The following is a 55,609-nucleotide window of genomic DNA, read 5'->3' as shown; positions in this document are numbered from 1 at the left end:
CCGGTGCGCAACTACGTCGAGTCGCGCCCGCGCATCCTGGTGAGGGACGGCACGATCCACTGGGACGCCCTCCACACCGAGCGCACGACGCGCAGGGAACTGTTCGCCGAACTGCGGCTCAAGGGCGCCAAGTCGCTGTCGCAGGTGGACTTCGCCATCCTGGAAGTGACCGGCGACATCAGTGTCTTCCTCAACGACGGCGAGCCCCGGGACCAGGACCTGCTCGACTACGTCGTGGACGAAGACGAAGGTGAGCCGTCCCCGGACCGGGCGGCCCCGGCCTGACGCCGGACGCACCGGTTCGACTGCCGGGCCCGCGCCGCGCATTTCGCCGGCGCCCGGCGATCCGATACGATCCACACCAGTTTCCGCCATCGCCCCCCATCCATGGACGAGCAACCGCAGCGAATGAATCGGGCCCAGGCCGATGCCATCGCCCGTGCATTCCTGCAACCCGACCAGCAGCGCGAGGCCAATCGCGCACGGCAGGCGCGGGAGGCGTGGGACGAGCGCGAACGGCGCAAGGTGGCCGCGATGACCCTGGTGGGGTTCGCCATCGGTGCGCCCATCGCGCACTACCTCGGGGTGTCGTTCACCCAGGGTGGCCTGTGGGGCGGCATCACCGGCGCCGCCGTGGGCTGGCTCTGGCTGGCCTGGCGCCGGCACCGCTACCACGCCGGAGCCGGCCGACAGTGAAAAGTGCTGTCGGGACGCCGATCTCGTAGGGCCTGGACCGCGGGGACACCTTCTACAGCGTGTACTGGGGTGCCGACCGGCTCAGCGACGCGCACCAAATCCACGGCGGTGTCCAAGTCAGCGTGGACGGCAGGCACGTTGCAGACGTCGAATGCACCGCGGACTCTGCGCGGCAGCCCATCGAAGGCATCGACCTGAGACCCACGCCGGACCCGATCCGACACGGCAGGGCCATGGCCCAGGCCTGCGGCCCAGCCGGGTGTACCGTCCCACCCCCTTGCACGCCCAGCCTCAGCGGGCATGGGATGCGCGCCCGGGCGGAGGCCCACGGGTGAAAACCCAATTAATGAACTCTCCAGTACACTGGCCCGCCGACATGCCGGCGCCCTGCCCATGCGTGCCCTGCCCCGCTCCTGGTTGATCGCCCTCGCCGCCGCACTTATGCTCGCCGCCTGCGCTGGCGAGGATGCCGGGCCGACCACCGACACCTCTGCCATGGCGGTCACCACCGCACCCGTGGTGCGCCGCGAACTGGCCAGTGGCATCACCGCCTCTGGACCGGTCACCGCAGTGGAAGAGATGCAGCTGGGCGTGGAACTGGGTGGCCAGCGGGTGACGGCGGTCAACGTCGACGAAGGCGAGGCGGTGGCACGCGGCGATGTGCTGCTCACCCTGGACGCGCGGACACTGGACTCCGACCTGGCCCAGGCGAACGCCGCACTCCGCGAAGCCGAGGCCGGCGCGGCGCTGGCACGCTCCAACCTCGCCCGCGGCAACCAGCTGGCGGCGGGCCAGTACATAAGCGCGGCGGCACTGGATGAACTGCGCGCCGGGCGGACCCAGGCCGAAGCCCGGGTGGGGACTGCCCGCGCCGCACGCGACGCCACGCAGCTGCGCCGCGACTTCGCCACCCTGCGCGCCCCGGCCAACGGCATCATTTCCGCGCGCCTGGTCCAGCCCGGCCAGGTGGTCGCGGCGGGTGGCGAGTTGCTGCGCCTGATCAAGGACGGCGCGCTCGAATGGCGCGCCGAGCTCTCCGCATCCGACCTGGGTGCGGTGGAACCGGGCGACCGCGTCGAGCTTCGCGACGGCAGCGGCGCGGCGGTCGTCGGCGTGGTCCGAGCGGTGTCCCCCGGGGTCGATGCCGCCACCCGCACGGGTACGGTGTTCGCCGACCTCCCCGAGCCCGGTGCCCTGCGGCCGGGTACCTATCTGGAAGGCCGGATCCACACTGGCATGGCGAGGGTGCCGGTCGTGCCTGTTGCCGCAGTCGTGCTCCGGGACGGCTTTCCCTCGGTGTTCGTGGTCGGCGGGGACGGCACGGTGTCGCTCAAGCGCATCGAGCGTGGGGGCAGCGACGACGGATTCGTCGAAGTACGCAGCGGCCTGGCTGCAGGCGCGCACGTGGTGACGCGCGGCGCCGGGTTCCTGGCCGACGGCGACCGCGTGCGGGTGGTGCCGGCATCGACTGCGCCCACGGCCGAAGACGCACCACGCGCTGGCGGAGCCACCGCCCGATGAGCGGCGGCGGCACGCTGTCGTCCTGGGCAATCCGCCGCCCATTGCCGGCGATCATGGTGTTCTTCGTGCTGTGCGTGGCCGGCATATGGGGCTTCATCCAGCTGCCGGTGGCGCGCTTTCCCGACATCGCGTTCCCGATGACCACGGTGACCGTGCTGCAGCCGGGCGCTTCGCCGTCGCAGCTGGAAACCGAGGTCACCCGCCGCATCGAGGACTCGGTGGCGACGATCCCCGACATCAAGCGCGTGGTGTCCACCGTCACCGAGGGCACCAGCACGACGATGATCGAGTTCGAGCTGTCGGTGGACATCGACGCCGCACTCGACGAGACCAAGGATGCGGTGACGCGGGTGCGCACCGAGCTGCCGCAGGACATCCAGGAACCACTGGTCAGCAAGGTCGAGATCGGCGGTGCGCTGCTGACCTACGCGGTGTCCGCGCCGGCGATGGCGCCCGACCAGCTGTCGTGGTTCGTCGACCGCGACGTGGCACGCGCGCTGTACGGCGTGGACGGGGTGGCGCAGGTCTCGCGCATCGGCGGCATCGAACGCCAGATCCGCATCGATCTCGACCCGCAGCAGCTCCAGGCCTTCGGGGTCACGGCATCGGAAGTGAGCCGGCAGCTGGCCCGCATCCAGGTGGAGCGCCCAGGCGGGCGGACCGAAATCGGCGGCGAGCAGCAGACCATCCGCACCGTGGGCACGGTCGAGGACGTGCAGCAGCTGCGCGGCTTCACCATCAGCCTGGCCGACGGACGCGCGGTGCGGCTGTCGTCCATCGCCACCGTGACCGATGCCGCCGCCGACCCCAGCCAGGTCGCGCTGCTGGACGGCGAGCCGGTGGTGGGTTTCTCGGTCTCGCGCAGCCGGGGTTCGGACGAACTCGACGTCAAGGCCGAGGTCCAGCAGACGCTCGAGGCCCTGGCTGCGTCGCGCCCGGGGGTGGAGTTCGACCTGGTCAGCAACATGGTCGACGAGACCGAGCGCTCGTATTCCTCGTCCATGACCATGCTGTGGGAAGGCGCGCTGCTGGCGCTGGTGGTGGTGTGGCTGTTCCTGCGCGACTGGCGGGCGACGTGGGTGAGCGCGGTGGCGCTGCCGCTGTCGATCATCCCGACCTTCGCGGTGATCCACCTGCTGGGCTTCTCGCTCAACATCATCACCCTGCTGGCGCTGTCGGTGGTGGTGGGCATCCTGGTGGACGACGCGATCGTCGAGATCGAGAACATCGTGCGCCACCTGGGCATGGGCAAGACCCCGCGCGAGGCGGCCCGCGAGGCCGCCGACGAGATCGGCACCGCGGTGGTGGCGACCTCGGCCACGCTGGCGGCGGTGTTCGTGCCGGTGGCGTTCATGCCCGGCATTGCCGGCAAGTTCTTCCGCGAGTTCGGCTGGACCGCGGCCACGGCGGTGATGTTCTCGTTGCTGGTGGCGCGCCTGCTGACGCCGATGATGGCCGCGTACCTGCTCAAGCCGCATGCCGACAATGTCGCCGAATCGCGGCTGATGAAGCGCTACCTCGTGTGGGTGGATGCGGCCCTGCGCCACCGCGCGCGCACGCTGTGGATCGCCTTCGGGTTGTTCGTGCTGTCGCTGGCAATGGTGCCGTTCATCCCGACCACGTTCATTCCCACATCCGACCAGGGGCGCAGCAACCTCGGTATCGAACTGCCGCCCGGCACGCCCATCGAGGAAACCGTGGCGGTCGCCGAGCAGGCACGCGCGCGCCTGTCCGCCATCCCGGAAATGCGACAGGTATTCACCATGGTCGGCAGCGTGCTGGACCTGGGCGACCCCTCTCGCACCGGCACCGGCGATCCGCGCAAGGCCACGCTGGTGGTGGACTGGGGCCCGTCGAACGACCGCGACCGCGACCAGAAGGCACTGGAACAGGAGGTGCGGCAGCGCCTGGCCGACCTGCCGGGCACGCGGGTGAGCTTCGTCAGCGCCGAGCCGGGCGAACTGATGCAGCTGGTGCTGGCCGGCGACGACCCCGAGAAGCTCAGCGCCGCGGCGGCCGCGGTCGAGCGCGACCTGCGGCAACTGGAGGGGCTTGGCAGCATCTCGTCGTCGGCCTCGCTGCTGCGCCCGGAGATCCGCATCGTGCCCGATCCCGTGCGCGCGGCAGACCTAGGCGTGTCCACGGCCGACATCGCCGAAGCCGCCCGCGTCGCCACCGCGGGTGACTACACCCAGCGCATGGCCAAGCTGAACCTGCCGGACCGGCAGATCCCCATCCGGGTCGGCTTCGCGCGGGAGGACCTGCGCGAGCCGTCGCTGATCGGCCAGCTGCAGGTGCGCGGCAACCAGGGCCCCGTGCCGCTTTCAGCCGTGGCCGACATCGAAATGGGGAGCGGGCCATCGGTGGTGTCGCGCTACAAGCGCCAGCGCAACGTCACCCTGACCGCCGAGCTCAGCGGTCGGCCACTGGGCGATGCCATGCAGGAGGTGCAGCAGCTGCCCAGCGTCAACAACCTGCCCGCGGGCGTGGACTTCCTCAACACCGGCGACGCGGAAGTGTTCGTCGAGTTGTTCACCGGTTTCGCGCTTGCGATGGCGGCCGGCATCGTGTGCATCTACATGGTGCTGTTGCTGCTGTTCAACCACCCGTTGCAGCCGGTCACCATCCTGACCGCGGTCCCGCTGTCGGCCGGCGGTGCGTTCGGCGCGCTGCTGCTGACCCAGAACATGCTCTCGCTGCCGGCACTGATCGGCCTGCTGATGCTGATCGGCGTGGCGACCAAGAACTCCATCCTGCTGGTGGACTATGCGGTGATGGCCGAGGACGAGCACGGCCTGTCGCAGCACGAGGCGCTGATCGACGCCTGCCGCAAGCGCGCCCGCCCGGTGGTCATGACCACGCTGGCGATGGGCGCGGGCATGCTGCCGCTGGCGCTGGGGCTGTCGGGCGATTCGAGCTTCCGCGCGCCGATGGCGTGGGCGGTGATCGGTGGCCTGATCACCTCCACCCTGCTGAGCCTGATCGTGGTGCCCGCGGCGTACACCGTGCTGCACGACGTGGGGGACTGGTTCTCGCGACGGTTCCGCGGCGGGAAGACGCAGGCCGCTACCGGCTGAAACGCAGATATGCCCATCCCTTCGTAGGAGCGACGTGAGTCGCGACCCGGACTTGCCCGTCGGGTTCGAGATCGCGACCCACCTCGCTCCAACAGGGGGGGCTGAAACCTCGCGGCACCCATGCCGCAGCGTACGGACACACCGCCGCCACGTCCTGCTAGGCTCCAGCCTCCACGTGGGGGAGCACATGGACAACACCAAGATGAATCCCGAACTCGCCCAGCGGATGCCGCTGCTGGTGATCGGCATCGGCCTCAATACGCTGGGCATCGTGATGGACGGTCTGGGCGCGTGGCGCTACGCACTGATGGGGCTCGGACTGGGGATGATGCTGGTGTTCCTGCTGCAGGCCATGCGCATCGTGCGCGAGGCGCAGACGGGCGACGACGACACCCCGTCCGACGGTTGAACCGCCGGTCACACCCGCCAGGCACGAGGCCACCAATGGACAGACGCACGTTCCTCGCAGCCGGCAGCATCGCCGCCACCGCACCGCTGGCAGGGTGGCCGGCGCTCTCGAGCACTGCGACGGGCGCGACGGCCGCGGCCAATTCCGCTCATCCGCACCCGCCGGTCAATTTCTGGTCCGATGGCCTCGGCCTGGGTCCAGTGGACTACGCCGCGCAACTGCAGGAAGCCGCGCGGACCGGGGCCTGGTCCCCCGACAGCTACTCCAACGGCGGCCTGGTGGCCGACATCGAGCGCGCGTTCGCGCAGCGGTTGGGCAAGCCGGCCGCGGTCTACCTGCCGTCGGGCACGCTGGCCAACCACCTGGCGGTACGAACGCTGGCCGGCGCCGGGCGCCGCGTGCTGGTGCAGGCCGAGAGCCACCTCTACAACGACAGCGGCGATGGCGCCGCCACGCTGAGCGGGCTCAACCTGGTGCCGCTGGCGAAAGGGCGCGCGACGCTGTCCGTCGAGGACGTTGCGCCGTGGGTCGAGCGCTCCAGTGGCGGACGCGTTCCCAACGAGGTCGGCGTGATCTCCGTGGAATCCCCGGTGCGGCGTCTGGACCATGCGATGGCGGACCTGGAGCAGACCGGACGCCTGTCCCGGTTCGCCCGCGAACGCGGCATCCGCCTGCACCTGGACGGCTCGCGCATGTTCAACCTGCCGCTGCACACCGGGCGCAGCGTGGCCGACGTCGCGGCGATGTTCGACACGGTGTACGTGTCGCTATGGAAGCACTTCAACGGCACGGCGGGTGCCGTACTGGCGGGCGATGAGGCGACGATCGCGGGCCTGTCGCATGTTCGCCGCATGTTCGGCGCTTCGCTGCCGCAGGCGTGGCCCACCCTGGCGCTGGTGCCCCTGCACCTGCCGCGCTACGAGGACGACTATGCGCGCGCCTGGGGCGCCGCCGACCGGTTGATCGCATTGCTTGAAGCCAGTGGCCGCTTCAGCGCACGCAAGGTCGAGAACGGCACCAGCCGGTTCCATCTGTCCGCACCCGGCGCCGACCTGGACGCGCTGGCGGGCCGCGCCGCCCAGCATGGCGTGCTGCTGCCGGGCGGCCCGCCCGACGCCACCGCCTTCGCGATGCAGGTCAACCCGTCGTTGCTGCATCGTCCGCCGGAAGCCATCAGCCAGGCCCTGCTGGCCTCGCTCGACGCGTGACCCAGGACAGCGGCACCGCCATCAGCCCGGGGACGCGGCCATCGCCCTACCGGCCAGGGCGCCTGCCGGAGTCGTCGCCTCCGGGATGTCCGTGCCCGCCCCCGTTCGCGCCAACGCCGGCACTTCTACCCGTGGCAGCAATCGCGCGGTGAAGTGGGGATCCTCGTAATAGCGGATCTTCGTGCACTTGATCGGGTGCGCCAGGCCTTCGTACACCAGCACCTGCTGCCGGGGCCCCATCGCCTTGAGTTCCTGCGGCAGCATCAGCGCGCGGCGCTCCTCGGACTCGTTGATCGACACGTCGCGACGCAGGCCGCGTTGGCGGGTCCTGTTCCGCCGGCGCACGGTGGTGTAGCCGAGCATCTCCGAGTAGTCGTTGGCGTCGCGCTGCTCGCGCGGGGCGAACAGGATCTGCATGGCGTGGTTGGTCACCAGGGTGCGCGCGACGTCCTTGCCATATACCGCGTCGAGCTGGGCCAGCGACTGGATGATCGGCAACAGGCGCAGGTTGTAGCCGGCCATGTACGCCACCGCCGAGGCGATGATGTCCACGCGGCCGATGGCGGTGAACTCGTCCATCAGCAACAGGCACTGGTGCCTGAGCGCGGGGTTCGCCTGCGGCAGCTCGCGCGTGTTGAGGTGGATGAGCTGGCTGAAGAACAGGTTGAGGATGAGCTTGGCCTCGGCCAGCTTGTTGGGCGCGATGGCCACGTAGATGCTCATCGGCCGCTTGCGCACGTCGGTCAACAGGAAGTCGTTGGCGCTGGTGGCCGCGTCCAGCACGGGGCTGACCCAGGGGTTGAGCGGCTCCTTGAGCGTGCCCAGGATGGACGCGAGCGTTTCCTCGGCCTGGGACAGCAGGGTGGCGAAGGCGTTGCGCGCCGGCCCGCCCAGGAACGGCTGCCGGGAAAGCGCCAGCAGGTGATCGCGCACCGCCGTGCCATCGCCCGAGGACAGGCGCAGCAGCCGGCCCAGCGTGGGGAACTGGTACAGCGATTCGGGCATGCCGGTGTCGACCTGGTCGTCGAAGTTCTCGAACAGGTACAACGCGAAGGCAAGGAACGCATTGCGCGCCTGGCTGACCCAGAACTTCTGCTTGTCGTCACCGTCCGGGTACAGCATGGCCGCGATGGCCTGCAGGTCCGACACGCGCAGTGCAGGGTCCTGGCTGACGTAGGCCAGCGGGTTCCAGCGGTGCGTGCGGCCATCCTCGGCGAACGGATTGAACAGGTACACCGACTGGCCCTGCTCCTCGCGCCAGCCGCTGGTGAGGTCGAAGTTCTCCTGCTTGATGTCGAGAACGACCACCGAGCCGCGGTACTCCAGAAGGTTGGGTACCACCACGCCCACCCCCTTGCCCGACCGCGTCGGCGCGGCCAGCAGCGCGAACTGCTGGCCCGGAAGCCGCACCAGCTTGCGGCCCAGGCGCCCGACCACGAGGCCATCGTCGCTGGGCTTGAGCAGGCCGAGCCGCGCAAGTTCCCGGCCACGGGCGAAGCGCGCATCGCCATGCAGCGCCTGTCTGGCGGGTCGCAACACCAGGTACAGCGGAGCAGTGGCGAGCAGCGCGGGCAGGCCGAAGCCGACCCAGCCGGCCAGGCGCACACGCCCGGCATGCGGGGCCAGCTGCGGCAGGTCCAGTACCCGCGCGTAGCCCCACCAGGTGGTCCACTGCAGCGGTGCGTCCACCTGCAGCAGCGCCAGCGCAAGCCAGCCGGAGAAATACAGCCCTGCAATGCCGGCGGCGGCCACGCTCGCAAGCGCCAGCCCGGTTCGGGTCGTGGAGGGAATCATCGTCAACATCCTTGTCGGGCCGCCGTGCGGCGGCGTGGGCCAGTGCCCCACTCCGGGGGCAGGGCGAATCATAAGCCGACGCGCCGGCCGCCTGTCACGGCGGCTGCACGGGGTCGCCCTGCTAGTATCGGTTCCGTTTCATAGTTCCACACCGCCCCCGCCCCCACTGCACCCCATGGACGACGACCCTCGAACGCCCCGCGGACGCACCCTGCGTCCGACCCCGCCATGCCACCGGCACGCCCCGGGCCCGACGCCTGATCGACTGGAGGCGCCGACATGTTCGAGCTGACCGTCGTCCTGGTGCTCATCGCCCTGAACGCCTTCTTCGCCCTGTCGGAGATGTCGGTGGTGACGGCCCGCAAGCCGCGCCTGCGCCAACTCGGCTCCAGGAACCGGGGCGCACGCAAGGCGCTTGAGCTGGCCGAGCATCCCGAGCGGTTCCTGTCCACCGTGCAGGTCGGCATCACCCTCATCGCGATCCTCACCGGCATGTTCGGTGGCGACGCCATCGGTCGTGAAATCGGCCTGTGGCTGGCGGCCAACGTGCCGGCGCTGGGCGAATACGCCAGCGACGTGGGCGTGGTGCTGGCAGTGGCGCTGATCACCTACCTCACCATCGTGCTGGGCGAACTGCTGCCCAAGCGGCTGGCATTGCTCGCGCCCGAGCGGCTGGCGAGCACGGTGGCAACCCCCATGCATGTCATCGCACGCGCCGCGACCCCCGCGGTGTGGCTGCTGAGCATGAGCACCCGCTACCTGCTCAAGCTCATGCGCCTGGACAAGACGCAGGCCGCGCAGGTCACCGAAGAGGAGATCCGCATGCTGGTGAGCGAAAGCCACGAGCAGGGCGTGATCGATGCCGACGAGCGCAAGATGATGTACCGGGTGCTGAGCCTGGGCGACCGCACCGCTGAAAGCATCATGACGCCGCGCACGCGCATCACCTGGGTGGACGTGGACGCCGCGGTCGAGGACAACCTGCGCACGATGCGCGAGAGCCCGTTCTCGCGCTTCCCGGTGTACCGCGGCAACGACCGCGAGGTCATCGGCGTGCTGGAGGCCAAGTCGCTGCTCGAAGACCTGGGCGTGGCCAATCCGGACCTGTTCAACCGGTTGCGCGAGGCGCTGTTCGTGTCCGAATCCACCCATGCGCTGAAGCTGCTGGAGATTTTCCGCGAGGAGCAGCAATCGCTGGCGCTGGTGGTGGACGAGTACGGCGACATCACCGGCCTGGTCACGATCAACGACCTCATGGGCGCGGTGATCGGCCGCATCCAGTCGCACGAGTCGGTGCCCGCGGACGCCCCGGTGATCCGTCGCGACGACGGTTCCTACCTGATCGACGGCTCGCTGCATGTCGATGACCTGCGCGAGCTGCTGGACGGCCAGCGCCTTCCCGACGAGGACACGCACGACTTCCACACTGCCGCGGGCATGGTGATCGCCCATTTCGGGCGCATCCCGCACGCCGGCGAGCACTTCAGCTGGGACGACTGGCGCGTGGAAGTGGTCGACCTCGACGGCCCGCGCATCGACAAGCTGCTGCTGCAGCGGGTGGCCGGCGACGAAGCGGTCCCATCCGATGACCCGACGCGCTAGGCCGGGCCCCGCGCCCGAGGCCGGCACGCGGGTGCTGCTGGATGCGTTCGCCGAGGGTGATCCCGACGAGGTGCTGCGCCTGGGCGATGTGTTCACCGGCCTGGGCCGGCGCTCGTTCGGCATGTTGCTGTTCGTCTCCACCCTGCCCGCCCTGATCCCGATCCCGGGGGTCGGGGGCGCGATCAGCGGGCCGCTGGTGGTGCTGGTGGGCCTGCAGCTGCTGGTGGGCCTGCGCAAGCCGTGGCTGCCCGGGTTCGTCGCCCGCCGAGGACCCCACCGCGCCGCCATGGCCCGGTTCCGCGACCTGCTTGCACCGTGGCTGACGCGACTGGAGCGCGTGGTCAAGCCGCACGCTGCAGCCATGCTCGACCATCGCCTGGCCAGCGCGGTGACCGGCCTGCTGCTGGTGCTGCTGGGGGTGCTGCTGGCCCTGCCCATTCCGCTGACCAACTACCTGTTCGCCGCGCTGCTGCTCGCATTTGCCTTGGCGCTGCTGGAACGCGACGGTCGCCTGATGGGCGTGGCGTGGGCGGCCGGCGCGGTCGCCATCGCGGTGTTCGGCGTGTTGTCGGGCAGCCTGCTGGGCGCGGCGGCGCGCTGGATCGACTTCCTGGTCTGACCGCCCCCGGGCATGGCCGGCGGGCGCCTTTCAGCCCAGCAGCGACTCGAATTCCTCGCGCGGAAGCGGGTGGCCCAGCCAGTACCCCTGGACCAGGTCGCATCCACGCTCGCGAAGCAGGTTGTACTGGCCTTCGCGCTCGACCCCTTCGGCCACTACGGTGATGCCCAGCGAATGGGCCATCGAGATGATCGCGGTGGTCAGCGCCAGGTCGTCGGGATCACGCAGGATGTCGGCGACGAAGCTGCGGTCGATCTTGACCCCGTCGATCGGTACCCGGCGCAGGTGGCTCAGGCCGGAGAAGCCGGTGCCGAAGTCGTCCAGCCAGATCTTGACGCCCTGCTGGCGCAGCTCGGCCAGCAGCCGGCTGACCTGGGCCTCGTCGCCGATGACCGCCGTTTCGGTCAACTCCAGGTGCAGGCAGCGCGCATCCAGGCCGGTGCGCTCCAGGCACTCGGCCACGACAAGCGGCAACGTGGTGGTGCGCAGCTGGCGCGGCGAGACGTTCACCGACACGAACAGCGGGCCCTTGTCGCCGCGCCGCTCCTGCCAGCGCACTGCATCCTTGCACGCCGCCTCAAGCACCTGCGGGCCCAGGGTTTCGATCAACCCGGTCTGCTCGGCCACCTCGATGAACACCGATGGCGCGACCATGCCGTGTTCGGGGTGCCGCCAGCGCAGCAGCGCCTCGGCCCCGACCATGCGGCCATTGGAAAGGTGGTAGACCGGCTGGTAGAGCACGCTCAGCTCGCCCCGGTCCCACGCCCCGCGCAACTCGCGTTCCAGGGTGACGCGGCGCTCCACCGCCTGGTCCATCGCGCGGCTGTAGAAGCGTTGGCAGTTCTTGCCCGCGACCTTGGCCTGGTACATCGCGATATCGCCATTCTTCATCAGCTGGGTGGCGATGGTGGCGTCGTCGGGGAACAGCGTGATCCCGATCGACATGCCCAGGAACAGCGGGCGCTCGCGTACGACCACCGGTTGGCGCATCGTCTCCACCAGCCGCTGCGCCAGGTCATTGGCCAGGCTGCGGATCGATCCGCCCATCCCCGGCTGGGTCAGGATGACGAATTCGTCGCCACCGAAGCGCGCCAGCACCGCGTCGCGTCCGCCATACAGCGCCACCACCTCCTGGATGCGCTGGGCGCACTGCAACAGCACTTCGTCGCCGGCATCGTGGCCGAGGGTGTCGTTGACCCGCTTGAAGTCGTCGATGTCGGCGAACAGCAGCGCCAGCGGCTCGCCCGCGCCCTGCAACTGCAGCACTCGCTGGTCCAGCGCCTCACGGAAAGCCAGCCGGTTGGGCAGGCCGGTCAGCGCGTCGGTGTACGCCATGCGGCGGATGTCGCGGTCGTGCCGCGCCACGCTGCGGCTCATCCGGCCGAAGGCGCGGGTCAGGTCGCCCACCTCGTCGCTGCGACTGCTGACCGGCGGCGCGATATCGTAGTCGCCCGCTTCGATGGATCGCGCCGAATCGGCCAGCTCGCGGATGGGCCGCACCAGCCAGCGCTGGGTCGACCACAGCATCGCCGCGCCCAGCACCAGCAGGCCCAGTCCCAGCGCCGCGATCCACCAGGAATGACGGCGGCCGAGGGTCTCCAGCCGTCCGCGCAGGTCGGCGACCGCGGCGTCCTCCATCTCTTTGACCGAGGCCAGGTCGAATCCGACCCGCACGCCGCCGATGCGCTCCTGGCCGATCATGATCGGCGAGGCGACGTCCATCAGCGTATCGGTGACCTGGACGTGCAGGCCGGTGGCCGCGACCGCTTCGTAGGCCAGCGCATCGTCCATGCGCTTGCCGTAGCTGGGGATCTCGTCGCTGCCGTCGTGGACGATGTTGCCTTCGTCATCGAACACGACCACGTACCGCGTGCCCGGCTGGCGCAACGCGACGGCGGTGATCTCGCCGATGGTGTCCAGGTCGAAGTAGTAAAGCGGATTGGTGAGCGATTCGGTCAGCTGGCTGACGGTGCCCGCCCCGCGCCTGCGCAGCCCGTCGCCGACCGCGTTGCTGAGCGCCTCGCGGCTGACCGCTTCAACCTCGCGCTGCATCCGGTCCTGCCGGTGCAGCATCAACGCCAGGCCTGACACGACCACCACCAGCGCCAGCGCCATCAGCGCCAGGAACCGGGCCTGCAGGCCCAGTCTCACGCTCATTCGACCTCCGCGCGGACGCGTTCGACGTCGCGTCCGATGCGCCCCAACGCCTGCAGGGAGGCGTCGTCCAGCGGCAGGAAGCGGGTGGTCTTGAAGAAGCGCAGCAGCGCGTCACCGGCATCGGGGTCGCGTGCGGCCTGGATCAGCACCTCGCGCAAGCGCGCCAGCACCGGCGCCTCCAGGTCCCCGCGTACCAGTTCGATCGCACGCGGGTAGTCGGCACTGCGCGCGAAGACCACCAGGTCGTCGCGGAAGGCGGCGGGCATGCGCTGGGGGTTGCCCCAGTCCAGGTTGCTCATCACCCCCACGTCCACCAGGCCCTTGTGCACCCAGGTGGAGATGTTGAGTTCAGAGCGCGCGAACAGGTAGCCCACCGCCTCGGACTGCATGCGGTCCTGCGGCGACAACAGGATTTCCAGCTGCAGCCCTTCGGCCAGCAGGGCGCCGGCGGGCACGAAGTAAGCGCTGGTGGAGGACGGCAACTGGAAGGCCAGGCGCCGACCCTTCAGGTCTCCCAGCCCGTCTATTCCGCTGTCGCGGCGGGCGAAGAAGACGCTGTGGTAGTGCTGCACGCCATCGCGCTCGGTCAGCAGCAGCGGCGCCGCATTGGCCCGCGCCTGCAGCAGCATGCCGGTACCGGCGGTCTCGGTCACCCAGTCCACGCGACCGCGCCGGAGATAGCTGGCCATCTGCTGGGCATCGCGCGCCATCAGGATCCGGCCTTCGCGGATGCCCACGTCCGCCATCCGCGGGACCACGTAGTCCAGAAGCGGCTTGAGCTGCTCGTAGTGCGACTTGGGGTCGTCGCTGATGCGCCCCAGCACCAGCACGCCGGGGTCGTCATAGACCTGGGGCGGCGCGGCCAGGGCGGCGCCCGCCGCAAGCGCGAGCACGAGCCCGGCCAGGCGACTGAAGCATGCGATCAAGGACGGCCCCGGAAACTGCAAAGACAGAGCGCGAGCGTAATGCAAGCCGGGCCCGCCGGATACCGTACCGAACGCCGCACCGGGCCTGGCGGCCGCACCCTAGGCCCCATCGTGGCCCGCCATCCGCGCCATGCGCTGGGCGTCGGCAAGCACGCCCCGCAGCAGTCGCACCTCGCGAACGTCCAGGTCGGCCCGCAGGAACACCCGCCGCAACTTGCGCATCGCCGACTCGGGCGCCCTGCCCTTGTGGAAGTCGATCTCGTCCAGGGTGTCGGCCAGCTGGGCGAAGAGGCCCTCCAGGTGCGCGTGGGTGGCGGGCTCGTCGCGCGGGTCCGCGGTGTCGGCGGACACGGTGGCATGCCCCCGGTCGCTCGACCCTGCCGGGGGAGCGGCGTCCCCCATCAGCGCCAGCCGCACCTCGTAGGCCACCACCTGCACCGCCGCGGCCAGGTTGAGCGAGCTGTAGTCCGGGTTGGCGGGGATGTGGATGGCCGCGTGGCACAGCTGCAGCTCGTCATTGTCCAGGCCGGTGCGTTCGCGCCCGAACACCAGCGCCACCTCGCCGCCAGCCGCCGCCGCGGCGACCGCGCGCGGGGCCGCTGCCCTTGGCGACAGCTCCTCCAGCGACACCCGCCGACTGCGTGCGGTGCAGCCCAGCACCAGCCGGCAATCGGCCACGGCATCGGCCAGGGTGGCGTGGACCTCCGCGGCCTGCAGTACGTCGTCGGCGCCCGCGGCCAACGCGCTGGACTCGGCGTTGGGCGCTTTCTCCGGCGCGACCAGCACCAGCCGCGCCAGGCCCATGGTCTTGAGCGCCCGTGCGGCCGAGCCGATGTTGCCGGGGTGCTGGGTGCCCACCAGCACCACCCGCAGGCGATGGCCCGTGGCAGCGTCAGCGGCGGGAAGGTCGGGGGCGGAGGCGGATGCGATGGTCATGGTGGGCAATGGTAAACTCCGCGGCCCCGTCGCCAGGACGGGCCCGCTCTTTTCCCCCGCCAGTCCGTCCCCCACCTCCCGCGAGGCCGTTGTCCATGCAGAAACCCGCCGTCACCCTCATGGTCAAGGCCGCCCGCGCCGCAGGCAACGTGCTGTTGCGGCACATGTACAAGCTCGACGCGCTCAACGTGGTCGAGAAGGACCGGATGGACTTCGCCAGCGAAGTCGACCAGCTGGCCGAGAAGGAAATCATCAAGGAGTTCCGCCGCTCCACCCCGGACTACGCGATCCTCGGCGAGGAAAGCGGCCAGACCCCGGGCCGTGGCGGCAGCCGCTTCACTTGGGTCATCGACCCGCTGGACGGCACCAGCAACTACCTTCGCGGGATCCCCCACTTCTGCGTCTCCATCGCGCTGGTGGAGAACGGCGAGCCCATCCACGGGGTGATCTTCGATCCACTCCGCAACGAGCTGTTCACCTCCAGCCGGGGCAGCGGGACCCAGCTGAACGAGAAGCGCGTGCGCGTGGCCGACCGTCGGGACCTGTCCGGGGCGATGCTGTTCACCGGCTTTCCGCCGCGCGAACGCAGCCGCGCCAGTGCCCATCTCAAGTGCGTCGACACGCTGCTGACCGAAGCCGAGGATATCCGCCGCACGGGTTCGGCCGCGCTGGACCTGGCCTACGTGGCATGCGGGCGCGCCGACGCCTATTTCGAGGCAGGGGTAAAGCCGTGGGACATCGCCGCCGGCGCACTGATGGTCCGTGAATCGGGCGGCAAGGTGTCCGACTTCCGCGGACGCGGCACGGGCCCGATGGACGCGCGCGGCGTCGCTCCGCGGCCGCTGCTGGCCGGCAACATCAAGGTCGCCGATGCGCTGCAGCACAAGATCGTCAACACCGGGTACGCCAGCTCGTTCGACTGACCGGCAGGTGGCGGCGCTGCGCCGGACCGGGGGCGGGACGCCCCCGTCCACGCCGGCGACCGGCCTGGCCAATGAAAAAGGCCGCGCAACCGCGCGGCCTTTTCCGTGACACGGACGCCCTGGCATCAGGGACGTCGCGCCAGTGCCTCCTCGTCGCGGGCCTTGGGCATCAGGTCCTGCTTGGTGACCCGCAGGAATCCCAGCGTCAGCAGCGGGCAGGCCACGAAGATGGACGAGAGCGTACCGATGATGATGCCCACGATCAGCGACTCGGCCATGCCTTCCAGCGAACCACCGCCGTAGAGGTACAGCGCGACCATCGACAGCAGCGCCACGAACGAGGTGATGATCGTGCGCGACAGCGTCTGGTTGATCGATCGGTTGAGGATCGCCACCGGGTCCGCGCGCATCGAGCGGAAGTTCTCGCGAACGCGGTCGAAGACCACGATCGTGTCGTTGATCGAGAAGCCCATCACCGACAGCAGGCCGGCCAGCACGGTCAGGTCGAACTCGTGGCCCCACAGCGCGAACCAGCCGGCGACGATCAGCACGTCGTGCAGCGTGGTGATGACCGCGGCGATGGCGAACTTCTTCTCGAAGCGGATCGAGATGTAGATCAGGAAGCCGATGACGACGAAGATCAGCGCCCAGATGCCGTTGAGCGCGAGCTCCCTGCCGACCTGGGGGCCGACGAACTCGCTGCTCAGCACCGTGCCGGGGTTGTCGGCGGTGGACGCCGCCCGTTGCACCTCGGCGGCGGTGTCGGAATCGACCACGCCCTCGGCGCCGGCCGCACCGTCCTTGGGCTGCAGGCGGATCAACAGGTCGTTGCCCGAGCCGAAGGTCTGCACCTGCGCGCCCGGGTAGCCCGCCGCGTCCAGCCGCTGGCGCACGCCGTCGACGTCCACCGGTTGCGCGAAGCGCAGCTCGGTAACGGTGCCGCCGGTGAAGTCGAGCGCGAAGTTGAAGCCCTTGGAGGCGATCGCGCCGATGGCCACCAGCATCATCACCAGGGCGATGCCCAGCGAGACCCAGCGCACGCGCATGAAGTCGAAGTTGCTGTCGTGGGGAAACAGGGTGAAAGGTTTCATCATGCGTCCCCGTCAGATCGCGATTGACTTGAGCTTGCGGCGGCCACCGTAGATCAGCGTGGCGATGCCGCGCGAGGCCGAAACCGCGGTGTACATGGAGGTCAGGATGCCCACCACCAGTGCCACCGCGAAGCCCTTGACCGGGCCGGTACCGAAAGCGAACAGCGCAAGGCCGGCCAGGATCGCGGTGATGTTGGCGTCCACGATCGAACCGGAGGCCTTCTCGTAACCCGCAGCGATCGCCGCCTTGGCCGGGAGGCCCGCCCTCAACTCCTCGCGTATTCGTTCGTTGATCAGCACGTTGGCATCCACCGACAGGCCCACGGTCAGCGCGATGCCCGCCAGGCCCGGCAAGGTGAGCGTGGCGCCGAACATCGACATCACCGCGACCACCATCACCAGGTTGATGATCAACGCAAGGCAGGTGATCACGCCGAACATGCGGTAGTAGACGACGAAGAACACCAGGGTGAAGGCGAACGAGAAGACGATCGCCTTCAGACCGCGCTCGACGTTCTCCGCGCCCAGGCTGGGGCCGACCACGCGCTCTTCGATGAAGTCCATCGGCGCGGCCAGCGAACCCGAGCGCAGCAGCAGCGCCAGGTCGGCCGCCTCCTGCATGCTGTCCAGGCCGGTGGTCTGGAAGTCGCGGCCGAACACCCCGTTGATGTTGGCGACCGAGATCACCTCTTCGTTGATCCGGGTCGTGCGTACTTCCTTGCCGTCCACCATCCGCACCTCGGGAAGGCGCTCGATGAACACCACCGCCATCGGCTTGCCGACGTTCTGGCTGGTGAAGTCGAACATGCGTTGCCCGCCGGCCGCATTCAACCGCACCGATACCGACGGGGTGCCCGACTGCGGGTCCAGTCCGGACGTCGCACCCACCAGCTGGTCGCCGGTGGTGATCACGCGGCGGCTGAGCAACACCGGGATCGGCTTGCCGTCCGGCCCCACGTCACGCCGGTAGTAGACGCGGGCTTCGGGCGGCACGATGCCGGTCGCGACCGCGTCGTAGGCATTGCCTTCAAGCGCGGCGCGGTACTCCAGGGTCGCGGTCGCGCCGATGATGCGCTTGGCCTGCGCGGTGTCCTGCACGCCGGGCAACTGCACCACGATGCGGTCGTCGCCCTGGCGCTGGATGATCGGTTCGGACACGCCCAGCGCATTGACGCGGTTGCGCAGCGTGCCGACGTTCTGTTCGATGGCGTCGGCGGTCAGGCGGCCGAGTTCGGCCTCCGACATGCGCACCACCACGGTACTGCCCTCCACCTGCGCGTCCAGGCTGGACTGGCCGGCCATCATGCCCGGCGAGGCCTGCCCGAGGCTCTCCATCACCAGCTTGCGTGCGCTTTCGGCGTCCTGGGCGTTGGGCAGCGTTGCCAGGATGGCGCCGTCGGCGCGACGTTCGACCGACTGGTAGCGCACCCGGTTTTCGCGCAGCAGTACCCGGATGTCCTCGGCCATGACGTCAAGCCGCTTGTCCAGGGCCGCCGCCTGGTCCACCTGCATGGTGAAGTGCACGCCGCCCTGCAGGTCCAGGCCAAGGACCATCGGCGCGGCGCCGATCGCATCCAGCCAGTCGGGCACGGTGGACGCCACGTTGAGCGCGACGACGTAGTCGTTGCCCAGCTCGGGGCGCAGGGTGTCGGCCGCCTTGACCTGCATGTCCGGGTTGGGCAGCCGTACCAGCAGGTTGCCGTTGTCGATGTCCACCGACTTGAACGACACCCCGGCGGCGCCGAGTTCGGACTGGATCCGGGACCGCAGCCCCTCGTCCACCACCGATCCCCGGTTGGCGGTGACCTGCACGGAGGGATCCTGCGGGAACACGTTGGGCAGCGCATACAGGCCGCCAAACACCAGGACGATCAGGATGACGATGTACTGCCAGCGTGCGTAAGTCAGCATCGAATGGACCCCGCGGCGGCCGGGTGGCCGCCGGAAACGAGCCTAGAGGGTGGCGGCGTTCAGGCCGACTTCAAGGTGCCCTTGGGCAGGACGTTGGCGATCGCGCCCTTCTGCACGCGGATGCGCACGTTGTCGGCGATCTCCACGGTGATGAAGCTGTCGCCGAGGTCGGTGACCGTGCCCGCGATGCCACCGTTGGTGATGACCTCGTCGCCGCGAGAAAGCTTCTCCAGCATCGCCTTGTGTTCCTTGGCGCGCTTCATCTGCGGGCGGATCATCAGGAAATACATGATCGCGATCAGCAGGATCGGGAACAGCAGCGACATGCCGAAGCCGGGCGCGGCCGGCTGGGCGGCGGCGTGGGCGGGGGCGATCACGAGGTCGAGCAGGTTCATGTCTGGGCCTTGGCGGATCTGAAAATAGCCGGGGATTATGCCACGCCTCCGCCACCGCACCCTGCTGCGGAGCCCCGGGGCCGCCCTGACCTTCCGATCCCGGCCCCCGGCTTACGCCCTCGCGGCGTGGAAGGCCTCCCGGAACGCAGCGAATGCGCCACGTTCGATCGCGTCGCGCATCTGCGCCATGAGGCGCTGGTAGTAGCGCAGGTTGTGCAGCGTGCCCAGCATCGGCCCGAGCATTTCGTTGCACCGGTCCAGGTGCCGCAGGTAGGCGCGGCTGAAGCCGCCGGCGCATGCCCGGCAGTCGCACCCTTCCTCGATCGGACGCAGGTCGTGCTCGTACTTCGCGTTGCGGATGCGCACCGTGCCGGTCGAGGTGAACAGGTGCCCGTTGCGGCCGTTGCGGGTCGGCATCACGCAGTCGAACATGTCGACCCCGCGCGCGACCGACTCCACCAGGTCCTCCGGCCGACCCACGCCCATCAGGTAGCGCGGGCGGTCCTGCGGCAGCTGCGGCGCGGTGTGGTCGAGCATCGCGTTGCGTTCGTGCTCGGGTTCCCCCACCGCCAGCCCACCGATGGCGTAACCGTCGAAGCCGATGTCGCGCAGCGCCGCCGCCGAACGGCTGCGCAGGTCCCGGTGCACGCCGCCCTGCACGATGCCGAACAGCGCCGCGTCGTTGCCCTCGTGCGCCCTCTTCGAGCGTTCCGCCCAGCGCAGGCTCAGCTCCATCGACGCGGCTGCGACCTCTTCGGTGGCCGGGTACGGGGTGCACTCGTCGAAGATCATCACCACGTCCGAGTCGAGCACCTTCTGGATCTGCATGCTCTCCTCGGGCCCCAGGAACACCTTGCTGCCGTCGGTGGGGGCTGCAAAGGTCACGCCCGCCTCGGTGATCTTGCGCTTGTGCGCCAGCGAGAACACCTGGAAACCGCCCGAATCGGTAAGGATCGGCCCGTCCCAGCGGGTGAAACCGTGCAGGCCACCGTGCTCGCCGATCACCTCCAGCCCGGGGCGCAGGTACAGGTGGAAGGTGTTGCCCAGGATCATCTGCGCACCCAGAGCGCGGATGTCCTGCGGAAACACCCCCTTGACCGACCCGTAGGTGCCCACCGGCATGAAGGCCGGTGTTTCGACCGCGCCCCGCGGAAAGGTCAGCCGGCCGCGGCGGGCGCCGCCGTCGGTGCCCAGCAGCTGGAAGTCCATGCGGCTCATGCGGGACGTCCCCGGAAAGGCGCTCGGCATTGCGGCACGATTCGCAGCGCGGCCGGGAGAGGGCCCGCAATCACGCCCCCCCCTCCCCGTCGCGCCGGGGCCATAGCAGCATCGCATCGCCATACGAGAAGAACCGGTAGCGCTGCTCGATAGCATGCCGGTAGGCGTCGAACACCCGGTCCTTGCCGGCGAAGGCGGAGATCATCATCAGCAGGGTGCTCTCGGGCAGGTGGAAGTTGGTGACCAGCGCGTCGACGGCGGTGATGCGGTAGCCGGGCAGGATGAACAGCCGGGTCTCGCCCGCGAACGGTTGCAGATCGCGCCCGCCGCCGGGCGTGTCCCGCATGGCCGACTCCAGCGCCCGCACCACGGTGGTGCCGACGCCGATCACCCGTCCGCCGGCGGCACGCGTGCGGCGGACCTGCTCCACCAGCCCGGCGCCGACGTTGAGCCACTCGCTGTGCATCACGTGGCGGTCCAGCTGTTCCACACGCACGGGCTGGAACGTGCCCGCACCCACGTGAAGAGTGACGTGGCCGATGTCGATGCCCCTGTCGCGCAGCGCCGCCAGCAGGGCATCGTCGAAATGCAGGCCGGCCGTGGGTGCCGCCACCGCGCCCACTTCGCGTGCGAATACCGTCTGGTAGCGCTCGATGTCGTCGCGGCCGGGCTCGCGCTGGATGTAGGGCGGCAGCGGCAGCCGGCCGGCGTCCAGCAGCCAGGACTCCAATGGCGCCGCGACGTTGAAGCGCAACCGGTAGAACTCGCCATCGCGGCCGAGCACCTCGGCCTGGCCCCCGGCGTCCAGTTCGATGCGGGCGCCGGGCCTGGGCGACTTGCTCACGCCCAGTTGCGCGCGCGCCTCGTCACCTCCCAGCAGGCGCTCGATCAGGATCTCCACGCGGCCGCCGGTCGACTTCTGCCCGAACAGGCGCGCCGGGATGACACGGGTGTCGTTGAATACCAGCAGGTCGCCCGGCGACAGCAGGCCGGGCAGGTCGCCGAACGACGCATCGGCATAGGGTGCCGGCGCCGGCGGCACGACCAGCAGCCGACTGGCCGAACGCGAGGCAAGTGGCGCCTGCGCGATCAGCCCGGGCGGCAGGTCGTAGTGGAAGTCGGACTTCTTCAAGGCGATGGCTTGGCGCCAGGGGCCAGCAGCGGGCCGGCATTATCGACCGCGCCGTGGCGCCACGCCAAACTGGCGGTTCTAACGCCCGGCCACGCGGATGACTGGGTGGATGCCTGGGCGGGCGGGTGGGTGCAGGGGGTTACGCCGCCCCGGCCCGGATGCTAAAATTGGCCGCAAGTTGTTGTTTTGATTGACCCCATTCAAGCGCGAGGGCTCCCTCGCGTTTTTTCGTTCCGGCCCCTGGAGGATTCCATGCCCCTGCTCGACACCCTCGCCCCGCTGCGCGCCCACGGCGGCGCGCGCCGCACCATCGGCCTGGACGACGCCACCCTCGCCCGCTTCGCCGACAATGCCGACCTCAAGGCCGCAGTCGACGCCGCTGCGGCGGAATACACCCGCATCCGGGGCGAGTTCTCCGAGCTGCTGGATCTCGACGAGGATGCCCAGGTCCACGCCGTGCAGGCCGGTTTCGTCAACTTCTACCCCGACGACGGCGTCAACCCGTACGTGGCGCTGACCGCGCGCGGGCCGTGGATCATCACTCTGAAGGGCGCGGTGCTGCATGACTCGGGCGGCTACGGGATGCTCGGCTTCGGCCACGCGCCGCAGGCGGTGCTCGATGCCATGGCCAAGCCGCAGGCGATGGCCAACATCATGACCCCGAGCCTGTCGCAGCTGCGCTTCGGACGCGTGCTGCGCGAGGCCATCGGGCTGGGCCGCGACTGCCCGTATGCCAAGTTCTTCTGCCTGAACTCGGGTTCCGAGTCGGTCACCCTCGCCGCCCGCATCGCCGATGCCAATGCCAAGGCGATGACGGACGGAAACGGGCGCACGATCAAGCGGCTGGTGGTCAAGGGCAGCTTCCATGGCCGCACCGACCGTCCCGCGCTGTATTCGGATTCCACTCGCAAGACCTACCTGCAGCACCTGGCGAGCTACCGCGGCGAGTCCTCGGTGATCGCGATCGAACCCTACGACGTCGCCGCGCTGGAACAGGCGTTCGACGAAGCAAAGGCACACGGCTGGTTCATCGAAGCGATGTTCCTGGAGCCGGTGATGGGCGAAGGCGACCCGGGTCGCGGCGTGCCGGTGGAGTTCTACACGGCCGCGCGCAAACTGACCCGCGAACACGGCTCGCTGCTGCTGGTCGACTCCATCCAGGCCGGGCTGCGTGCCCAAGGCGTGCTGTCGATCGTCGACTACCCCGGCTTCGAGGGCGTGGAGGCACCCGACATGGAGACCTACTCCAAGGCCCTCAACGCCGGCCAGTACCCGCTCAGCGTACTGGCGGTCAACGAACGTACCGCCGGCATCTACCGCAAGGGCCTGTACGGGAACACGATGACGTCCAATCCGCGCGCGCTGGATACCGCCTGCGAAGTCCTGGCCAAGGTGACCCCGCAGCTGCGCGAGAACATCCGCGACCGCGGCCTGGAGGCGCTGGAGAAGCTGGAGGCACTCAAGGCGGAACTGGGCGGCCACATCACCAAGGTGCAGGGCACCGGCCTGCTGTTCTCCTGCGAGCTGAGCCCTCAGTTCAAGTGCTTCGGCGCCGGTTCCACCGAGGAGTGGCTGCGCGAGCGCGGCATCGGCGTGATCCACGGCGGCGTCAACTCGCTGCGCTTCACCCCGACCTTCACCATCACCAGCGAGGAGGTCGACCTGCTGGTCGGCATGGTCGGCCGCGCCCTGCGCGAAGGCCCGCGCGCGGAGCAGGCAGCCGCCGCCTGACCCCCGCGCTTCCGCCAAACAGAAGGCCGGGCGATTGCCCGGCCTTTTTCATGCCTCCCGCATCAGCTCCGCGGCACGGGCCGCCGCGTCCCCTCGCCGGAACAGGTGTTCCGCACCATTGTCGTCAACCGCGCGCCAGCCACAGCGACAGCACGCCGGCAGCGGCCACCAGCCCCCCCAGCAGGCGCAGCTGGCGGTCCGGCAGCGCCTGCAGGTGGGCCACCGCCTGCTTCCAGCCCCGCGGTGCGGCGAACAGGAACAGCCCTTCCAGAACGGCGACCAGGCACAGGGCCGCGACAAGCTCGCTCATGGCGACCGGGTCAGCGGTCGCTGCGCATGTACTGCAGGAACGGGTCGTCCTGGTCCAGCACGATCACGCTGTTGCCGTCGTTGAACGAGGCACGGTAGGCCTCCAGGCTGCGCTGGAACGTGTAGAACGCCGGATCCCGGTTGGCGGCATCGCCATAGATGCGCGCCGCGTCGGCGTCGCCCTGGCCGCGCAGGCGCTGCGCATCGCGCTCGGCTTCGGCCAGGATCACCACCTGGTCGCGGTCGGCATCGGCGCGGATGCTGCGCGCCTGCTCCTCGCCTTCGGCCCGGAGCCGGCTGGCGACCTGGCGGCGCTGCGCGCTCATGCGCTCGTAGACCTGGGTGATGACCTCGCTGTCGGTCGGCAGGTCGATCTGCTTGATGCGCAGGTCGACGATGTCGATGCCCAGCGTGGCCGCGCCGACGTTGATCGCCTCGAGCTGGCCGCCAATGATGTCGGAACGGTCGCCCGAGACCACCTGCTGCAGGGTCCGTGCGTTGATCTCGTTGCGAAGCGAGTCCTTGATGATCGGCGCCAGGCGCTGCACGGCGATCTCCTCGTCGCCACCGGTGGCGCGGAAGAACGTACGCGCATCGGCGATGCGGCCGAGGGCGAAGAAGTCCACGCTCACGTCCTTGCGCTCGGAGGTCAGGTAGCGCTCGGGCTCGGCGTCGAGCACCTGCAGGCGCCGGTCGAAGATGCGCGCGGTCTCCACCATCGGCCACTTGAAATGGAGGCCCGGTTCGAGGTCGGCGCGCACGACGCGGCCGAGGTTGACGACCAGCGCGGTCTTGCCCTCGCCGACCACGAACACCGAGCCGAGCAGCGTGAACAGCACGATCACCACGCCGGCGATCCAGACAGAAGCCTTCATCGGGTCGTCTCCTCACGGCCGGTGGGACGCGCCGCGCGTTCCCCGCGCGTTGTGTTGGTACCGGTCGTCTCCGACGGCAGCAGCAGTTCCGGGTCCAGCGCGGGCTGGCGGGTGCCGCGGTCAGCTGCGCCCCCCGACGATCCGTCGGTCGGCATCGGCACGTAGATCAGCTGCCGTGAATCGCCCCCCACCACCTTGCGGTTGCCGGCCAGTACGCCCTGGACGGTTTCCAGCCAGAGACGCTTGCGGGTCACTTCCGGGGCATTCTGGTAGGCGTCGACCAGCAGCGAGAAGCGCGCCGCGTCACCCTCGGCGCGCGCGACCTTGGCCTCCTGGTAACCGGTCGAAGCGGCACGGATCCGCGCCGCCTCGCCGCGGGCTTCCGGCACGATGCGCGCGGCGTATGCCCGTGCCTCGCTGATCACCCGGTCCTTGTTCTGCTGCGCACTGTTGACGTCGTCGAACGCCGGCTTGACCTGCTCGGGGGGACGCGCGTTGGGCAGGTTCAGCTCGGTCACCCGCAGGCCGGTTCGGTAGGCATCGAGCGAGGCCTGGAGCTGGTCGCGCGCCGACACCGCCAACGCGTCGCGCGCGCCCAGAACGGTGTCCAGGGTGGACCGGCCGACCTGCTCGCGCATGGTGCTCAACGCCGCCTGCACCAGGACCTGGTCGGCATCGCGGGTGCCGAACAGGTACAGCTGCGCATCGCTGACCTGGTACTGCACGTTCATCTCGACGTGGACGATGTTCTCGTCACTGGTCAGCACCGGCACGTTCTGGCTGTAGGTCTGGACCTGGGTCGCGTTGACCTTGGTGACCCGCTCGATCGGCCACGGCCACTTGACGTTGGGTCCGGGCTGCATGATCCGCGCGACCTGGCCGAAGCGCTGGACGACACCGCGCTGCTGTTCGGCGATCAGCACGAAGCAGTTGAACACCAGCCACAGGCCACCGATGAGCAGGACCCAGCGGGCGATGCCGGTACCGTTGTTGCCGTCGCCGCCGCCGAACAGGCCCCGCAACTGGTCGAGCACGGCGTCCAGGCCATTGCCGCCCGGAGTGCGCCGGGGGGGCCGGCTTCCGCCGGATGGGTTGCTGCCAGGGGTATTCCAGGCCATGCCTGCTCCATATGGGACGACGAGGTGCGCGCAGGTACCGGGTACGGTACGGGGCGTCCGCTGATTCTAGGTGGGGGCCCCGGCCGCCTCAAGCAAGGTCGGGCGGCAGCTGGGCATCCAGCAAGGCCTGCAACGCATCGCCGTCGCCCTGGACCGCCAGGCGCTGTGCATCAGCCCGTGCCAGGTCGATGAGCACCTCCCAGCCGTCATTGCCGGGCCGCTCCTCGCGCACCACGCCCAACTCGTGCAGCCGCGCGCGAAGCCGGCCGGCGCGCGACGGAAGGGTGATCCAGCCCTGGATCCGCTGCAGGCCGAGCACTTCGCCGATCGCTTCGCGAAGCAGCTCCAGCCCCACGCCGTCGCGGGCCGACAGCCAGACCCGCGGGGGGCCTTCGGCCGGACGGTCCAGCCGCGGCTTCCCGCCATCCAACCGGTCGATCTTGTTGAAGACCAGCACCTGCGGCAGGTCGGCCGCGCCGATCTCCAGCAGGACCTCGTCCACCTGTGCCACGCGTTCGTCGCGCAACGGGTCGGCCGCATCCACGACGTGGATCAGCAGGTCGGCGTCGCGGGCCTCCGACAACGTGGACCGGAACGCCGCGACCAGCGCGTGCGGCAGGTCGCGCACGAAGCCGACCGTGTCGGCCAGCACCGCGCCGCCGCCGGGCAGGTCGATGCGGCGCACGGTGGGGTCCAGCGTGGCGAACAACTGGTCGGCGGCATAAGCCTCCGCACCGGTCATCGCGTTGAACAGGGTCGACTTGCCGGCATTGGTGTAGCCCACCAGCGCAACCCGGGGCAATTCGCTGCGCAGCCGCGCCCGGCGCATCTGGGTGCGCTGTACCTGCACCTTGTCGAGCCTGCGCTGCAGCGACTCCAGCCGCTGCTGCAGCATCCGGCGATCCAGCTCGAGCTGGGTCTCGCCGGGACCGCGCAGGCCGATGGAACCGCCGCGCTGGCGCTCCAGGTGGGTCCAGCCGCGGACCAGCCGGGTCGACATGTGGCGCAGCTGCGCCAGCTCGACCTGCAGCTTGCCCTCGTGGCTCTGCGCCCGCTGGGCGAAGATATCGAGGATCAGGCCGGTGCGGTCGACGACCCGGCGCTGCAACGCGCGCTCCAGGTTGCGTTCCTGGGTGGGCGTGAGCGCGTGGTTGACCAGGATCAGGTCGGCACCCGTGGCATCGGCCGCCGCCTTGAGCTCTTCGAGCTTGCCCTTGCCGATCAGGGTCGCGGCGTTGGGCCGGTCTATGCGCGCGCTGAGCACGCCTGCGACCGTCGCCCCGGCCGAACGCGCGAGCTCCGCGAACTCCTCGAGCAGGCCCTCGTCGGCCGGCCCGCCTGCGTGGGGCTGGATCAGCAGCGCGTTTTCGCCCTTGCGGGATCGCTCAAAGAACACGCGCCGGCCTCACCTGCATGTCATTCGGCTTCATCGGAGCCGGTATCGCCACCCTCGCCCTCGCCCGATTGCACGTAACCACCGCCCGGCCCGACGCGCACGTTCCGCGCCGGCACCACGGTGGAAATGGCGTGCTTGTAGACCATCTGGCTGACGGTGTTGCGCAACAGCACCACGAACTGGTCGAACGACTCGATCGTGCCCTGCAGCTTGATGCCGTTGACCAGGTAGACCGAGACCGGTACGCGTTCGCGACGCAGCGCATTCAGGAACGGGTCCTGCAAAGATTGCCCCTTGGACATCTAACGTTTCCCCTGCATGGTTCTAGTTATGTGCGGTGGCAGCGACCGGGCCACGCGGCAAGTGCGGTATCGCCTGCGACGCTCCCCGGCGCAGGCGACGCACCGATGGTAGCGCACCGCGGGCGTTCGACGCGCACCGGCACGAGCGTTCCGCGACCGGGTCGCCACCCGCGGCTGAATGGGCTCAGCCGGAAGCGGGCACGAACAGTCGGCGCGCGGTTGCCAGGCCCGCCCCGTCGGTCGCGGGATCGAACCAGCGTGCATCGCGCTGGCCGCGCAGCCAGGTCAACTGGCGCTTTGCCAGCTGACGGGTGGCGTGGATGCCACGCTCGCGGAACGTGGCGGCGTCGCACATCCCGTCGAGGTGTTCGAGTGCCTGCCGGTAGCCGACGGCACGCAGTGCGGGCAGCTCCATCGGGGACGGGTGCGCGTGCACCTGGGGGTGGGCGCGCAACGCGACGACCTCCTCCAGGAAACCGTCGCGAAGCATGGCGTCGAAGCGGAGTTCGATGCGCCGGTGCAGCTCGCTGCGATCGCCCGGCGCCAGCACCAGCTTGAGCACGCGGAAGGGAAAGCGCCGCCGCGCGGGGCGCTGGCCCTGCCACTCGGTCAGCGTCCGTCCACTGATTCGATGGACCTCCAGCGCACGCTGGATCCGCTGCGCGTCGGTGGCATGGATCCGCGCGGCCGCGACCGGGTCGATGCGCGCCAGCTCGCCATGCAGCGACGACCAGCCGGACGTGGCCGCGCGTGCCGACAGGGCCTGCCTCACCTCGGCGTCTGCTGCCGGCATGTCCGACAACCCTTCCAGCAGCGCCTTGAAGTACAACCCGGTGCCGCCCACCAGCAACGGCATCCGACCGCGCGCGGCAATCGCGTCCATCGCGGCGCGTGCATCGGCGGCGTAGTCGGCGGCCGAGTACGGCTGCCAGGGATCCCGCAGGTCCAGCATATGGTGCGCAATGCCCGCGCGCTCCTGCAGCGAGGGCTTGGCCGCGCCGATGTCCATGCCGCGGTATACCAGCGCCGAATCGACGCTGACGATCTCGGCATCGAGCGCCGCTGCCCATTCCAATGACAGTGCCGTCTTGCCCGACGCGGTGGGGCCCATGAGGGCAATCGCGACGGGGCGCGGGTCGCTCGATTTCACCGTCAGGGCCTTCGCGGGGACGGCGCGATCAGTGCCCGGTTTCACCCAGCGAGGCGCGTACCTGCTGGTGAACCGCCTGGATGTGCGCCGGGGGTTCGCGGTCCAGCCGGCTCACCACCACGATGGCGACGGTTGCGGCCACGAAGCCCGGCACGATCTCGTACAGCCCGCTTCCGTACATCCCGACCGCCACCTGCTTCCAGAGGATGACGGTGGCGGCGCCCACGACCATGCCCGCGAGCGCACCGTTGCGTGTCATGCGCTGCCAGAACAGCGCCAGAATCACCACCGGTCCAAAGGCGGCGCCGAAGCCGGCCCAGGCATACGACACCAGCCCCAGCACCCGGCTGTCGGGGTCGCGCGCCAGCCACAGCGCGACCAGCGACACCAGCAGCACGCTGGCGCGACCGACCCACACCAGTTCGGTCTGGCTGGCGTGCTTGCGCAGGAATCCACGGTAGAAGTCCTCCGACAGCACGCTGGAACACACCAGCAACTGGCTGGACAGCGTACTCATGACCGCAGCCAGGATCGCCGACAGGATGACGCCGGCCACCCACGGGTTGAAGAGCAGCTCGACCACGGAAATGAACACGCGCTCGGGGTTGGCCGCCACCGGCCCTGCCGCTTGCGGGTTCATGGCGAAGTAGCCGATGCCCAGGAAGCCGACCGTCAGCGAGCCGGCCAGGCACAGGATCATCCAGGTCATGCCGATGCGACGCGCGGCGGGGATGGTGTGCACGCCATCGGCGGCCATGAAGCGCGCAAGGATGTGCGGCTGGCCGAAGTAGCCGAGCCCCCAGGCGATCAACGAAACGATGCCGACCAGGCCCAGGTCGCCGCCGCGGAACCAGTCCAGCCGGGCCGGGGCGTCGGCGCGGATCGCCGCCAGCGTGGTGTCGAACCCCCCCGTGGCCACGATCAGCAGGATGGGGGTCAGCAGCAGCGCGAACAGCATCAGCACGCCCTGCGCGGTGTCGGTCCAGCTCACCGCGAGGAAGCCGCCGACCAGGGTGTAGAGGATGGTCACCGCCGCGCCCCACCAGATGGCCTGCGCGTACGGCATGCCGAACACGCTCTCGAAAAGCCGGCCGCCCGCGACGATGCCCGATGCGCAGTACACCGCGAAGAACAGCAGGATCACCACTGCCGAAAGCATCCGCAGCGTGCGACCGGTGTCGTCGAAGCGGCTGGTGAAGAAATCCGGCAGCGTCAGCGCGTTGTCGCTGCGCTCGGTGTAGACGCGCAACGGTCCGGCGACGTACTTCCAGTTGGCCCAGGCACCTGCCACCAGCCCGATGGCGATCCAGGCCTCCGACACGCCGCCCAGGTACATCGCACCCGGCAGGCCCATCAGCAGCCAGCCACTCATATCCGACGCGCCCGCCGACAGCGCGGTCACGCCGGGGCCCAGGCTGCGTCCGCCGAGGATGTAATCGTCGAAGCTCTTGGTCGATCGCCACGCCACGAACCCGATTGCGACCATCGCAAGCAGGTACAGCAGGAACGTCACGATCAATGGCGTGCTTGCGGTCATGCGGGCTCCCCCCTTTGAATCCGGCCGGCAGCTTAGCGTGCGCCGGAGCGCAACCCCACCCGCTTATGCACAGCGGCTGTGGACAACCGGGCCAGCCAAGCTGTGGACAAGTGCCTGCGAGGCGCTTTCCACGAGCCGGGCATCAGGCTGGCGAGAAAGTGTCCAACGTGATCCGCGGCGGGCACCGCGATGGGTTCGGCAAGCCGCGCTCAGTCGTCATCGGGCCAGCGGATTGCGTGCGTCGGCCCCTGCCCGCCCTGCACTGCCTCCCTCGGCAGGAGCACCGCGGCGACGGCCTCCCACACCTTGAGCGCATCGACGGTGGCGGCGACATCGTGGACCCGGAGAAGGCTCGCGCCACGCTGCGCGGCCGCCAGGTGTGCGGCCACCGAACCGTGGACACGCTGGGTGGGGACGTCGCGTCCGGTCAGCTCGCCGATCAGCCGCTTGCGCGAGAGGCCCGCCAGCACGGGCACGCCCAGTCCGGCGAAGTGCCCCAGTTGCGCCAGCAGCGCAAGGTTCTGGTCGAGGGTCTTGCCGAATCCGAATCCCGGATCGATGACGATGCGCTTCTTGTCGATACCCGCCATCTCGGCGGCGAAGATGCGCTCGGCGAGGAAGCGGTGCACTTCGCCGACCACGTCCTCGTACACGGGGCCGTCCTGCATCGTTCGCGGGTCACCCTTCATGTGCATCAGTACGACCGGCACGCCCAGCGTGGACACCGCCTCCATCGCGCCGGGCTCCGACAATGCCCGTACGTCGTTGACCATGCCGGCGCCGGCCGCCACTGCGGCCCGCATCACCTCGGGCTTGCTGGTATCGATGCTCACCGGAACCGTCGCCTGCCGCGCGAGGCGTTCGATCACCGGCAGCACGCGCTGCAGTTCTTCTTCAAGTGACACGGCATCCGCACCCGGGCGCGTGGACTCGCCCCCGACATCCAGGATGTCCGCGCCCTCCTCCACCAGCCGCAGCGCATGCGCTACCGCCGCGTCGGCGGTCGAATGCGCGCCTCCGTCCGAGAAGGAATCCGGCGTGACGTTGACGATGCCCATCACCCGGCAACGGTCCAGGCGCAGGATCCGGCCGTTGCAATCGAGCGTCCTGGCCGTATCGAACATTCCGTCACTCACTGCGGCGGCCCCTGCGCTGGCGCAGCAAGCCGACCGCTGCCATCAGCAACCACACCGCCGCCAGCACTATGCCCGCCGACGCATAGCCACGCGGCTGCCCCAGCGCCATGCCCAGCGCCGGCAACAGCACCACAGCGGCCAATGCCATGAGCAGCAGGCGGCGGATCGGGGCGGTGATCGAGCGCGTACGCGGATGTGGAGTCTTCACGGGCCACCGGCACCCATGCAAAAGGCCAGAGCGGACTCTGGCCTTTTCCAATCAATGCGGCAAGCGCGCGACACCGCGAACCCTCACGTCTGCGCCGCGGGACCTCCGATCGTACCGGGGGTATCGGCGTCATCCGGCGGCGGCGACTTGCCCGCCTGGGTCTGCACCCAATCGGCCGGCGGATCGGGCTTGCGCCCCTCCATGATCGCGTCGATCTGCTTGGCGTCGATGGTTTCGTACAGGAGCAGGGCTTCGGCCATCATGTGCAGCTTGTCGAGGTTGGCCTTGAGGATGCGCGTGGTGGTCGCATAGGCGTTGTCCAGGATGCTGCGGACGACCTCGTCGATGCGCCGGGCGGTCTCGTCGGATACGTTCTTGTGCTGGGTGACCGAACGACCGAGGAACACCTCGTCCTCTTCTTCTCCGTAGGTCACCGGGCCGAGCTCCGACAGGCCCCACTTGGTGACCATGTTGCGGGCCATCTTGGTCGCACGCTCGATGTCGTTGCTCGCGCCGGTGGTGACCATGTCGGCGCCGAAGATCAGCTCCTCGGCCACGCGCCCGCCGTACAGCGAGCACAGGCGGCTTTCGATGTTGACCTTGTTGTAGCTGTAGCGATCACCCTCGGGCAGGTACATGGTCACGCCCAGCGCGCGGCCGCGCGGGATGATCGTGACCTTGTAGACCGGGTCGTGGTCGGGCACCAGGCGGCCGACGATGGCGTGTCCGGCCTCGTGGAAAGCGGTGTTGCGCTTTTCCTCTTCGCTCATGGCCATCGAGCGGTTCTCGGTGCCCATCATGATCTTGTCGCGCGCCTTGTCGAAGTGCTCCATGCGCACCTCCTTGCCGTTGCCGCGGGCGGCGAACAGCGCGGCCTCGTTGACCAGGTTGGCCAGGTCGGCGCCGCTGAAGCCGGGCGTGCCACGGGCGATGGTCATCGGCTCGACGTCGTCTGCCAGCGGGACTTTGCGCATGTGCACGCGCAGGATCTGCTCGCGACCCTTGACGTCGGGCAGGCCGACGGTGACCTGGCGATCGAACCGGCCCGGGCGCAGCAGCGCCGGATCCAGCACGTCGGGGCGGTTGGTCGCGGCGATGACGATCACGCCCTCGCCGCCCTCGAAGCCGTCCATTTCAACGAGCAGCTGGTTGAGGGTCTGCTCGCGCTCGTCGTGGCCGCCGCCCAGGCCGGCGCCACGGTGACGGCCGACGGCGTCGATCTCGTCGATGAAGATGATGCACGGCGCGTGCTTCTTGGCCTGGTCGAACATGTCGCGCACGCGGCTGGCGCCGACGCCGACGAACATTTCCACGAAGTCCGAACCCGAGATGCTGAAGAACGGCACTTTCGCCTCGCCCGCGATGGCTCGCGCCAGCAGGGTCTTGCCGGTGCCCGGCGGACCGACCATCAACACGCCGCGCGGGATCTTGCCGCCCAGCTTCTGGAACCGGCTCGGGTCGCGCAGGAACTCCACCAGCTCACCGACCTCTTCCTTGGCCTCGTCGCAGCCGGCCACGTCGGCCAGGGTCACCTTGACCTCGCTCTCGCCCTGCATCTTGGCGCGCGACTTGCCGAAGCTCATCGCGCCCTTGCTGCCGCCCTGCTGCATCTGGCGCATGAAATAGATCCACACACCGATGATCAGCACCCACGGCAGTACGTTGATGAGGATGTACAGCAAGGACGGGCCGGTGTCGGGCGGTACGCGGGTGATTTCCACGTTCTCGCGCACGAGCACGTTGACCAGTGCGTCATCGGGGGGGCCATTGGTTGTGCCGGTGGTGCCGTCGGCGCGCACGAACTTGAGTGCGTTGCCCGACAGCCCACTCTTTTCGGTGTATTCGACCGACTTGACCTGCCCGGCTTCCACGTCGTTGAGGAACTGCGAGTAAGTCACTTCACTGGACGCGGCAGTGCCCGCCGTGCGCGGTCCGAATGCCTGGAACACCAGCATCAGCACCACCGCCACGACGACCCACAACAGCAGATTCTTGGCCAAGTCGTTCATTCATTCCTGCCTGTGGCCCGACCGGGCCAGGTTACCGATGGCGCGCCATCGCGCCGGGGGAGCGGCGTCCATTGCCGCACCTTACTTAATTTGCGAACGCCTGCCCTGTGCCAACGCGTATACCTCTGGAGACCGCTTGCGAGAGGCCGCCGGCTTGCGGATCGAGACCTTCTCATAGCGCCGGCGCAGCTCCTTCACGTAGTCGTCAAAGCCCACGCCCTGGAACAGCTTGATCAGCAGGTCGCCTCCCACCTTGAGGTGCCGGTCTGCGAAATCCATGGCCAACTCGGCGAGGTACATCGCCCGGGGCATGTCGACCGCGTCCACTCCGCTCTTATTGGGGGCCATATCCGACAGCACAAGGTCTACCGGCGCGCCCTCCAGCATCGCCTCGAGCTGGGTCAGGACCGCGCCCTCCCGGAAATCGCCCTGCAGGAATTCCACCCCGGCCAGGGTCGGCATGTCGAGGATGTCCAGGGCCACGACCCGGCCCCGCTCCCCAAGCGCCTTGCGTACCCATTGCGACCAGCCCCCGGGGGCGGCTCCCAGGTCCACCACGACCATCCCCGGACGCAGCAACCGGTCCCGCTCCACCAGCTCCTCCAGCTTGTAGGCGGCGCGCGACCTCAGGCCTTCGGCCTGGGCGCGCTTCACGAAGGGGTCGGAGAAATGCTCCTTGAGCCAGCGCTGGCTGCTCTTGCTGCGGGTGGCCATGGGCTGTGGAGGGGCGGGAACGGGGGGCCGCCATGATACCCTGCGTGCCCATTCCAGCCCGACCGCGTGCCCCGATGCCGACTTCGCTTACCGCCGCCCAGACCCGCTTCCTGCGCGGCCAGGCACACGGGCTCAAGGCGATGCTCCAGGTCGGCGGCAAGGGCATCACCGATGCGCTGGTCTCCGAACTGGACGGTGCGCTCGAGCACCACGAGCTGGTCAAGGTGAAGATTGCCGCCGAAGACCGCGAGGCCCGCGACGTGATGGTCGGCGACCTGGTCGAACGGACCGGAGCGGTCCTGGTGCAACGCATCGGCCACACCGCGGTCATGTACCGCCAGAGCCGCGACCGCCGGCAGATCGTGCTGCCGCGCGCGTAGTACACGGCCCAAGAACATGCAGCTGCACCTGGAGCCCGCCGGGCACGCCTACGTCCTCCGCGGCGCCGATGGCCGCTCGGCGCTGGTGAACGACCGCCGACTGACCTCGAGCTTCGTGATCGCCCCCGGCACGCTGCTGGCCGACTGGCCCGTCGCCTCGCCCGCAGCGCTTGAACCGGCAGACCTCCTGCCGTTGCTGGAGCTGCAACCCGAAGTCGTGGTGCTTGGCACGGGTGGCCGCCAGGTGTTCCCGCCCGCCGCGGTGCTGGCCGTGTGCCTGCGCCGCGGCGTCGGCGTGGAGGTCATGGCCAACGATGCGGCCGCTCGCACCTACACCGTCCTGGCAGGGGAAGGTCGACGGGTCGTTGCGGGGTTCATGCTCGATCCCGGGACGTAGCCGGGGGCGCGTGCCGGTACCACCCGGCAGCCCGGCCTCAGCGGCGAGGCAGGTAGCGCAGCGGGTCGACCGGCTTGCCGTTGTGCCGGACCTCGAAGTGGAGCATCTCGCGTGGCGCGCCGCTACGGCCCAGCTCGGCGATCTGCTGGCCGGCCTTGACCACCGCGCCTTCGTTGACCATGCGGTTGCGGTTGTGGCCATACGCCGACAGCCACTGTTCGTTGTGCTTGATGATGATCAGCTCGCCGTAGCCGACCAGTCCCGACCCCGAATACACCACCACGCCGTCGCCCGCGGCACGCACCGGCGAACCGCCCGGGCCCGCGATGTCGATGCCCTGCTTGGTGGGCTCGCCGGCCACGAAGCGGCCGATCAGCTCCCCGTCGGCCGGCCAGCGCCAGGCCACGCCGCTGGCCATGGGCGCGGCTGGGGACGCGACGGGAGGGGCGGCTGCCGGGCGTCGCGACGGGGCGGCGGCCGGTCGCGAATTGCTGCGCGGCGCCGGCGGACGCGATGCCGCCGTGCGACCACCCGCCTGCGGATACAGGCGCAGGCGCTGGCCCGGGTAGATGGTGTAGGGCGCGGGGATTGAGTTCCATGCCGCCAGGTCGCGCGCACTGATGCCATTGGCTGTCGCGATGCGGTATAGCGTGTCGCCACGCTGCACCACCGCCGTGGCACCGGGCTTGGGCGTGGAGCGCGCCACCGGCCCACCACTCTCGCGAACCACGCTGCTGGAACACGCACCCAACAGGGTCGCCACGGTGATCAGGCAGGCATACGCGAGGGGCTGGAAACGCAGGGTGGCAAGCATCATTCGACAGGGAGTTCCAAAACGGGGAGGGGCGAAGACGGGCCCATCATCTTGCCCAAGCCACGGGTGAACGCGGGTTCAACACGACGTTCAATCCACCAGGCCCGACCGAAGCGGCACGAACACGACCGGCGCCAGCTCGCGCTGCTCGAAGCGGCCATCGCCGGTGCGGTCGATCTGCAACAGGACCTGCGAGGCCGCGCCACCCACCGGGGCGATCAGGCGGCCACCGGGTGCAAGCTGCGCGGTGAGCGCCTCGACCACGGCCGGCGCCCCGGCAGTGACCAGGATGGCGTCGAACGGACCGTTCTCGGGCCAGCCGATGCGGCCGTCGTCGTGCTTGCTGCGCACGTTCATCCCCAGCTGCCTGAAGCGCTTGCGCGCCGTGCGCAGCAGCTCGCCGATGCGCTCCACGGTATGCACTTCCAGGCCGAGCGCGGCGAGCACCGCGGCCTGGTAGCCGGAGCCGGTGCCGATCTCCAACACCCGCGCCGGCGCCACCTGCAGCAGCGCCTCGGTCATCTTGGCCACCACCCAGGGCTGGGAGATGGTCTGGCCATGTCCGATGGGCAGCGCGGTGTCCTCATAGGCCCGGGTCGCCAGCGCTTCGTCGACGAACAGGTGGCGCGGCACCGTGCGGATCGCGTTGAGTACGCGCTCGTCGGCAATGCCGTTTTCGCGCAAGCGGTCTACCAGCCGGTCGCGCACGCGCTGCGAGGTCATGCCCGACCCGATCGCTTCGGGCTGCAGTCGCATGCGCAAGCTCATGATCCACGCTCCAGCGACTGCTTGAGCCCATCGACCCAGCTGGCCACCTGCTCCAGCGCCTGGTAGCGCGTGAGGTCCACCTGGATCGGGGTGATCGAAATGTGGCCGGTGCGCACGGCATGGAAGTCGGTGCCCGGACCGGCGTCCTGTTCAGGGCCTGCGGCACCGATCCACCACCATTGGCGGCCACGCGGGTCCTTTTGCGGGATGCAGTCCTCGGCGCGGTGGCGGTTACCCAGGCGGGTGACCTCGAATCCGGCAATCCGGTCCCAGGGGCGGTCGGGCACGTTGACGTTGAGCATGGTGTCGGCGGGCAGCGGGTCGCTGCGCAGCCGGGCGATGATTTCCACCGCCGCGCGCGCCGCCGTCTCGTAGTGGTGCCCGACGTGGTCGTCGGTGACCAGCGATACCGCTACCGATGGCAGCCCCAGGAAACGGCCTTCCATCGCCGCCGCGACCGTGCCGGAGTAGATGACGTCGTCACCCAGGTTGGCGGTGTTGTTGATGCCCGACACCACGATGTCGGGCTCCTCGCGCAGCATGCCGGTGATCGCCACGTGGACGCAGTCGGTGGGCGTACCGTACACGCGCCAGCATGCCTCGTCCTGCTGCACCACCCGGATCGGCATGTCCAGGGTGAGCGAATTGCTGGCCCCGGAACGGTCCCGGTCGGGCGCGACCACCAGCACCGCGTGGCCGGCCGAGCGCAGGCCATCGGCCAGCGCGCGGATGCCGGGCGCGTCGACCCCGTCATCGTTGCTTACGAGAACTTGCATGGACTCCCTTGAACCACCCGTTCCGGCGCGTCGGCGTGCCGCCGGCCTTGCTTCCGGTGGACCGCGGCGTTGATCGGGCCATGATAGCCGATGCCCCGCCGACGCCCGCCGCCTGCGCCTTCGACCGACTCACGATAGGCTGAAGGCATGGCCAAGCGCGACCGCCCGCCAACACCTCCATCGGACCCCGGCGACGCTTCCGCCGCGACCGACCCGGGCGACCTGTTCCGCAGTGCCGTAGGCCCCGTGCGCCCCCTGCAGGCGAGCGACCGCGCACCCGCGCCTCCGCCGCCAAAGCCACGCGCCCGGATGGCCGAACTGGACGAGATCGAAGCGGTGCGCACGCTGCGCCGCATGCCTGCGGCCGACGTGCTGGCCGCGGGTGATGCGCTGTCCCACCGCCGCGAAGCCGTGCCCGTTCCGGTGTTCAAACGGCTCAAGCGCGGCGAGATAGCGGCCCAGGACGAGCTCGACCTTCACGGCGCGGGTGCGGTTGAGGCCGAGCGCGTCCTGAGGACATTCATCGCCCAGGCCCAGCGCGACGGGCTGGGGTGCGTGCGCATCATCCACGGCAAGGGCGTGCACGCCGAAGCCCCGTTCGGCGGGCCCGGGCTGCCCGTGGTCAAGAACGTGGTCGACCGCGTGCTGCGCCAGCGCGCCGACGTGCTGGCGTTCCATTCGGCACCGCCCGCGCAGGGCGGAACCGGGGCCGTGCTGGTATTGCTGGCGCCGAGGCGGCGCTGACGGTCACTCGTCCGAGCTGGCGACGAGACTCCGCGTGGCCTCGGGTTTGTTCACCCATACCACTTCGATTCCCCGGATTCGCGCGACCCGCTCGACGTAGGCGATGTAGCGTTCTTCCTCGGTCATCGGCCCGGCCGCCGGTATGGCGGTGGAGCGTTCATCCATCGTCGTGCAGGCCGAAAGCATCACCACCGATAGCGACAGCGTTGCAGCGCGCAACTTCGCATTCATGACGGCATCCTCCGAATCGGTGCTAACGCACCGGTCGGCCCGGCCGCTGCCGGGCCCACTTCGGCTTATACGCCCTCTGGCGACGTCGACCGTGCCCGCGCGGGGTGCGGCCGACAGACGGTCGTCAGAACGGCGCGCTGGCCGAGACCCCGCCCAGTTCTGCAAGCACCGCGGTGGCATAGCTGCCCGCAGGCAGGCTGAAGGACACTGCCAGCGAGTCGGGCGTGGGCCGCGCCCACGAGAGCTGGACCGGCCGCACCCTCAGGGCACGGCGCTCCTGCGACAGGCCGGCGCGTTCCAGGCCGCCTCGCAGCGCGAGTGACTCCGGGTCCGACAGTGCGGCGCGCTCGACCTCGGCGACCTCGTCCACGCTCCGCAGCGCCCCTCTCCCCCAAAGCGGTCCGGTAGGGTGGATGTCCATCTGCTGCAGGCGTTCTTGCAGTGTTGCGTCCAGCGGCTGCGGACCGAACACGCTGCGGGTGCCGTCCAGCATCCACACTTCGCCGGGCAGCGCGCGGCACCAGTCGCCGCGCTGCGCGCGGGTCGCCAGCACCCGGTTGAACAACGCCGACCGCGCTGCCGACATCAGGATGCCGCGCTGCTCACGCCTCACGCGGCGACCGGCGAACATCGACAGTGCCTGTGCGACATTGTCGCCTTCGCGGCCGAAGCGCTGCTCTCCGAAGTAGTTGGGTACGCCGGCCTGCACGATGCGATCCAGCCGCTGGTCGATGGCCTCCGGGTCGCCCACCACGTCCCGCAGCACCAGGGCGAAGCGGTTGCCCGCCAGCGCGCCTCGCGGCAGCTTGCGAGAATGCCAGTGGTGTTCGAGTACGCGCAGGCCGTCATCGCGCTGCAGGAGCGCCAGGTCGGGCGCCACGCGCCGCGGCAGGTGCACGCTGAAGCGCTGGACCGTCAGCGCATGGCGGTCCTTCAGGCCCGCATAGCCGACCGCCATTTCGGCCACCCCGGCCCACTCGGCCAGCTGCTTGGCGGCGAACGCGGTGTTCATCCCGCGCTTCTCGATCGTCAGCAGCAGGTGCTCGCCGCTGCCCGAAGGTTCGAACGACGGCAGCTCCTGCACCTGGAAGTCCTCCGGCACGCTGCGCATGCGCGCTTCCATTACGGGCTCGCCATGGGCCCGGGGCATCGCGCCGGCAGCTGCACTCATGCGCGCACGAGCAGGCAAACCGCCTGCGCGGCGATGCCTTCTCCACGGCCGGTGAAGCCCAATTGCTCGCTGGTGGTGGCCTTGATGCTCACCGCGTCCACATCGATGCCCAGGTCCACGGCGATGCATTCGCGCATCGCCTGCGCGTGCGGACCGACCTTCGGGCGCTCGCAGACCACGGTGACATCCGCATTGCCCACCCTCCAGCCGCGCTCGCGCAACAGGCTGTCGCAATGGCGCACGAAGGCACGGCTGTCCGCACCCTTCCAGCGCGCGTCGGCGGGCGGGAAATGCCGGCCGATATCTCCCAGCGCCAGAGCACCCAGCATCGCGTCGCACAACGCGTGCAGCACCACGTCGCCATCGGAGTGGGCCTGGACGCCGCGCTCGTGCGGGATGCGCACGCCACCCAGCATCACGTGGTCGCCGTCGGCAAATGCGTGGACGTCGAAGCCCTGGCCGATGCGCATTGTCATGCAGTCCCCTCGCCTCTCGCCGCGGATCATTCCCGCATCGCCATTGTAGGAGCGACGTCAACTCCCGCTGCGCGCCGCCAGCAGGTAGCCGACCAGCCCCAGGTCAGCCGGCGTGGTGACCTTGAGGTTGTCCTCGCGCCCCTCGACCAGCAGCGGCCGCCCCCCCGTTCGTTCGACTGCCATCGCTTCATCGGTGACGGCGATACCGGCTGCGCGGGCGGACAGCAGCGCCCGCATCAGCGCGTCGCGTCGGAAGGCCTGGGGCGTCATCGCGCGCCACAGCGAGTCGCGCGACACGGTGGCTTCGCTCAATCCCGCTCTGTCGGCCCGCTTCAGGGTGTCGCGAACGGGCGCGGCAAGCAGCGCCCCGTCCCGGGAGCGGGCAGCAGCATCGATCAGTCGGCCAAGGTCGGCGGCGTCCAGGTTCGGCCGCGCCGCGTCATGGACCAGTACCAGCGCATCGGCGGGCACGGGGACCGGCAGCGCGTGCAGGCCGGCCAGTACCGAATCCGCGCGTTCGCAGCCGCCTTCGCAGCGCAGTACCGGCTTGCCCTCCAGGGCGGTCCATCCGGGCCACCGCGCATCGTCCGCGGCCAGCGCGACCACTGCACCGTCCACCCGCGGATGCGACAGCAAGGCATGCAGGGCGTGTTCGAGCAGGCTCCGGCCGGCAACCTCGAGGTACTGCTTTGGAACATCGCCACCAAAACGCGTGCCGCGGCCCGCCGCCGGCACCACCGCCCACACCGAAGGGGATGTCGGGCCGGCCACTCAGTCCGCGTCCTCGGACCCTACAGCAGGAGCGGCGACCGGCGAGGCCGGCTCCACCACCCGGCAGAACGTCTCGCCCGGCCTGATCATCCCCAGCTCGCTGCGGGCGCGCTCCTCGACCGCCGCCTCGCCCGACTTCAGGTCCTCGACTTCCGCCTGCAGCGCATCGTTGCGCTGCTGCAGCCCGCCGTTGTCACGCGACTGCTGCACCACCTGCGATTCGAGCCGGGCAACCGATTGGCGGCCACCCGGATCCAGCCACAGGTGGTACTGCAACCAGGCAAGCATCGCCAGCAGCACCACCACCAGCAGCCGCAGCCAGGGCATCGGCGGCGTGCCTGCTCAGCGCTTCAGGCTGACGAACGCGTCGCGGCCGGCATAACGTGCCGCGCTGCCCAGCTGTTGTTCGATGCGCAGGAGCTGGTTGTACTTGGCGACACGGTCGCTGCGCGACAGCGATCCGGTCTTGATCTGGGTGGCGGTGGTCGCCACCGCGATGTCGGCGATCGTCGTGTCCTCGGTCTCGCCCGAGCGGTGGGAAACTACGGCCGCGTAGCCGGCGGCATCGGCCATGGCAATGGCCTCCAGGGTTTCCGTCAACGTGCCGATCTGGTTGACCTTGATCAGGATGGCGTTGGCCACGGCGCGGTCGATGCCGTCCTTGAAGATGCGCGGGTTGGTCACGAACAGGTCATCGCCCACCAGCTGGACCTTGTCGCCGATCTTCTGCGTCAGCAGTTTCCAGCCGTCCCAGTCGCCCTCGTCCATGCCGTCTTCGATGGTGATGATCGGGTACTGCGCGGCCCAACCGGCGAGGAACTCGACCAGCTGCTCGGAGGTCAGGCGCTTGCCCTCCCCGGTCAGGTGGTACTTGCCGTTGTCGAAGAACTCGCTGGAGGCCACGTCCAGCCCGAGCAGGATGTCTTCGCCGGCCCGGTAGCCCGCCTTGCCGATCGCTTCCAGGATGGTTTCAAGGGCTTCCTCGTTGCTGCGCAGGTCCGGCGCGAAGCCGCCCTCGTCGCCCACGGAGGTGCCAAGTCCGCGGCCCTTGAGAACCGACTTGAGCGCATGGAAGACCTCGGTACCGGCACGCAGGGCCTCGGAGAAGCTGTCCATGCCGACCGGCAGCACCATGAACTCCTGCATGTCGACGTTGTTGTCGGCATGCGCGCCGCCGTTGATGATGTTCATCATCGGCACCGGCAGCGACACCTCGCGACCCCCTGCCAGGTGCTGCCACAACGGCTGCTTCTTCGATGCCGCCACCGCGTGGGCGTTGGCCATCGACACGCCCAGCAGCGCGTTCGCGCCCAGGCGGCCCTTGTTCTCGGTGCCGTCCAGGTCGATGAGGCGGCGGTCCAGCCCGGCCTGGTTAGCGCCGTCGAAGCCGGCAAGCGCCTTGGCGATCGCGCCGTTGACGTTCTCGACCGCCTGGCGCACACCCTTGCCCAGGTAGCGGGTCTTGTCGCCGTCGCGCAGCTCGACCGCTTCCTTGGTGCCGGTGGAGGCGCCGGACGGCACCATGGCGCGGCCGAAGCTGCCGTCGGCCAGCGTGACCTCGGCTTCGAGCGTGGGGTTACCGCGGCTGTCGAGGATCTCGCGGGCGTGGATCTTGGCGATGGTCGTCATAGGGCTCGGTCGTAATTGATTGGAAAAGCGATTCAGCCACCGGTGTCACGCATCAAAGCGGTCAGGGCACGCACATCCAGGGCGCGTGGTCCGTGCCTGTAGGCGTGCCTCCGGGGCAGAAGATCAGGCCTCGGCCTCGAGGAATCCGTTGCGCTTGGTGACCTCGTCGATGGCCATCAGCGTCTCCAGCAGGGCGCGCATCTTCGGCAGCGGCCAGGCGTTGGGGCCATCCGAGAGCGCCTTGTCGGGGTCGGGATGGGTCTCCATGAAGATGCCGCTGATGCCAACGGCCATGGCCGCCCGCGAGAGCACCGGCACGAACTCGCGTTGCCCGCCAGACTTGCCGCCGGCCCCGCCGGGCAGCTGCACCGAATGCGTCGCGTCGAACACCACCGGGCAGCCGGTGTCGCGCATCACCGCGAGGCTGCGCATGTCACTGACCAGGTTGTTGTAGCCGAAGCTGGCGCCGCGCTCGCACACCATGATGTCGCGGTTGCCGGTGGCCAGCGCCTTGTCGGCGACGTGCTTCATTTCCCACGGCGAAAGGAACTGGCCCTTCTTGACGTTGACCGGCTTGCCGGCGCTGGCCACCTTCTGGATGAAGTCGGTCTGCCGGCACAGGAAGGCCGGGGTCTGCAGCACGTCCACGACCGAGGCGACCTCGTCCATCAGGGTGTACTCGTGCACGTCGGTCAGTACCGGTACGCCCAGTTGGCGTTTGACCTCGCCCAGTATCTTCAGCCCCTCCTCCATGCCCGGGCCGCGGAAGCCCGACACCGAAGTGCGGTTGGCCTTGTCGAAACTGGACTTGAAGATGAAAGGGATGCCGAGCGCGGCGGTGATTTCCCTGAGCTGCCCGGCGGTGTCGAGCTGGAGCTGCATCGACTCGATTACGCAGGGGCCGGCAATGAGGAAGAACGGCTTGTCGAGGCCGATCTCGAATCCGCACAGGTTCATCGGGCTACTCCCCGCAGCGTTGTAGGAACGGCTTCAGCCGCGATCGGATGACGGACCGCGCGAGCCGGTGCCGGTTCCGGGCGGACGCGGCTCCCACCCGAAACGCACAGTGGTGCCCGTGTCACGCCTTGGCTTCCTTCAACAACCCACCCGCCTGGCCCTCGTTCGCCTTGTACTCGCGCGCGGCGCGGATGAAGCCGACGAACAGCGGGTGGCCTTCGCGCGGGGTCGAAAGGAACTCGGGATGCGCCTGGCAGGCCAGGAACCACGGGTGCACGTCGCGCGGCAGCTCGACCATCTCCACCAGCAGGTCGTCCATGGACTTGGCGCTGATCACCAGGCCCGCGTCCTCCAGCTGGCTGCGGTAGCGGTTGTTGAACTCATACCGGTGCCGGTGGCGCTCGCCGACCACGTCCTGGCCGTACAGCTCGCGCGCCAGCGTGCCGGGCTTGAGCCGCTGGTCCTGTAGCCCCAGGCGCATGGTGCCGCCCAGGTCGCCGTCCTCGCTGCGGCGCTCGACCTCACCGGCGGCGGTGCGCCACTCGGTGATCAGGCCGATGACCGGATGCGGGCAGGCCTTGTCGTTCTCGGTGCTGTTGGCACCGGCCAGCCCCGCCACGTGGCGCGCGTAATCCACCACCGCGGCCTGCATGCCGTAACAGATGCCGAAGTAGGGAATCGCCTGCTCGCGCGCGTGGCGGGCGGTCAACACCTTGCCCTCGAAGCCACGGTCGCCGAAGCCGCCGGGCACCAGGATGCCGTCGACGCCCTCGAGCGCCTTGGCGCCCTCGCGCTCGACGTCACTGGACTCGAGCCACTTGAGCTTCACCCGGGTGCGCTGGCGCAGGCCGCCGTGCTTGAGCGCCTCACCCACCGACTTGTAGGCGTCCTGGTGGTCGACGTACTTGCCGACCACGCCGATGGTGACTTCGTCCACCGGGTTCTCGCTGGCATCCAGCACCGCATCCCATTCGCCGAGGTCGGCCTCGCCAGCGGGCAGCCGCAGGCGCTCGATGATCAGCTCGTCCAGCCCCTGCGCATGGAAATTGCCGGGCATCCGGTAGATGTTGTCCAGGTCGACCGCCGACACCACCGCGCGCTCGGACACATTGGTGAACAGCGCGATCTTGCGGCGCTCGCTGTCGGGCAGCGGCTGCTCTGAACGGCACAGCAGGATGTCGGGCTGGATGCCGATCGAGCGCAGCTCCTTGACCGAGTGCTGGGTCGGCTTGGTCTTGAGCTCACCGGCCGCGGCGATCCACGGCACCAGGGTGAGGTGCATGAACAGCGCCTTGTCCGGGCCGCGCTCGGTGCGGATCTGGCGGATGGCTTCCAGGAACGGCAGCGACTCGATGTCGCCGACCGTGCCGCCGATCTCGACCAGGCCGACGTCGAAACCCTCGGTGGCCTCGGAGATGCAGCGCTTGATCTCGTCGGTGATGTGCGGGATCACCTGCACGGTGCCGCCAAGGTAGTCACCGCGGCGCTCCTTGCGGATCACGTTCTCGTAGATGCGGCCGGTGGTGACGGAGTTCTTCCGGCTGAGCCGGGTCCGTACGTAACGCTCGTAATGCCCCAGGTCCAGGTCGGTTTCGGCGCCGTCGTCGGTGACGTACACCTCGCCGTGCTGGAACGGGCTCATGGTGCCCGGGTCGACGTTGATGTAGGGGTCGAGCTTCATCATCGTCACGCGCAGGCCGCGCGCTTCGAGGACGGCCGCCAGCGATGCCGCGGCGATGCCCTTGCCAAGCGAAGAGACCACGCCGCCGGTGACGAAGACGAGCGGGGTGTTGGGACGGGGGGGGGTCATGGGGAAGCGCGCTTCCGGAAAGCGGTAGTTTACCGGCTGGCGGGGGCCGCGGCGAGCCCGGGGACCGCCGCGCGACGGTCCCCGCACGCGCCGGACACCGTCCCCGCAATGAAAACGGGCGCCCCGGAGACCGGAGCGCCCGCCAGTGCGGACCGCGAGGGGATTACAGCGCGCCGTCGCCCTCCTCTTCCTCTTCGAGCTCGCCCTCCGCGTCCCCGGAAGCCGCCTGGGCATCGAGCTCGGCGGTGGCCGCGGCGTCGGCCGAGGCATCGGCATCGGCGGCCGCATCGACGGCGCCGGTGGCAGCGGTGGCAGCGGTGGCGGCGGCAACGGCCTGCTCGGCCTGTACTTCGGCCTGGTCGGCCGCCTGGCCAGCCTCGGCGGCGACCTGTTCGGCGGCGGCAGCCTCGACCTCGACCTCGGCCGACACGTCCTGTGCGAACGCGGCGGGGGCGGCCAGAAGGGCGGCAGCGAAGGTCGGGAGCAGCAGCTTGCGGATGTTCATTCGGTGGATCCTCCGGATACTCAAGTGACACGTTCGGAACAGGGGTGGACAACCGGCGCGCGAAGGTTCAGGGGGATGCGCGCGGCTGCATCGTCAATGGCCGCTTTCCAGCGGCGCGCCGACCCTAGCCAGCCGCAACCGTCTACAAGCTGAACAAACGAAGCTTTAACGATCAAGCACTTAGGTCGCCGCGCACGGGGTAACCGGTTACACGCCGGCCCGTCAGGACGATTCCCTCTCCGCCCGCTGCCTTGACCGTCCCTGCCACCCGCCCCATCCTCGCCGGCCGCCTGCCTCGCTGCGCCTCCATCGAATGAACAACCGCTACAACGCCGCCGACATCGAGGTGCTTTCCGGGCTGGACCCGGTCAAGCGCCGGCCCGGCATGTATACCGACACCACCCGCCCCAACCACCTGGCACAGGAGGTGGTCGACAACGCGGTGGACGAGGCGCTGGCCGGGCACGCGAGCAGCATCGAGGTCACCCTCCACGCCGACGGCAGCTGCGAAGTCAGCGACGACGGCCGCGGCATGCCGGTGGACATCCACCCCGAGGAAGGCATCCCGGGCGTCGAGCTGATCCTCACGCGTCTGCATGCGGGCGGAAAGTTCAACAACCGGAACTACACCTTCTCCGGCGGGCTGCACGGGGTCGGCGTCAGCGTGGTGAATGCGCTGTCGACCCTGGTCGAGGTGCGCATCAAGCGTGACGGCAACGAGTACCGCATGAGCTTCCGCGACGGCGACCGCGCGACCCCGTTGGAAGTCGTCGGGTCGGTAGGGAAGAAGAACACCGGCACCCGCGTGCAGTTCTGGCCCGACCCGAAATACTTCGACACGCCCCGGTTCAACCTTCGCGCGCTCAAGCACCTGCTGCGTGCCAAGGCCGTGCTGTGCCCGGGCCTGACCGTCACCCTCACCGACGCCGCCAGCGGCGAGACGGTGAAGTGGCACTACGAGGACGGGCTGGCCGACTACCTGCGCGGCGAGCTCTACGGCGACGCCCCCAACCGTGAACTGCTGCCCCCGGAACTGTTCGTCGGCAACCTCGACAAGGACACCGAGACGGTCGACTGGGCGGTGGCATGGGCGCCGGATGGCGAGCTGGTGCAGGAGAGCTACGTCAACCTGATCCCGACCGCCCAGCACGGCACCCATGTCAACGGCCTGCGTACCGGCTTCACCGATGCGCTGCGTGAGTTCTGCGACTTCCGCAGCCTGCTGCCGCGCGGGGTGAAACTGGCGCCCGAGGATGTCTGGGACCGGGTCGCGTTCGTGCTCAGCATCAAGATGACCGACCCGCAGTTCTCGGGCCAGACCAAGGAGCGCCTGAGCTCGCGACAGGCCGCCGGTTTCGTCGAGGGCGCGGCGCACGACGCCTTCAGCCTGTGGCTCAACCAGCACGTTGAGCTGGGCGGGAAGATCGCGCAGCTGGCGATCGAGCGCGCATCGGCGCGCCTGAAGACCGAGAAGCAGATCACCCGCAAGAAGGTGACCCAGGGCCCCGCCCTGCCCGGCAAGCTGGCCGACTGCACCAGCCAGGACCTCTCGCGCACCGAGCTGTTCCTGGTGGAAGGTGACTCGGCCGGCGGCAGCGCCAAGCAGGCGCGCGACAAGGACTTCCAGGCGATCCTCCCGCTGCGCGGCAAGATCCTCAACACCTGGGAGGTGGCCTCCGGCAGCGTGCTGGCCTCGCAGGAAGTCCACGACCTGGCGGTGGCGATCGGCTGCGACCCGGGCAAGGACGACATCTCCGGCCTGCGCTACGGCAAGGTGATCATCCTGGCCGACGCCGACAGTGACGGCCTGCACATCGCCACCCTGCTGACGGCATTGTTCCTGCGCCACTTCCCGGCGCTGGTCGATGCCGGGCACGTCTTCGTGGCCATGCCGCCACTGTTCCGGATCGACGTGGGCAAGCAGGTGATGTACGCGCTCGACGAGGAGGAGAAACGGATCGTGCTTGAGAAAATCGAGCGCGAGAAGGCACAGAAGAAGAAGGGCGCCGCTTCAGGTAAAGGCGGGGGCGCGGTCAACGTCACCCGCTTCAAGGGCCTGGGCGAAATGAACCCCTCCCAGCTCCGCGAGTCGACCGTCCACCCCGATACCCGGCGGCTGGTCCAGCTGACCGTGGACGACCAGGACCAGACTCGCTCGCTGATGGACATGCTGCTGGCCAAGAAGCGCGCCTCCGACCGCAAGGCATGGCTGGAGAACAAGGGCGACCTGGCGACGCTGGAGGTCTGATGGCACTGCCCGACCGCCACCTGGACCTGGGCTGCGGCGATGCGCCGCGCAATCCCTACTCGCGCAAGGAGCTGTGCGGCATCGACATCCGCCGCCCCCCCACGGCGCAGGGTTTCGAACTGCGCCTGGCCAACCTGGTCACCGGACCGATCCCGTTCGAGGACGACAGCTTCGGCTCGGTGTCTGCGTACGACTTCATCGAACACGTGCCGCGGATTTTTCCGGACGCCACGGGCGGCGGGACGATCTTCCCGTTCGTACGGCTGATGCAGGAAATCTGGCGCGTGCTTGCACCCGGCGGCCGGCTCTATGCCCTGACCCCCGCGTATCCGCACCCGGAGGCGTTCGTCGACCCGACCCACGTCAATTTCATCACCGACCGCAGCCACGAGTACTTCTGCGGCGATGCGCCCAAGGGACGCATGTACGGCTTCGAAGGGCGCTTCGACGTGGTGCGCGTGGCCTGGGTCGAGCGCGCCGAGGCCTACAGCGCGCGCCCGGGGGCGGCGGAGAACCACGGATCGCTCAAGCGGTTCTCCCGGCGGCTTCGACGCTGGTCGCGCTGGTTGCGCGGCAAGCGTTCCCATGCATCGCCCGGCTACCTGTTGTGGGAGCTGGAAGCGCGCAAGCCGTAGCCGTGCGCCGGCGTCCTCCGGGCCTGCAGGCGGCTTCAGCCGCAACCCCAGCTCCGCCCGCGCTGTAGGAGCGGCGTCAGTCGCGGCCCTTTTCCGGCCTGGACCGGTGCAATCGCGACGTGCGTCGCCCCGGCAACGCACGGGTCCCAATGCGCTGGGGTCTCCCGCACGTCCCCGCCCCTTCCGCGGGGCGTGATGCGTGCAGCCGGCCCCGCTCTACCGACGCATCGCCGCCGTGAGCAGGTCGCGCAGGACGGCGCGCAGGTGCGCCGCTTTCGACTCGTCGAACTCGAACGAATCCTCGTCCATGTAGGTGCGTTGGCTGATCTCCAGCTGCACGGCGTCGATGCCGCGCCCGGGCTGGCCGTAGTGCCGGGTGATGTGGCCGCCCTTGAAGCGGCCGTTGGCGACCCAGTCGTAGCGGTCCTGGGAGGCGAGCACGGTCTCCAGCCGTTGTTGCAGGGCCGGCGTGCAACTGGTGCCGGCCGCGGTGCCCAGGTTGAGGTCCGGCAATCGCCCTTCGAACAGGAACGGCAGCCCGCTGCCGCGGATCGAGTGGCCTTCCCACAGCACGACGCGGCCGTGCAGCCCCTGCAGCCGGTCGAGTTCGCCACGCAGCGCCTCGTGGTACGGCCGCCAGTAGGTTTCGATGCGCCGGCCGACCTCATCGGTGGTTGGCCCCTGCCCTTCCAGGTACAGCGCCTCGCCGGTGAAGCGCACCGTCGGGCACAGCCCGGTGGTGTTCTGGCCCGGGTACAGCGAGGTGTCGTCCTGCGGCCGGTTGAGGTCGACCACGTAGCGCGAGTACCGGGGCACCAGCACCGATGCCCCCAGCGCGCGGGCGAAGTCGTACAACCGTGACACGTGCCAGTCCGTGTCCGGCGCCCGGCGCGCCCCTTGCGTCATGCGTGCTGCCAGCTCGTCGGGGATGGCGCTGCCATCGTGCGGCAGGCTCACGAGCAGCGGCGCCGTACCGCGGTGCAGGGTGAAGGTGTCCATGGGTCGATTGTCGCGCAGGTGCCGTGCTTGCAGGAGCGGACGCGATCAACGCATCAGCACGACTTCCTCGGCGCTGGTGGGGTGGATCGCGACGGTGTCGTGGAAGTCTTCGAGGGTGACGCCCCGCTTCATTGCCACCGCGAACCCCTGCAGGATCTCGTCGGCGGAATCGCCCAGCAGGTGCAGGCCGACTACCCGCCGTTCGCTGCCGACGCAGACCAGCTTGAACAGGCTGCGCTGCTCGGAATCGGCCAACGCCTCGAGCATGGGGCGGAACCCGCTCCGGCAGACGTGCACCTCCGCGTGGACCTGGCGGGCCTCGGCCTCGGTCAGGCCGACCTTACCCAGCGGCGGGTGGGTGAACACCACGGTCGGCACCTGCGAGAGGTCCAGCGTTGCCGTGGCGCCTGCGTACAGCCGGTCCATCAACCGCCGCGCGGCGGCAATCGCCACCGGCGTCAGGGCCGGGTCGGGGGTCACGTCGCCAACCGCGTAAACGCCGGGGGCGGTCGTGGCATGGCCGGCATCGATGCGGATGCGGCCGCGCGCATCCAGTTCGACGCCAGCCGCGTCCAGCCCGAGGCCGGCCGTGTTGGGCCTGCGCCCGGTCGCGAACAGGACGCTGTCGAACGCGCCGCGGTCGGCCCCGCCGGCACGCACCCGCAGCGGGCCGCCTGCCGCTTCGACCGCTTCAACCCCGCAGTCAAACTGGATGCGCACGCCGGCATGGCGGTAGTCCTCGGCCAGGCGCTCGCACAGCTCCGGATCGAACGACTCCAGCAGCCGCGGGCCACGGACGAACATCGACACCCGGCTGCCCAGCGCCTGCAGCACGCCGGCCAGCTCGACGGCCACGTACCCGCCGCCGACGATGGCGACTTCCGGCGGGGGCGCGGTCCAATGGAAGAAGTCGTCGGACGTGTCGCCCAGTTCCGCGCCCGGTAGCGGGGGCTTGAACGCATGCCCGCCGGTGGCCAGCAGAAGCCGGGACGCGGTCAGGCGCACGCCGTCGTCGCACTCCACGCTGTCGGGCCCGGTCAGGCGGGCGCGCACGGGCAGCACGGCGATTCCCGCCGCGTCCAGGCGCCGCCGGTAGCTCTCATGGATGTTGTTGATGTAGCGCTGCCGGTGGGTGATGAATTCGGGCCAGTCCAGCGCGCAGGTCTCGGTGGCGAACCCCAGGTCGCCGGCGAGGCGCAACCGGCGCGCCACCTCGGCCGCCAGCCACATCGCCTTCTTGGGCACGCAGCCGGCATTGACGCAGGTGCCACCCAGTTGCGCCGGCTCCAGCAGCGCGACGCGGGCGCCATGTTCGGCGGCACGGAACGCGCCGGCCAAGCCGCCCGAACCCCCGCCCACCACGATCAGGTCAAAATTGTCCGCCATGTCTGTCCTCCCTGGATGCACGTGGCACCGCGTCATGAATCCCGCAGTCTGGACCGCGCTGCGTCAACGCGCGGCCGTCTGCTCAGGCCAGCCGCTCCACGCGGTACGGCGCGGGGTCGATTCCGGGCGCAGTGCCCGAGACCAGGTCGGCGAGCAGTTGCCCGGTGCCGGCGCTCATCCCCATGCCCATCATGCCGTGCCCGGTCGCAAGCCACAGGCCCCGGCGTCCCGGTACCGCGCCGATGATGGGGATGTCGTCGCAGCTCATCGGCCGCCAGCCGCACCAGCGTTCGCGCACCTGCGCGCCGACCGGCTCGTGCAGGTATTCGGCCGCGCCACGCTCGAGGGCGGCCAGCCGGCGCGCATTGAGTTTGGCGTCGAAGCCGGAGAACTCCATCGTGCTGCCCAGCCTGAAGCCGTCCGGCCACGCGGTGACGCACACCGCGCGTTCGCGCAGCACCATCGGGCGCCGCGGGACCCGCGCCGGGCGCGAGTAGGTGATCGAGTAGCCCTTGCCCGGCTGCATCGCCTGCAACAGCGCCGGCACGCCGATGGCGGTCGCCAGTCGCGGCGACCAGGCACCGGCTGCCACCACCGCGTCGCGTGCCAGCAACTCGCCGGCACCGGTGTCCAGCCGCAGGCCGGCGGCGCAGGCATCGACCCGGTGCAGCGGACGGTCCTCGTCGATGCGCCCGCCGCGGGCACGCACCACCCGCGCCAGCTCGGCGACATAGCGGTCGGGCCGCAGCATCGCGTCGCCCGAAAACCGGATCGCGCCGGCCACGCCGGGCTTCATTGCCGGCTCCAGCGACTCGTAGGCGGCGCCGTCGACCACCTCCACCGCGATCCCCAGTTCGCGCAGCAGGCCGAGTTCCCGCTGGCCGTGTTCGAACGCCCGGCCATCGCGGAACACGTAGTCCTCGCCGGACTCGACGAAGCCGCAGTCCATTCCGTGCCGCCCGATCCAGTCGCCCAGGCGCACGCGCGAGTCCTGCAGCAACGCCGCCTTGGCCAGCGCCGAGGCGCGCCAGTCACCGGCATTGCAGCGGCCGGCGAACCGCCACAGCCACCGCCACAGCATCGGGTCCAGGCGCGGCGGGACGTACAGCGGGGCATCGGGGGTCAGCATCCAGCGCAGTGCCCGCAGCACGACCCCCGGCGCGGCCAGCGGCGGCGCATGGCTGGGGGTGATGGTGCCGCAGTTGCCGTGCGAACTGCCGCCGCCCACGCGCCCGGCGTCGACCACCCGCACGCCGCGCCCGGCCTCCAGCAGCGCCAGCGCGCACGACAGCCCGATCACGCCTGCACCGACCACCACCACGTCTTCGCGTTGCTCCATGCGTGAAGTCTACGGCCCTGCGCCCACCCGTCCCGGCGTGGAGGCCGCGACGCTGCGTGTCGCGGGGCGTCAGTGCGCCGGCGCCACCGCGCGCATCGCCGGCAATTGCCCGTAGGTGAGCGCGCGCCACACCCACTCGGCCGGGCCGTAACGGAAACGCGACAGCCATGCCCGGCTGGCCACCACCTGCAGCGCGAACAGCGCCAGCACGAACGGCACCTGCCAGGCACGCGACAACTGCTCGAAATAGCCGAGCCCGTAGCCGTAGAAGAGCAGGGTGCACACGACCGATTGGGTCAGGTAGTTGGTCAGCGCCATCCGCCCCGCGGGCGCCAGCCACCCCAGCGAGCCGGCCCATCGCGGCGACTGCAGCCCGCGTACCAGCCATGCCGCATACCCCAGGCACATCAGCAGGCTGCCGACCATGGACAGCGCGATCGCGCCACCCGCGGCCATGTCCATGCGTGCGTAGTCCATGGTCGGCATCAGCCAGAACGAGGCCAGCGCCATGGCCAGCCCGGCCGGCAGCGCCACCCAGCGCATCCACGCATACAGGCGCGGGAACCCGTCCGGACGCGCGATCGCGCCGCTGCGCACGAACCATGCCCCGAGCAGGAACAGGCCCAGGATCTGCCAGCCCATCGCCGTGCCGACGTGGCCCAGGAACAGCATGAGGTCCTCGGCGCGCTGCGCGACCGCCTCGGCGTAGCTGCCGGAGCCATACGCCTGCCGCTGTCCCTGCAGCGCTTCGTCCATGATCCGCCCCTGTTCGGCGAGCGAGGCGTTCATCGCCGCGGCCGCCTGCGGATCCCCCTGCGCCACGGTCGAGAGCAGGCCGAAGGCGAGCATCAAGGCAACGGGCACCAGGTAAAGCGCGATGCCCCACTTGGGCAGCCGCGACTGCGGCGTGTTGCGGAACAGCAACAGCACCAGCGCGATCAGCGCGTACACCGTCAGGATGTCGCCCGACCACACCAGCAGCGCGTGCACCAGGCCGAACCCCAGCAACGCCAGCGTGCGCCGGAGGTAGAACGGGACGAAGGCGCGGTCCGCGGCGTGGGCGCGGGCGATCATCACCGCGAAGCCCATCCCGAACAGCAGCGAGAACAGGGTGTAGAACTTGCCCTGCACGAAGATGTAGATCAGCGAATCGGCGGCGCGGTCGGCGCCGCGCAGCGAGGGGTCCAGGCCGGTGATGGCCGCGAACAGCGGGCCGACGAAGGCCTCGATGTTCATCAGCAGGATGCCGAGCAGGGCGAACCCGCGCAGCACGTCCATGGCCTCGATCCGCTCGCCCGCCGCAACGGGCGTGAGCACGGTGGTGGTGGTCATCGTTCCGGGCCTCCCCGCCAGGAAAGGCCCGATGATGCACGCCGCGACGCCCCGCGTGAAGCGCGGCGCCGCCCGCCCCACCGCCGGCGTCAGTGCTGGTGGCCGCCCTCGCCGTGCACGTGCTTGTGCTCGATTTCCTCGGCGCTGGCCTCTCGCACCTCGACGATCTCCACCTTGAAGTGCAGGTCCTTGCCCGCCATCGGGTGGTTGAGGTCGACGTCGACCACGCTCATGCCCACCTTCTCGATGGTCACCGCACGCGGGCCGAAGTTGGTCGGCAGCACCGCCTGCATGCCGGGCTGCAGCTTGGCGCCCTTGAAGTGCTTCTTGGGGACGCGCTGGACCATGCCGTCGCGGCGCTCGCCGTAGGCCTCGGCCGCGGCGACATCGACCTCGAAGGTCTCGCCGGCTTCGCGGCCGTCCATCGCCGACTCCAGCCCCGGGATGATGTTGCCGTGGCCCACCAGGATCGCCAGCGGCTCACCGTCGTTGGATGACTCCAGCGGCGCCTGGCCCTGTTCGGAGACGGTGTAGTGGAAACGTACGACGCGGTCTTTCTCGATCTTCATCGGCACACCCGGTGGTCGGCCTTCGCGGCCGGCGTGTAAGGAAGCTCCCGGCGCCCAGGGCGCATGCCGCGCGCGGCGAGGGGGCGTGAGGCTTGTCGCGACGACGGCCAGCCGCCAAGCTGTCGGCCGTGGACAAGACCGAACATTATCCGGGCAAGGCCCCCGCCACGCCACCGGCGTTGGCCGCGCATCGTCCGCGACCGGCCCTGGACACGTCCGGCCTGCGACCGCTGGCAACGGCCCTGGCCGTGCTGGTGCTGCTGGGCGGTTGTGGCGGCAAGCGCGACACGCTGCGCCCGGCCCCCGCCGCGGCAACGCGCGATTGGCCTGCGGTCACCCCGGCCGACCCCGCCTCGGCGAACGCCGTGCTGATGCGGGCGATCAGCCTGGTCGGCACGCCCTACCGCTACGGCGGCAACACCCCCGACGGCGGCTTCGACTGCAGCGGGCTGGTCAATTACGTCTTCAGTGACATGCTGGACGTCCGCCTTCCCCGCACCTCGCGCGCACTGGCCGACTACCAGGGGCCCAAAGTCCCGCCACGCCAGCTGGCCACGGCGGACCTGGTGTTCTTCGGCAGCGGTGGCAGCGTTACCCACGTGGGCATCTACGTCGGCGAGGGGCGCTTCGTGCATGCCCCGAGTTCCGGTGGAACCGTCCGGCTGGACCACCTGGACGGCCACTACTGGCGGGACAACTACAGCGGCGCCAAACGCATCCTGCGCTGAAAATAGGCCAAACCGTGACGCGCATCGGGCCTGGTTAACAAGAAGTTAACGGAATCTACACCTTCGGCTGCCCTTTCAAGGGCATGATCGCCGCGTGATGAAACCGTGAGTAATGCGTGACGACTTTAACGACCCGCCGATCCTTCGGCCCCGGCCGCACTGCCGCCACCGCCCCGACCCGTCCGGGCCGGACCTTCCGCCGCTCCATCCTGCCCGTGCTGCTGTGCCTGTTCGCACTGCCCGTGGCGGCGCAGGAACTGCCCTCCACCGGTGGCATGTCCGCCGACGCCGGCAACGCCGCGGGCCTCGGCCGCAGCGTGATGGCCGACTCGATGACCCTGTCGGATCGCGCTCTGGTCCTGGCTACCGACCTCAACCGCATGGTCGGCCCCAGGGCCGCAACCGGCTCCGGTGACGGCAAGATCAAGAACCTGCTGCAGAGCGCCATGGCGCTGATCGGCACCCCCTACCGCTGGGGCGGCACCTCGCCCGACAGCGGTTTCGACTGCAGCGGCCTGGTCGGCTACGTGTTCCGCAACACGCTGGGCATCGAGTTGCCGCGCGTCTCGCGCGAAATGGCCAAGCGCGGGCGCCTGATCGATGACCGCAGCGCGCTCGCCGAGGGCGACCTGGTGTTCTTCGGCAAGCGCGGCACCGTCGACCATGTCGGCATCTACGTCGGTGGCGGCCAGTTCGTGCACGCCCCCCGGACCGGCAAGGACGTCATGGTGTCGCGCATGGACACCGGCTACTGGAGCGGCAAGTTCATGTCCGCGCGCCGGGTCGAGGGCATCTGATCCCCGGCCACCGGCTGTAAGCAAGAGGCACCCCGCGGGGTGCCTTT

The 55,609-nt window shown here is 69.6% G+C and carries 53 protein-coding genes and 1 pseudogene (1 of these 54 cut by a window edge); 17 read left to right on the top strand and 37 right to left on the bottom strand.

The features are described from left to right. From ACJQWL_RS08310 to ACJQWL_RS08285, 6 genes are all read left to right on the top strand, one after another. A protein-coding gene (locus ACJQWL_RS08310) for a DUF421 domain-containing protein (RefSeq protein WP_330968812.1) crosses the window boundary here: on the top strand, nt 1-285 show its final stretch. Its footprint begins 309 nt before the window's first position; 285 of the gene's 594 nt are visible here — the last part of the coding sequence; its start codon lies beyond the left edge, outside the window; it ends in the stop codon at nt 283-285. 123 nt (nt 286-408) lie between these two features. Then, complete coding sequence (locus ACJQWL_RS08305) at nt 409-696, top strand: hypothetical protein (RefSeq protein WP_330968811.1); 288 nt, start codon at nt 409-411, stop codon at nt 694-696. Between the two features lie 393 nt (nt 697-1,089). Next, nucleotides 1,090-2,217 (top strand): efflux RND transporter periplasmic adaptor subunit, encoded by a 1,128-nt coding sequence (locus ACJQWL_RS08300; RefSeq protein ID WP_330968810.1) that lies wholly within the window; start codon nt 1,090-1,092, stop codon nt 2,215-2,217. Beyond that, complete coding sequence (locus ACJQWL_RS08295; RefSeq protein ID WP_330968809.1) at nt 2,214-5,294, top strand: efflux RND transporter permease subunit; 3,081 nt, start codon at nt 2,214-2,216, stop codon at nt 5,292-5,294. The genes ACJQWL_RS08300 and ACJQWL_RS08295 overlap by 4 nt, the downstream gene beginning before the upstream one ends. A gap of 187 nt (nt 5,295-5,481) precedes the next feature. After that, on the top strand, nt 5,482-5,703 hold the full coding sequence (locus ACJQWL_RS08290) for a hypothetical protein (RefSeq protein WP_330968808.1): 222 nt from the start codon (nt 5,482-5,484) through the stop codon (nt 5,701-5,703). 35 nt (nt 5,704-5,738) lie between these two features. Then, a complete protein-coding gene (locus ACJQWL_RS08285) occupies nt 5,739-6,911 on the top strand; it encodes a threonine aldolase family protein (RefSeq protein WP_330968807.1) in 1,173 nt (390 codons plus the stop codon). Nucleotides 6,912-7,007: 96 nt separating this feature from the next. Here the strand turns inward: ACJQWL_RS08285 and ACJQWL_RS08280 are convergent. Then, nucleotides 7,008-8,702 (bottom strand): annotated as a pseudogene (locus ACJQWL_RS08280) (type IV secretory system conjugative DNA transfer family protein); the annotation flags it as partial. A 282-nt stretch (nt 8,703-8,984) separates the two neighbouring features. On the opposite strand from ACJQWL_RS08280, the gene ACJQWL_RS08275 reads away from it, so the two are divergent. Both ACJQWL_RS08275 and ACJQWL_RS08270 read left to right on the top strand, forming a co-directional pair. Continuing rightward, on the top strand, nt 8,985-10,307 hold the full coding sequence (locus tag ACJQWL_RS08275; protein ID WP_330968806.1) for a hemolysin family protein: 1,323 nt from the start codon (nt 8,985-8,987) through the stop codon (nt 10,305-10,307). Next, nucleotides 10,291-10,926 carry an exopolysaccharide biosynthesis protein gene (locus ACJQWL_RS08270; RefSeq protein ID WP_330968805.1) on the top strand — a complete coding sequence of 212 codons (636 nt, stop codon included), beginning with the start codon at nt 10,291-10,293 and terminating at the stop codon, nt 10,924-10,926. The genes ACJQWL_RS08275 and ACJQWL_RS08270 overlap by 17 nt, the downstream gene beginning before the upstream one ends. 30 nt (nt 10,927-10,956) lie before the next feature. Here the strand turns inward: ACJQWL_RS08270 and ACJQWL_RS08265 are convergent, their stop codons facing one another. The 3 genes from ACJQWL_RS08265 to ACJQWL_RS08255 all read right to left on the bottom strand — a co-directional run bounded on the left by ACJQWL_RS08265 (nt 10,957) and on the right by ACJQWL_RS08255 (nt 14,945). After that, nucleotides 10,957-13,083, bottom strand: a complete 2,127-nt coding sequence (locus ACJQWL_RS08265) for a putative bifunctional diguanylate cyclase/phosphodiesterase (protein WP_330968804.1) — start codon at nt 13,081-13,083, stop codon at nt 10,957-10,959. Further along, complete coding sequence (locus tag ACJQWL_RS08260) at nt 13,080-14,009, bottom strand: phosphate/phosphite/phosphonate ABC transporter substrate-binding protein (RefSeq protein ID WP_411300822.1); 930 nt, start codon at nt 14,007-14,009, stop codon at nt 13,080-13,082. Before ACJQWL_RS08260 ends, ACJQWL_RS08265 begins: the two co-directional genes overlap by 4 nt. 99 nt (nt 14,010-14,108) lie before the next feature. Further along, nucleotides 14,109-14,945: an RNA methyltransferase gene (locus ACJQWL_RS08255; RefSeq protein WP_330968803.1), complete on the bottom strand. Its 837-nt coding sequence runs from the start codon at nt 14,943-14,945 to the stop codon at nt 14,109-14,111. Between the two features lie 95 nt (nt 14,946-15,040). Between ACJQWL_RS08255 and ACJQWL_RS08250 the strand changes: the two genes are divergently transcribed. After that, on the top strand, nt 15,041-15,868 hold the full coding sequence (locus ACJQWL_RS08250) for an inositol monophosphatase family protein (protein ID WP_330968802.1): 828 nt from the start codon (nt 15,041-15,043) through the stop codon (nt 15,866-15,868). 125 nt (nt 15,869-15,993) lie between these two features. Here the strand turns inward: ACJQWL_RS08250 and secF are convergent, their stop codons facing one another. From secF to queA, 5 genes are all read right to left on the bottom strand, one after another. Continuing rightward, nucleotides 15,994-16,959, bottom strand: coding sequence for a protein translocase subunit SecF (secF, locus tag ACJQWL_RS08245; protein WP_330968801.1), 966 nt, complete (start codon nt 16,957-16,959; stop codon nt 15,994-15,996). Nucleotides 16,960-16,971: 12 nt separating this feature from the next. Next, the gene (secD, locus tag ACJQWL_RS08240; protein ID WP_330968800.1) at nt 16,972-18,870 is read right to left on the bottom strand and encodes a protein translocase subunit SecD; all 1,899 of its coding nucleotides are present in this window, start codon (nt 18,868-18,870) and stop codon (nt 16,972-16,974) included. A 59-nt stretch (nt 18,871-18,929) separates the two neighbouring features. Beyond that, nucleotides 18,930-19,265: a preprotein translocase subunit YajC gene (yajC, locus tag ACJQWL_RS08235; RefSeq protein WP_330968799.1), complete on the bottom strand. Its 336-nt coding sequence runs from the start codon at nt 19,263-19,265 to the stop codon at nt 18,930-18,932. A gap of 111 nt (nt 19,266-19,376) precedes the next feature. After that, nucleotides 19,377-20,483 (bottom strand): tRNA guanosine(34) transglycosylase Tgt, encoded by a 1,107-nt coding sequence (gene tgt / locus ACJQWL_RS08230; protein WP_330968798.1) that lies wholly within the window; start codon nt 20,481-20,483, stop codon nt 19,377-19,379. A 70-nt stretch (nt 20,484-20,553) separates the two neighbouring features. Further along, the gene (queA, locus tag ACJQWL_RS08225; RefSeq protein WP_330968797.1) at nt 20,554-21,615 is read right to left on the bottom strand and encodes a tRNA preQ1(34) S-adenosylmethionine ribosyltransferase-isomerase QueA; all 1,062 of its coding nucleotides are present in this window, start codon (nt 21,613-21,615) and stop codon (nt 20,554-20,556) included. A gap of 252 nt (nt 21,616-21,867) precedes the next feature. Here queA and ACJQWL_RS08220 point away from each other — a divergent pair, with 252 nt between their 5' ends. Further along, nucleotides 21,868-23,346: an aminotransferase class III-fold pyridoxal phosphate-dependent enzyme gene (locus ACJQWL_RS08220; protein ID WP_330968796.1), complete on the top strand. Its 1,479-nt coding sequence runs from the start codon at nt 21,868-21,870 to the stop codon at nt 23,344-23,346. Nucleotides 23,347-23,470: 124 nt separating this feature from the next. On the opposite strand, the gene ACJQWL_RS08215 is transcribed toward ACJQWL_RS08220, so the two are convergent. The 11 genes from ACJQWL_RS08215 to rlmE form a co-directional block, all read right to left on the bottom strand. After that, nucleotides 23,471-23,656, bottom strand: a complete 186-nt coding sequence (locus ACJQWL_RS08215; protein WP_330968795.1) for a DUF2065 domain-containing protein — start codon at nt 23,654-23,656, stop codon at nt 23,471-23,473. Nucleotides 23,657-23,666: 10 nt separating this feature from the next. Next, nucleotides 23,667-24,530 carry a protease modulator HflC gene (gene hflC, locus ACJQWL_RS08210; protein ID WP_330968794.1) on the bottom strand — a complete coding sequence of 288 codons (864 nt, stop codon included), beginning with the start codon at nt 24,528-24,530 and terminating at the stop codon, nt 23,667-23,669. Then, nucleotides 24,527-25,648, bottom strand: coding sequence for an FtsH protease activity modulator HflK (hflK, locus tag ACJQWL_RS08205; RefSeq protein ID WP_330968793.1), 1,122 nt, complete (start codon nt 25,646-25,648; stop codon nt 24,527-24,529). The genes hflC and hflK overlap by 4 nt, the downstream gene beginning before the upstream one ends. Nucleotides 25,649-25,736: 88 nt before the next feature. After that, nucleotides 25,737-27,044 (bottom strand): ribosome rescue GTPase HflX, encoded by a 1,308-nt coding sequence (gene hflX, locus ACJQWL_RS08200; protein WP_330968792.1) that lies wholly within the window; start codon nt 27,042-27,044, stop codon nt 25,737-25,739. A 20-nt stretch (nt 27,045-27,064) separates the two neighbouring features. After that, nucleotides 27,065-27,346 carry an RNA chaperone Hfq gene (gene hfq / locus ACJQWL_RS08195; protein WP_330968791.1) on the bottom strand — a complete coding sequence of 94 codons (282 nt, stop codon included), beginning with the start codon at nt 27,344-27,346 and terminating at the stop codon, nt 27,065-27,067. Between the two features lie 184 nt (nt 27,347-27,530). Then, nucleotides 27,531-28,457 carry a tRNA (adenosine(37)-N6)-dimethylallyltransferase MiaA gene (gene miaA, locus ACJQWL_RS08190; RefSeq protein ID WP_330968845.1) on the bottom strand — a complete coding sequence of 309 codons (927 nt, stop codon included), beginning with the start codon at nt 28,455-28,457 and terminating at the stop codon, nt 27,531-27,533. A 67-nt stretch (nt 28,458-28,524) separates the two neighbouring features. Then, nucleotides 28,525-30,033 (bottom strand): sodium/proline symporter PutP, encoded by a 1,509-nt coding sequence (gene putP, locus ACJQWL_RS08185; RefSeq protein ID WP_330968790.1) that lies wholly within the window; start codon nt 30,031-30,033, stop codon nt 28,525-28,527. A gap of 209 nt (nt 30,034-30,242) precedes the next feature. Next, nucleotides 30,243-31,157 (bottom strand): dihydropteroate synthase, encoded by a 915-nt coding sequence (gene folP, locus ACJQWL_RS08180; RefSeq protein ID WP_330968789.1) that lies wholly within the window; start codon nt 31,155-31,157, stop codon nt 30,243-30,245. Nucleotides 31,158-31,161: 4 nt separating this feature from the next. Further along, nucleotides 31,162-31,377, bottom strand: coding sequence for a hypothetical protein (locus tag ACJQWL_RS08175; RefSeq protein ID WP_330968788.1), 216 nt, complete (start codon nt 31,375-31,377; stop codon nt 31,162-31,164). An 83-nt stretch (nt 31,378-31,460) separates the two neighbouring features. Beyond that, nucleotides 31,461-33,386, bottom strand: coding sequence for an ATP-dependent zinc metalloprotease FtsH (ftsH, locus tag ACJQWL_RS08170; protein WP_330968787.1), 1,926 nt, complete (start codon nt 33,384-33,386; stop codon nt 31,461-31,463). Between the two features lie 81 nt (nt 33,387-33,467). Continuing rightward, nucleotides 33,468-34,100, bottom strand: a complete 633-nt coding sequence (rlmE, locus tag ACJQWL_RS08165; protein ID WP_330968786.1) for a 23S rRNA (uridine(2552)-2'-O)-methyltransferase RlmE — start codon at nt 34,098-34,100, stop codon at nt 33,468-33,470. A gap of 74 nt (nt 34,101-34,174) precedes the next feature. Here rlmE and yhbY point away from each other — a divergent pair, with 74 nt between their 5' ends. After that, a complete protein-coding gene (gene yhbY, locus ACJQWL_RS08160) occupies nt 34,175-34,480 on the top strand; it encodes a ribosome assembly RNA-binding protein YhbY (protein WP_330968785.1) in 306 nt (101 codons plus the stop codon). 16 nt (nt 34,481-34,496) lie between these two features. Further along, nucleotides 34,497-34,877 carry an Mth938-like domain-containing protein gene (locus tag ACJQWL_RS08155; RefSeq protein WP_330968784.1) on the top strand — a complete coding sequence of 127 codons (381 nt, stop codon included), beginning with the start codon at nt 34,497-34,499 and terminating at the stop codon, nt 34,875-34,877. Between the two features lie 37 nt (nt 34,878-34,914). Here the strand turns inward: ACJQWL_RS08155 and ACJQWL_RS08150 are convergent, their stop codons facing one another. From ACJQWL_RS08150 to surE, 3 genes are all read right to left on the bottom strand, one after another. Continuing rightward, the gene (locus tag ACJQWL_RS08150) at nt 34,915-35,691 is read right to left on the bottom strand and encodes a peptidoglycan DD-metalloendopeptidase family protein (RefSeq protein ID WP_411300848.1); all 777 of its coding nucleotides are present in this window, start codon (nt 35,689-35,691) and stop codon (nt 34,915-34,917) included. A 90-nt stretch (nt 35,692-35,781) separates the two neighbouring features. Further along, complete coding sequence (locus ACJQWL_RS08145) at nt 35,782-36,459, bottom strand: protein-L-isoaspartate(D-aspartate) O-methyltransferase (RefSeq protein ID WP_330968134.1); 678 nt, start codon at nt 36,457-36,459, stop codon at nt 35,782-35,784. After that, nucleotides 36,456-37,235 (bottom strand): 5'/3'-nucleotidase SurE, encoded by a 780-nt coding sequence (surE, locus tag ACJQWL_RS08140; RefSeq protein WP_330968133.1) that lies wholly within the window; start codon nt 37,233-37,235, stop codon nt 36,456-36,458. Before surE ends, ACJQWL_RS08145 begins: the two co-directional genes overlap by 4 nt. Before the next feature lie 147 nt (nt 37,236-37,382). Between surE and ACJQWL_RS08135 the strand changes: the two genes are divergently transcribed. Beyond that, a complete protein-coding gene (locus tag ACJQWL_RS08135) occupies nt 37,383-37,979 on the top strand; it encodes a Smr/MutS family protein (RefSeq protein ID WP_330968132.1) in 597 nt (198 codons plus the stop codon). A gap of 3 nt (nt 37,980-37,982) precedes the next feature. Here the strand turns inward: ACJQWL_RS08135 and ACJQWL_RS08130 are convergent, their stop codons facing one another. From ACJQWL_RS08130 to ACJQWL_RS08090, 9 genes are all read right to left on the bottom strand, one after another. After that, complete coding sequence (locus ACJQWL_RS08130) at nt 37,983-38,210, bottom strand: hypothetical protein (protein ID WP_330968131.1); 228 nt, start codon at nt 38,208-38,210, stop codon at nt 37,983-37,985. A gap of 124 nt (nt 38,211-38,334) precedes the next feature. Then, nucleotides 38,335-39,381, bottom strand: coding sequence for a tRNA pseudouridine(13) synthase TruD (truD, locus tag ACJQWL_RS08125; protein ID WP_330968130.1), 1,047 nt, complete (start codon nt 39,379-39,381; stop codon nt 38,335-38,337). After that, entirely contained in the window at nt 39,378-39,857 is a 480-nt protein-coding gene (gene ispF, locus ACJQWL_RS08120) for a 2-C-methyl-D-erythritol 2,4-cyclodiphosphate synthase (RefSeq protein WP_330968129.1), read from the bottom strand. Before ispF ends, truD begins: the two co-directional genes overlap by 4 nt. A 57-nt stretch (nt 39,858-39,914) precedes the next feature. Continuing rightward, a complete protein-coding gene (ispD, locus tag ACJQWL_RS08115; RefSeq protein ID WP_330968128.1) occupies nt 39,915-40,628 on the bottom strand; it encodes a 2-C-methyl-D-erythritol 4-phosphate cytidylyltransferase in 714 nt (237 codons plus the stop codon). Continuing rightward, a complete protein-coding gene (gene ftsB / locus ACJQWL_RS08110) occupies nt 40,629-40,955 on the bottom strand; it encodes a cell division protein FtsB (protein ID WP_330968127.1) in 327 nt (108 codons plus the stop codon). Between the two features lie 15 nt (nt 40,956-40,970). Continuing rightward, nucleotides 40,971-42,257: a phosphopyruvate hydratase gene (gene eno / locus ACJQWL_RS08105; RefSeq protein ID WP_330968126.1), complete on the bottom strand. Its 1,287-nt coding sequence runs from the start codon at nt 42,255-42,257 to the stop codon at nt 40,971-40,973. 123 nt (nt 42,258-42,380) lie between these two features. Then, on the bottom strand, nt 42,381-43,214 hold the full coding sequence (kdsA, locus tag ACJQWL_RS08100) for a 3-deoxy-8-phosphooctulonate synthase (protein ID WP_330968125.1): 834 nt from the start codon (nt 43,212-43,214) through the stop codon (nt 42,381-42,383). Between the two features lie 121 nt (nt 43,215-43,335). Further along, on the bottom strand, nt 43,336-45,024 hold the full coding sequence (gene pyrG, locus ACJQWL_RS08095; protein ID WP_330968142.1) for a CTP synthase: 1,689 nt from the start codon (nt 45,022-45,024) through the stop codon (nt 43,336-43,338). Between the two features lie 163 nt (nt 45,025-45,187). Next, on the bottom strand, nt 45,188-45,529 hold the full coding sequence (locus tag ACJQWL_RS08090; protein ID WP_330968124.1) for a hypothetical protein: 342 nt from the start codon (nt 45,527-45,529) through the stop codon (nt 45,188-45,190). Nucleotides 45,530-45,842: 313 nt separating this feature from the next. Between ACJQWL_RS08090 and parE the strand changes: the two genes are divergently transcribed. Together parE and ACJQWL_RS08080 are read left to right on the top strand one after the other, a co-directional pair. After that, nucleotides 45,843-47,777: a DNA topoisomerase IV subunit B gene (gene parE / locus ACJQWL_RS08085; RefSeq protein ID WP_330968123.1), complete on the top strand. Its 1,935-nt coding sequence runs from the start codon at nt 45,843-45,845 to the stop codon at nt 47,775-47,777. Then, nucleotides 47,777-48,412 (top strand): methyltransferase domain-containing protein, encoded by a 636-nt coding sequence (locus ACJQWL_RS08080; protein ID WP_330968122.1) that lies wholly within the window; start codon nt 47,777-47,779, stop codon nt 48,410-48,412. Before parE ends, ACJQWL_RS08080 begins: the two co-directional genes overlap by 1 nt. A gap of 216 nt (nt 48,413-48,628) precedes the next feature. Here ACJQWL_RS08080 and hutG read toward each other — a convergent pair whose 3' ends face one another. The 5 genes from hutG to ACJQWL_RS08055 form a co-directional block, all read right to left on the bottom strand. Next, complete coding sequence (gene hutG / locus ACJQWL_RS08075) at nt 48,629-49,411, bottom strand: N-formylglutamate deformylase (RefSeq protein WP_330968121.1); 783 nt, start codon at nt 49,409-49,411, stop codon at nt 48,629-48,631. A 45-nt stretch (nt 49,412-49,456) separates the two neighbouring features. Then, on the bottom strand, nt 49,457-50,797 hold the full coding sequence (gene gorA / locus ACJQWL_RS08070) for a glutathione-disulfide reductase (RefSeq protein ID WP_330968120.1): 1,341 nt from the start codon (nt 50,795-50,797) through the stop codon (nt 49,457-49,459). An 82-nt stretch (nt 50,798-50,879) separates the two neighbouring features. Then, entirely contained in the window at nt 50,880-52,136 is a 1,257-nt protein-coding gene (locus ACJQWL_RS08065) for an NAD(P)/FAD-dependent oxidoreductase (protein ID WP_330968119.1), read from the bottom strand. Nucleotides 52,137-52,205: 69 nt separating this feature from the next. Beyond that, the gene (locus ACJQWL_RS08060) at nt 52,206-53,468 is read right to left on the bottom strand and encodes a DUF418 domain-containing protein (protein WP_330968118.1); all 1,263 of its coding nucleotides are present in this window, start codon (nt 53,466-53,468) and stop codon (nt 52,206-52,208) included. A gap of 89 nt (nt 53,469-53,557) precedes the next feature. Next, nucleotides 53,558-54,037, bottom strand: coding sequence for an FKBP-type peptidyl-prolyl cis-trans isomerase (locus ACJQWL_RS08055; RefSeq protein WP_330968117.1), 480 nt, complete (start codon nt 54,035-54,037; stop codon nt 53,558-53,560). Between the two features lie 119 nt (nt 54,038-54,156). On the opposite strand from ACJQWL_RS08055, the gene ACJQWL_RS08050 reads away from it, so the two are divergent. Next, on the top strand, nt 54,157-54,765 hold the full coding sequence (locus ACJQWL_RS08050) for a C40 family peptidase (RefSeq protein ID WP_411300847.1): 609 nt from the start codon (nt 54,157-54,159) through the stop codon (nt 54,763-54,765). Nucleotides 54,766-54,881: 116 nt separating this feature from the next. Beyond that, the gene (locus tag ACJQWL_RS08045) at nt 54,882-55,562 is read left to right on the top strand and encodes a C40 family peptidase (RefSeq protein ID WP_411300821.1); all 681 of its coding nucleotides are present in this window, start codon (nt 54,882-54,884) and stop codon (nt 55,560-55,562) included. The last annotated feature ends 47 nt before the right edge of the window (nt 55,563-55,609 follow it).

It is taken from the genome of Novilysobacter viscosus, assembly GCF_046600715.1.
Lineage (GTDB): Bacteria > Pseudomonadota > Gammaproteobacteria > Xanthomonadales > Xanthomonadaceae > Lysobacter_C > Lysobacter_C viscosus.
Note: the sequence above shows the minus strand (reverse complement) of the source record. Positions and strands in the feature narration are given on the sequence as shown.

Excerpts from the sequence above, each read along its gene's own strand:
- ACJQWL_RS08305 (WP_330968811.1), top strand. The coding sequence starts at position 409 with ATGAATCGGGCCCAGGCCGATGCCATCGCCCGTGCATTCCTGCAACCC.
- ACJQWL_RS08300 (WP_330968810.1), top strand. The coding sequence starts at position 1,090 with ATGCGTGCCCTGCCCCGCTCCTGGTTGATCGCCCTCGCCGCCGCACTT.
- ACJQWL_RS08295 (WP_330968809.1), top strand. The coding sequence starts at position 2,214 with ATGAGCGGCGGCGGCACGCTGTCGTCCTGGGCAATCCGCCGCCCATTG.
- ACJQWL_RS08290 (WP_330968808.1), top strand. The coding sequence starts at position 5,482 with ATGGACAACACCAAGATGAATCCCGAACTCGCCCAGCGGATGCCGCTG.
- ACJQWL_RS08285 (WP_330968807.1), top strand. The coding sequence starts at position 5,739 with ATGGACAGACGCACGTTCCTCGCAGCCGGCAGCATCGCCGCCACCGCA.
- ACJQWL_RS08275 (WP_330968806.1), top strand. The coding sequence starts at position 8,985 with ATGTTCGAGCTGACCGTCGTCCTGGTGCTCATCGCCCTGAACGCCTTC.
- ACJQWL_RS08270 (WP_330968805.1), top strand. The coding sequence starts at position 10,291 with ATGACCCGACGCGCTAGGCCGGGCCCCGCGCCCGAGGCCGGCACGCGG.
- ACJQWL_RS08265 (WP_330968804.1), bottom strand. The coding sequence starts at position 13,083 with ATGAGCGTGAGACTGGGCCTGCAGGCCCGGTTCCTGGCGCTGATGGCG.
- ACJQWL_RS08255 (WP_330968803.1), bottom strand. The coding sequence starts at position 14,945 with ATGACCATCGCATCCGCCTCCGCCCCCGACCTTCCCGCCGCTGACGCT.
- ACJQWL_RS08250 (WP_330968802.1), top strand. The coding sequence starts at position 15,041 with ATGCAGAAACCCGCCGTCACCCTCATGGTCAAGGCCGCCCGCGCCGCA.
- secF (WP_330968801.1), bottom strand. The coding sequence starts at position 16,959 with ATGAAACCTTTCACCCTGTTTCCCCACGACAGCAACTTCGACTTCATG.
- secD (WP_330968800.1), bottom strand. The coding sequence starts at position 18,870 with ATGCTGACTTACGCACGCTGGCAGTACATCGTCATCCTGATCGTCCTG.
- yajC (WP_330968799.1), bottom strand. The coding sequence starts at position 19,265 with ATGAACCTGCTCGACCTCGTGATCGCCCCCGCCCACGCCGCCGCCCAG.
- tgt (WP_330968798.1), bottom strand. The coding sequence starts at position 20,483 with ATGAGCCGCATGGACTTCCAGCTGCTGGGCACCGACGGCGGCGCCCGC.
- ACJQWL_RS08220 (WP_330968796.1), top strand. The coding sequence starts at position 21,868 with ATGCCCCTGCTCGACACCCTCGCCCCGCTGCGCGCCCACGGCGGCGCG.
- ACJQWL_RS08215 (WP_330968795.1), bottom strand. The coding sequence starts at position 23,656 with ATGAGCGAGCTTGTCGCGGCCCTGTGCCTGGTCGCCGTTCTGGAAGGG.
- hflC (WP_330968794.1), bottom strand. The coding sequence starts at position 24,530 with ATGAAGGCTTCTGTCTGGATCGCCGGCGTGGTGATCGTGCTGTTCACG.
- hflK (WP_330968793.1), bottom strand. The coding sequence starts at position 25,648 with ATGGCCTGGAATACCCCTGGCAGCAACCCATCCGGCGGAAGCCGGCCC.
- hfq (WP_330968791.1), bottom strand. The coding sequence starts at position 27,346 with ATGTCCAAGGGGCAATCTTTGCAGGACCCGTTCCTGAATGCGCTGCGT.
- miaA (WP_330968845.1), bottom strand. The coding sequence starts at position 28,457 with ATGGGCCCCACCGCGTCGGGCAAGACGGCACTGTCATTGGAATGGGCA.
- putP (WP_330968790.1), bottom strand. The coding sequence starts at position 30,033 with ATGACCGCAAGCACGCCATTGATCGTGACGTTCCTGCTGTACCTGCTT.
- folP (WP_330968789.1), bottom strand. The coding sequence starts at position 31,157 with ATGTTCGATACGGCCAGGACGCTCGATTGCAACGGCCGGATCCTGCGC.
- ftsH (WP_330968787.1), bottom strand. The coding sequence starts at position 33,386 with ATGAACGACTTGGCCAAGAATCTGCTGTTGTGGGTCGTCGTGGCGGTG.
- rlmE (WP_330968786.1), bottom strand. The coding sequence starts at position 34,100 with ATGGCCACCCGCAGCAAGAGCAGCCAGCGCTGGCTCAAGGAGCATTTC.
- yhbY (WP_330968785.1), top strand. The coding sequence starts at position 34,175 with ATGCCGACTTCGCTTACCGCCGCCCAGACCCGCTTCCTGCGCGGCCAG.
- ACJQWL_RS08155 (WP_330968784.1), top strand. The coding sequence starts at position 34,497 with ATGCAGCTGCACCTGGAGCCCGCCGGGCACGCCTACGTCCTCCGCGGC.
- ACJQWL_RS08150 (WP_411300848.1), bottom strand. The coding sequence starts at position 35,691 with ATGCTTGCCACCCTGCGTTTCCAGCCCCTCGCGTATGCCTGCCTGATC.
- ACJQWL_RS08145 (WP_330968134.1), bottom strand. The coding sequence starts at position 36,459 with ATGAGCTTGCGCATGCGACTGCAGCCCGAAGCGATCGGGTCGGGCATG.
- surE (WP_330968133.1), bottom strand. The coding sequence starts at position 37,235 with ATGCAAGTTCTCGTAAGCAACGATGACGGGGTCGACGCGCCCGGCATC.
- ACJQWL_RS08135 (WP_330968132.1), top strand. The coding sequence starts at position 37,383 with ATGGCCAAGCGCGACCGCCCGCCAACACCTCCATCGGACCCCGGCGAC.
- ACJQWL_RS08130 (WP_330968131.1), bottom strand. The coding sequence starts at position 38,210 with ATGAATGCGAAGTTGCGCGCTGCAACGCTGTCGCTATCGGTGGTGATG.
- truD (WP_330968130.1), bottom strand. The coding sequence starts at position 39,381 with ATGAGTGCAGCTGCCGGCGCGATGCCCCGGGCCCATGGCGAGCCCGTA.
- ispF (WP_330968129.1), bottom strand. The coding sequence starts at position 39,857 with ATGACAATGCGCATCGGCCAGGGCTTCGACGTCCACGCATTTGCCGAC.
- ftsB (WP_330968127.1), bottom strand. The coding sequence starts at position 40,955 with ATGCCCTGGCTGCGGCTGCTGGTGGTGGTGCTGCTGGCGATGCTTGCC.
- eno (WP_330968126.1), bottom strand. The coding sequence starts at position 42,257 with ATGACGACCATCGCCAAGATCCACGCCCGCGAGATCCTCGACAGCCGC.
- kdsA (WP_330968125.1), bottom strand. The coding sequence starts at position 43,214 with ATGAACCTGTGCGGATTCGAGATCGGCCTCGACAAGCCGTTCTTCCTC.
- pyrG (WP_330968142.1), bottom strand. The coding sequence starts at position 45,024 with ATGACCCCCCCCCGTCCCAACACCCCGCTCGTCTTCGTCACCGGCGGC.
- ACJQWL_RS08090 (WP_330968124.1), bottom strand. The coding sequence starts at position 45,529 with ATGAACATCCGCAAGCTGCTGCTCCCGACCTTCGCTGCCGCCCTTCTG.
- parE (WP_330968123.1), top strand. The coding sequence starts at position 45,843 with ATGAACAACCGCTACAACGCCGCCGACATCGAGGTGCTTTCCGGGCTG.
- ACJQWL_RS08080 (WP_330968122.1), top strand. The coding sequence starts at position 47,777 with ATGGCACTGCCCGACCGCCACCTGGACCTGGGCTGCGGCGATGCGCCG.
- hutG (WP_330968121.1), bottom strand. The coding sequence starts at position 49,411 with ATGGACACCTTCACCCTGCACCGCGGTACGGCGCCGCTGCTCGTGAGC.
- gorA (WP_330968120.1), bottom strand. The coding sequence starts at position 50,797 with ATGGCGGACAATTTTGACCTGATCGTGGTGGGCGGGGGTTCGGGCGGC.
- ACJQWL_RS08065 (WP_330968119.1), bottom strand. The coding sequence starts at position 52,136 with ATGGAGCAACGCGAAGACGTGGTGGTGGTCGGTGCAGGCGTGATCGGG.
- ACJQWL_RS08060 (WP_330968118.1), bottom strand. The coding sequence starts at position 53,468 with ATGACCACCACCACCGTGCTCACGCCCGTTGCGGCGGGCGAGCGGATC.
- ACJQWL_RS08055 (WP_330968117.1), bottom strand. The coding sequence starts at position 54,037 with ATGAAGATCGAGAAAGACCGCGTCGTACGTTTCCACTACACCGTCTCC.